The following is a 57,671-nucleotide window of genomic DNA, read 5'->3' as shown; positions in this document are numbered from 1 at the left end:
TACAATTACCTTCAAATATTACAGGAGCAATAAGATTACCATTACAAAGACCAGCTATCATACTTATTCTAAATTTATGTTGATACACCTTTTCTCCATAACACCTTTGTCCTATAATTGTCATTGCTAAAATAAAAGGGACCAGTAAATTGCACGAAAAAGGGACCAGAGAAGTTGGTGTGACCTAATAAGGTTAATGTGCAATATTCACTAGATAATTGTCATTGCTAAAATAAAAGGGACCAGTAAATTGCACGAAAAAGGGACCAGAGAAGTTGGTGTGACCTAATAAGGTTAATGTGCAATATTCACTAGATAATTAAGCAAGTAAATATCTAGTGATACAATGATAAGAATAAATATGTATACAACAATTATCACCCTTTATAAACAAGGCAATAGTCAAAGGAATATTGCCAAACTAACAAGAACAGACCGCAAAACAGTACGAAAAATAATAAACCGCTATGTAGAGGCTGGTACAGAATCCCCAGCAATCTATGAACGATCTTCAGTTTTGGATTTTTGGCACAAAAAAATAATTGAGTTATTAGAAAAAAATCTGAGTTACATAAGAATTTTTGAGGAGTTAAAAAATCAAGGTTATACAAGCAGTTATACTTCTTTGACCCGTTATATCAAAAAATATAAAATTAAGGATAACAGTTGCATTCGTTTTCATACTTTAGCAGGAGAGGAAGCACAAGTAGATTTTGGTGACATAGGCTTACAGTATAATTCTAAAGGGCGTAGAGTTAAAGCATATGTATTTAATATGCGTTTAAGCTATAGTCGCCTTGATTATTATGAAGTAGTGTTTGATCAAAGTTGTCAAACATGGATTCAATGTCATATCAATGCATTTAATTATTTTGCTGGTAGTCCAAAAGTAATAAAACTTGATAATCTTAAAGCTGGAGTAGTAGATGCCAATTTTTATGAGCCAGTATATCAGAAGGAATATAAGTGCTTAGCCGATCATTATGGAATTTTACTTTCTCCTTGTCGAGTGTATCAACCGCAAGAAAAAGGCAAAGTTGAGTCGGGAATAAAATACGTTAAAAATAATTTTTTTGCTGGTCGTAAATTTGATAGATATGAAGAATTAACAAATGGTCTTGCAAATTGGTTAAATAAGGCCAATAGCCGAATACATGGTACTACTAAGAGAATACCTAGAGAACTGTTTGAGCAAGAGGAAAGAAGTAGTTTGATTCCTTTACCATTAGAAACTTTTGATTTGTCATCTTGGCATAATCGAAAAGTAGCAAAAGATTGTCATATTACCATAGATAATAATTATTACTCTGTACCAGCAAAATATATATACAGTGAGGTAATGGTACAATTGTCCCCAAAACTTGTTCAAATATTTTCTATACAAAATGATTTAATAGCAAGACACGTTAGAACAGAGGGCAAGGGGATATTTACCACTAATCCGTCTCATTATGCTAAATACAAACGTCTATGCCCAGGTTTTATAGAATATAGTGAACATTATCAACAACAAATGCAGCAGATAGGGAATAATTGCAGTTTATTATTAGAATCATTACAACAAACAAGAGTGAATGATTGGCAACGTTGTGCACGAGGTATCATTTCTTTACGTAAGGTTTACAATGATGACTTAATAGATAAAGCCTGTCATAGAGCACTACATTATGGTATAAGTTCTTACTCTAAAATTAAGAATATTTTAAATAGTAATGCAGTAAACTTACCATTACCAGAGTTTGGAGGTAATAATGCAGAACTTATTTAATGACCTACGAAGCTTTAGATTATCAGGTATAGTCAATAGTTTAAATGAAAGGATTATTTATGCTCAAAATAATAAACTAGGATTTAAAGAATTTCTATCACTATTATGTGAAGATGAAAAATCTAACCGTAAGGATAATAATTACCGTCGCCGTAAAAGTGCTGCTAAATTGCCGGTAACTAAAAATTTAGAAGACTTTGATTTTAATTTCCAACCAAGTGTTGATGCCAAAGTAATAAGTGATTTATCAACTTGTGATTATATTAATACTAAGGGAAATGTAATATTCATAGGTGATTCAGGAACTGGGAAAACTCATCTTGCCATTGGGCTAGCATTAAAAGCTTTAACACGAGAATACTCTGTATATTTTACTACGGTATCGGATATGCTTTATAATTTACATATTGCAAGAGCAGATAATAGTTATCACAAAAAGGTTAAATTACTCCTATCGTTTGATTTATTAATTCTTGATGAGCTCGGGTTTAAGCAATTGCCAAAACATTCAGTAGAAGACTTTTTTAATATTATTGCTAAACGATATGAAAATAAATCTACCATTATTACCACAAACAAGGATTTTGAAAAATGGAATGAAATATTTGCTGATGAAGTATTAACTCATGCAATTATTGATCGAGTGGTACATCATGCTCATATACTAAACATAAAAGGTAAAAGTTATCGTATTAATAACTATAAATCTGGAGGTAATATGGCATAAAAATTTTTAAATATAGTGGTTCCTTTTTCGTGCAATTTACTGGTCCCTTTTTAATTGACAATGACAATAATTAAGCAAGTAAATATCTAGTGATACAATGATAAGAATAAATATGTATACAACAATTATCACCCTTTATAAACAAGGCAATAGTCAAAGGAATATTGCCAAACTAACAAGAACAGACCGCAAAACAGTACGAAAAATAATAAACCGCTATGTAGAGGCTGGTACAGAATCCCCAGCAATCTATGAGCGATCTTCAGTTTTGGATTTTTGGCACGAAAAAATAATTGAGTTATTAGAAAAAAATCTGAGTTACATAAGAATTTTTGAGGAGTTAAAAAATCAAGGTTATACAAGCAGTTATACTTCTTTGACCCGTTATATCAAAAAATATAAAATTAAGGATAACAGTTGCATTCGTTTTCATACTTTAGCAGGAGAGGAAGCACAAGTAGATTTTGGTGACATAGGCTTACAGTATAATTCTAAAGGGCGTAGAGTTAAAGCATATGTATTTAATATGCGTTTAAGCTATAGTCGCCTTGATTATTATGAAGTAGTGTTTGATCAAAGTTGTCAAACATGGATTCAATGTCATATCAATGCATTTAATTATTTTGCTGGTAGTCCAAAAGTAATAAAACTTGATAATCTTAAAGCTGGAGTAGTAGATGCCAATTTTTATGAGCCAGTATATCAGAAGGAATATAAGTGCTTAGCCGATCATTATGGAATTTTACTTTCTCCTTGTCGAGTGTATCAACCGCAAGAAAAAGGCAAAGTTGAGTCGGGAATAAAATACGTTAAAAATAATTTTTTTGCTGGTCGTAAATTTGATAGATATGAAGAATTAACAAATGGTCTTGCAAATTGGTTAAATAAGGCCAATAGCCGAATACATGGTACTACTAAGAGAATACCTAGAGAACTGTTTGAGCAAGAGGAAAGAAGTAGTTTGATTCCTTTACCATTAGAAACTTTTGATTTGTCATCTTGGCATAATCGAAAAGTAGCAAAAGATTGTCATATTACCATAGATAATAATTATTACTCTGTACCAGCAAAATATATATACAGTGAGGTAATGGTACAATTGTCCCCAAAACTTGTTCAAATATTTTCTATACAAAATGATTTAATAGCAAGACACGTTAGAACAGAGGGCAAGGGGATATTTACCACTAATCCGTCTCATTATGCTAAATACAAACGTCTATGCCCAGGTTTTATAGAATATAGTGAACATTATCAACAACAAATGCAGCAGATAGGGAATAATTGCAGTTTATTATTAGAATCATTACAACAAACAAGAGTGAATGATTGGCAACGTTGTGCACGAGGTATCATTTCTTTACGTAAGGTTTACAATGATGACTTAATAGATAAAGCCTGTCATAGAGCACTACATTATGGTATAAGTTCTTACTCTAAAATTAAGAATATTTTAAATAGTAATGCAGTAAACTTACCATTACCAGAGTTTGGAGGTAATAATGCAGAACTTATTTAATGACCTACGAAGCTTTAGATTATCAGGTATAGTCAATAGTTTAAATGAAAGGATTATTTATGCTCAAAATAATAAACTAGGATTTAAAGAATTTCTATCACTATTATGTGAAGATGAAAAATCTAACCGTAAGGATAATAATTACCGTCGCCGTAAAAGTGCTGCTAAATTGCCGGTAACTAAAAATTTAGAAGACTTTGATTTTAATTTCCAACCAAGTGTTGATGCCAAAGTAATAAGTGATTTATCAACTTGTGATTATATTAATACTAAGGGAAATGTAATATTCATAGGTGATTCAGGAACTGGGAAAACTCATCTTGCCATTGGGCTAGCATTAAAAGCTTTAACACGAGAATACTCTGTATATTTTACTACGGTATCGGATATGCTTTATAATTTACATATTGCAAGAGCAGATAATAGTTATCACAAAAAGGTTAAATTACTCCTATCGTTTGATTTATTAATTCTTGATGAGCTCGGGTTTAAGCAATTGCCAAAACATTCAGTAGAAGACTTTTTTAATATTATTGCTAAACGATATGAAAATAAATCTACCATTATTACCACAAACAAGGATTTTGAAAAATGGAATGAAATATTTGCTGATGAAGTATTAACTCATGCAATTATTGATCGAGTGGTACATCATGCTCATATACTAAACATAAAAGGTAAAAGTTATCGTATTAATAACTATAAATCTGGAGGTAATATGGCATAAAAATTTTTAAATATAGTGGTTCCTTTTTCGTGCAATTTACTGGTCCCTTTTTAATTGACAATGACACTATAATGCTCCATCCATACTCTTTGCAAGCATTATCCTCTATTCCAGATTCATCAAGATATACTAATTTGTCTTTTGTGATGGTTTGTATCTTTGCTATAAATTCATTTCTTAATTTAATATCTCTTTTCGGATGAAAATGAGTTTTTTTATAGCTATAGCCAAGTTTTCTGATTTGTCTTAAAATAGTTACAGATGCAATATTACCCCATTGCTTTGCTAACTCCTTTGATGTTTTATTCATATTAGCTTTAAAAAATTCTTTAAAAGATTCTGAATCTTTTATCTTATGACTATGTCCTTTCTGATAACCAGTTACTGCTTCTAAAGTACCTTGCTTATCTTTTAATTTTTTCCATTTATATATAGTATCACGACTTACATTAAATAATTTACTTACCTTACTTATTCGTATCCCTGCTTCTACAGCTTTTATAACTCTTAGTCTTAGTTCTATTGCATATGCTCGTGCCATATCTCTTTACATGCTTGTTAATATTTGCTTATTATAACATGATACTCTCGCTCTGTCAGTACCTTAATGACTTATGCTATATAATTGAAATTAGTATTTCTCAAAAAATAAACCAGCTAGAAGAAAATACAACTGACCTACCAACGATATATGCAAGTATACAAGATATTATAAATTGTAATAACAATACTAAAGCAAAATTAATCGATTTACAAAATCGTCTTAATGAAATAATTGATGCCCAGCAAGAAGTACATAATTCTGAAGTATTAGGCGGTGTACTGCCGGAGTACAGGGAATTTGGTGAGGTAATTTAATATTAAAATATATTTCTGTTTCCGTCATTGCGAAGAGGCATTGCCTGCGTGGATCAATTTTTCCTCTGTCATCCCGTGGCTTGGGAACTAGATCCAGTAGTTTTTTATTATAACCTTAATTTATTATCAATTTTTAATAAAGAGATAGTTATGGTTAAAGCACTTGTTCAAACAATGGTAGAATTATGGTATGGACCTATGAAAATTTTATAAACGCAATAAAAGAACGAAACGAAGAAAAAGCACTTAGATTTATTAATGAAATAAATTCAAAAGAACTCAATAAAGCTAGTGATAATGGCTACACAACTTTAATGTCGGTTGCTAATAAGGGGTTATATACAGTTTGTGAAAGGCTTGCTTCTAAAATGACATATGAAGTTATCAATCAAGTTAATAATAGTGGTAATACGGCATTAAGTTTAGCTAAGGATAAAAATATATGTAATTTGTTATGTGATATAAGTTTTCAAAAACTCAAAGATAAATTAACAAAACTTACGCTATGTTATAGCAAATATGCTAAAAACTCTTATTACACAGCAATGTTTTATAGTGAAGCACTTCATAATATCCCTTAATTCATGGGCATTATATCAAACATAGCGTAAGTTTTGTTAAATGATAAAATTAAGAAAATAACTATAGATCAGGATCAAATAAAAGAAGCTGCGGATAATATTTGGGACGCCGCTAATTCTATTATTTGTAGGGAATATATAAGAGAAATAGAAAATCTTGTAAAACCACTTTTGGATCATCCTACAAAAGTAGAATTTTTTAAGATAGAGGCACAAGCTAAAGAATTAATAAAACAACAAAATCAAGAGCATGCTAAATTAAAAGAGCAATTAAAAGCACAAGAGGATAAGTATTATAGCATAAGTCATTAAGGTACTGACAGAGCGAGAGTATCATGTTATAGTAAGCAAATATTAACAAGCATGTAAAGAGATATGGCACGAGCATATGCAATAGAACTAAGACTAAGAGTTATAAAAGCTGTAGAAGCAGGGATACGAATAAGTAAGGTAAGTAAATTATTTAGTAAGTCGTGATACTATATATAAATGGAAAAAATTAAAAGATAAGCAAGGTACTTTAGAAGCAGCAACTGGTTATCAGAAAGGACATAGTCATAAGATAAAAGATTCAGAATCTTTTAAAGAATTTTTTAAAGCTAATATGAATAAAACATGTATGAATATTGGTGCACTGGTGGATAATAAAGAGTCAAAAGATTATTTTAGTGCTGAATAACTCCAAGAGAGCTACAACAGTTACCAATGGTTTTTTAAGAAAGATAAAAACTCTTCCAAATAGTGTGAGAAAGACTATTACTATGGATAATGGCAAAGAGTTTGTGGGGCATGTTGCCTATAGACTATCTGGGTTTCAAACTTTCTTTTGTGATCCATACCGCCCTAGACAAAAAGCATTAGTGGAAAAAATGAATTCTATGATTCATAGAATTTTACCTAAAAATACAGATATTACTACCGTTACACAAAGAGGTCTTGACAATGTTGCTGAGATTTTAAATAACATGCCAAGAAAGATTTTTGGTTATAAAACCCCCAATGAAATTTGGGCAGAAAATGGCTCTGTCCAAATAAGTGTGGGAATTTCTCAAAGGTTATATAAAATATAATATAACAAAAGGAGAAATTATATGCACCAAAAACAAAATGAAGCAATGAATCAAGCGATAGATTTATTAATAAATAATGATACAGATATATTAACATTACTTAAAGAGGATGGTTTATTAAAGCAATTAACCAAACGGCTTGTAGAGAAGGCATTGCAGTCAGAGATGAATAATCACTTAGGATATGATAAATATTGTCATACTGATAGTGATAATGTTCGTAATGGTAAGAATGTAAAGAATCTAGTAACAAATAATGGAGTTATAGAGATTGAGGTTCCAAGGGATAGAAGTAGTACATTTGAACCTGCATTAATTCCAAAGCGTCAAAGACGTATTGAAGGATTTGATGATAAAATAATATCGTTATACGCTAAAGGAATGAGCTTATCTGATATTAAGATTCAAATGCAAGAATTGTATGGAGCTGACGTTAGCGAAAGTTTGATAAGTCAAATTACTGATGATGTAATTGAGGATGTCAAGATATGGCAAAGCCGACCATTGGATCGAGTATATGCTATAGTATTTTTTGACTGTTTAGTAGTAAAAGTACGTCAAGATAAACGAATTATCAATAAGTCTGTATATGTAGCATTAGGTATTGATTTATCTGGCAGGAAGGATATTTTAGGATTGTGGATCAGTGAAAATGAAGGAGCAAAATTTTGGCTTGGTAATTTTACTGAGATGAAGAACAGAGGTATGCAAGACATGCTTATTGCTTGCAGTGATAATTTAACCGGTATGTCTGAGGCGATAGAGGCAGTTTTTCCGAAAACCGAACATCAATTATGTATTGTACATCAGATTAGAAATAGTTTAAAATATGTATCATATAAAGACCGAAAAGAATTAGCGGCTGATTTAAAGCCTATTTATACTGCTAGCACAGAGGAAGAAGCACATCTTGCTTTAGAATCTTTTGAAGCTAAATGGAGTAAACAGTATCCACAAATTGCTAAATCTTGGTATGTTCATTGGGAAAATTTAATGGTTTTTCTAGGATACCCTGAGGCGATAAGGAAAGTAATATACACAACAAATAGTGTAGAATCTGTCAATAGCCAATTACGTAAGGTTACCAAGAATAAACGGGTTTTTCCAAATGATAATGCCGTTTTTAAGACCTTATATTTGGCAATTGATTATATGACCAAGAAATGGGCTATGCCGATTCCAAACTGGAACGCAGCTATGGCTCACTTTTTGATAAAATTTGAAGGTAGAATTTAAGCCCTATGAAAAATTTACACACTTAATTAGAAAGACTCCAGAAAATTTATAGGTTTTGTTCTACTTAGTCCTTGCATTTTCACTTTAATACTGTATCAATTTTTATCCGTTGCTCTGTATCATTTTACTTCCGTTGCTAACACAAGCTATTATCTTCTATCCCAGACTCATCGATAAATACTAAATCTTGTTTATCTATAGTTTTTAGTTTCAATATAAACTCATTCCTTAGACCAATATCCCTTTTGGGATGAAGAAAAGTTTTTTTTATAACTATAACCTAATTTATTAAGCAATCTTGATATCGTACTTGCAGATACTTTTTGACTCCAGTTATTAGCTAGCTCCATGGTGGTTTTATCAAAATTTAATTCTATAAATTTTTTAAATCCCTCTATGTCTCTTATTATTCTACGATGTCCTGTATGATAACCACTTTTTGCTTTGACATCCCCAGTTTGTTTCTTTAATTTTTTCCACTCTATTATAGTCTTCCTACTAATAGAGTATATCTCTGAAGTCTCTTTTATTGTTTTACCATCTGTTAAACTTTTTATTACTCGTATTCTTAAATCGTATGAATATGCCTTTGCCATAAGTTTTTCATTTAGTATAATCCAACTCATACTATAAGTCACTACCTTATCGCATTAAGCTATACCTGCATTGTTATAGTAGCGCCGCCTATCTTACGATCATTTTTTATATAAGTAGCATAAAAAGCTTTGACTAAAGAGCTGGGATTAATACTGAAATGTTTATAAAAATGCTTATCCTCATACAATAAAACTGCTTCTATAAAGCTTTGCGGTACTTCATCAAGCGGAGTAAATATCCGATATTTATCATCTTTAGAAAGGAAGATACGCATTAACTCACCATTTCTATCAAATACTCTTTGCGAGAAACTTACCTTTTCAAGCAGAGGAGTAGGAGGAATAGCAAAGTATAATATTATACCGCTAATTATTGTAATAAGGAATAGCTTAGTTTTAAAGGACAAAATAATAGCCTATATAAAAATACATCATTGTGTCATTGTCAATTAAAAAGGGACCAGTAAATTGCACGAAAAAGGAACCACTATATTTAAAAATTTTTATGCCATATTACCTCCAGATTTATAGTTATTAATACGATAACTTTTACCTTTTATGTTTAGTATATGAGCATGATGTACCACTCGATCAATAATTGCATGAGTTAATACTTCATCAGCAAATATTTCATTCCATTTTTCAAAATCCTTGTTTGTGGTAATAATGGTAGATTTATTTTCATATCGTTTAGCAATAATATTAAAAAAGTCTTCTACTGAATGTTTTGGCAATTGCTTAAACCCGAGCTCATCAAGAATTAATAAATCAAACGATAGGAGTAATTTAACCTTTTTGTGATAACTATTATCTGCTCTTGCAATATGTAAATTATAAAGCATATCCGATACCGTAGTAAAATATACAGAGTATTCTCGTGTTAAAGCTTTTAATGCTAGCCCAATGGCAAGATGAGTTTTCCCAGTTCCTGAATCACCTATGAATATTACATTTCCCTTAGTATTAATATAATCACAAGTTGATAAATCACTTATTACTTTGGCATCAACACTTGGTTGGAAATTAAAATCAAAGTCTTCTAAATTTTTAGTTACCGGCAATTTAGCAGCACTTTTACGGCGACGGTAATTATTATCCTTACGGTTAGATTTTTCATCTTCACATAATAGTGATAGAAATTCTTTAAATCCTAGTTTATTATTTTGAGCATAAATAATCCTTTCATTTAAACTATTGACTATACCTGATAATCTAAAGCTTCGTAGGTCATTAAATAAGTTCTGCATTATTACCTCCAAACTCTGGTAATGGTAAGTTTACTGCATTACTATTTAAAATATTCTTAATTTTAGAGTAAGAACTTATACCATAATGTAGTGCTCTATGACAGGCTTTATCTATTAAGTCATCATTGTAAACCTTACGTAAAGAAATGATACCTCGTGCACAACGTTGCCAATCATTCACTCTTGTTTGTTGTAATGATTCTAATAATAAACTGCAATTATTCCCTATCTGCTGCATTTGTTGTTGATAATGTTCACTATATTCTATAAAACCTGGGCATAGACGTTTGTATTTAGCATAATGAGACGGATTAGTGGTAAATATCCCCTTGCCCTCTGTTCTAACGTGTCTTGCTATTAAATCATTTTGTATAGAAAATATTTGAACAAGTTTTGGGGACAATTGTACCATTACCTCACTGTATATATATTTTGCTGGTACAGAGTAATAATTATTATCTATGGTAATATGACAATCTTTTGCTACTTTTCGATTATGCCAAGATGACAAATCAAAAGTTTCTAATGGTAAAGGAATCAAACTACTTCTTTCCTCTTGCTCAAACAGTTCTCTAGGTATTCTCTTAGTAGTACCATGTATTCGGCTATTGGCCTTATTTAACCAATTTGCAAGACCATTTGTTAATTCTTCATATCTATCAAATTTACGACCAGCAAAAAAATTATTTTTAACGTATTTTATTCCCGACTCAACTTTGCCTTTTTCTTGCGGTTGATACACTCGACAAGGAGAAAGTAAAATTCCATAATGATCGGCTAAGCACTTATATTCCTTCTGATATACTGGCTCATAAAAATTGGCATCTACTACTCCAGCTTTAAGATTATCAAGTTTTATTACTTTTGGACTACCAGCAAAATAATTAAATGCATTGATATGACATTGAATCCATGTTTGACAACTTTGATCAAACACTACTTCATAATAATCAAGGCGACTATAGCTTAAACGCATATTAAATCTCTTTTGGGTATATTCCCCGCCGCTTGCGGCGTAATATGGCGGAATGAGCAAATATATACATAAAAGTCATAATGTTACGGTACTGCTGTATCACATGGTATTTCCAGCAAAATATCGCCGAGCAGTGTTTGACGTATCAGTTGATCAAGTATTACGAGAAATATGTTTAGAGATAGAAAAGAGATATCAAATAAAATTTTTAGAAATAGGGGTTGATGAAGATCATGTCCATTTTTTGGTACAATCTGTACCAACCTATAGCGTAACAAAAATAGTAACAACAATTAAAAGTGTTACAGCTCGTCAAATATTTAGACAGTGTCCACAGGTAAAGAAACAATTATGGGGTGGAGAATTTTGGACTGATGGATATTTTACGAGTACGGTAGGTAAGCATGGAAATGAGAATATGATAGGAAAATACGTAAAAAACCAAGGCAAGGAATATCAGAAACTGCATGAGGATCATCAGCTAGCTTTCTTCTAAAATACCCCGCTGCTTGCGGCGGGGATTACTTTTATTACATATGCTTTAACTCTACGCCCTTTAGAATTATACTGTAAGCCTATGTCACCAAAATCTACTTGTGCTTCCTCTCCTGCTAAAGTATGAAAACGAATGCAACTGTTATCCTTAATTTTATATTTTTTGATATAACGGGTCAAAGAAGTATAACTGCTTGTATAACCTTGATTTTTTAACTCCTCAAAAATTCTTATGTAACTCAGATTTTTTTCTAATAACTCAATTATTTTTTCGTGCCAAAAATCCAAAACTGAAGATCGTTCATAGATTGCTGGGGATTCTGTACCAGCCTCTACATAGCGGTTTATTATTTTTCGTACTGTTTTGCGGTCTGTTCTTGTTAGTTTGGCAATATTCCTTTGACTATTGCCTTGTTTATAAAGGGTGATAATTGTTGTATACATATTTATTCTTATCATTGTATCACTAGATATTTACTTGCTTAATTATCTAGTGAATATTGCACATTAACCTTATTAGGTCACACCAACTTCTCTGGTCCCTTTTTCGTGCAATTTACTGGTCCCTTTTATTTTAGCAATGACAATTGTAAAGATTTGTAAGATTTATTGCGTGGTTCATTCTCCCCCGTCATTCCGTGATTTATTCAATAGTACCCGGCAGTTTAAAAAAATGTTATATTTTATTCAGGTATAGGTGACCTTATATGTCATTCCCGCGTAGGCGGAAATCCAGGGTAAAGCGAGATATATCAAGCTTTTAGTTTTAAAAACTTGTTTTATTTATGTTTTTTTATTATTGGATTACCGCCTCCGCGGGAATGACACCGAGGATGCTTTTCGAACTATCCAAACAAACCTTAAGCAAGGAAGATATAACAATAACTATACAACATTATAAAGCATTTTTTCAAGTTCCTCTAAACGTTGTTCTATTCTTTCAATATTTTCTTCTGTTGCGGGGTTTTCTAATAAATGTGCAAAACTTCGTCTTTGAGAATATTTATCTCTTTTTCAACGAGATCTAACGTAATATTGTTGATGGTTTTTTTATTTTGATTTGACATTTGATGACTCCCGAATAATTAAAACCACCAAATTATATAATTTTGGTGGTCGGGGCGTTCAAAAAACTGCCTAAGATCAGTCATAATAGCTTTTAGGTTTAAGGTTTACACCTTAAACCTTGAACATGACTATTATCACCCCAACCATAGCAGTCGAGGTTTGTATCATTTTATGGTTGATACTGCCCATCTTGGGTTTGGGTTTTTGAAGTCCCAGAATAACATTAACTATTCCGGTTACGATTCTATATATGACTACTAAAAAGTCAATAAATTTATAAGTTGAATGTAATTTCCGCTTTTGTCACACTAGGGCTTGGGAACTAGGTTGTTGCACCCTTTATGTCATTCCCGCGTGAGGCTTTGCCTGCGTGGATCATTTTCCCCCTGTGTCATCCCGTGGCTTGTCCAATAGTACCGGACAGTTATTATTCTATGTCATTCCCGCGTAGGCGGGAATCCAGCATAAAGCGAGATAAATCAAGCTTTTATATTCTAAAAAATTGCTGTATTTAGACTTTTTTTTTCCTGGATTCCCGCTTTCGCGGGAATGACATATAAAATCACCTACACCTGAATAAAATATAACATTTTTTTAATAACTGTCCGGTACTATTGGCTTGTCCACGGGATGACACCGAAAGCACTTTTTAACCTATACAAATAAACCTTAAACAAGGATGATATAGAAGACAAACCTATGATTATTAATTTTCTATATTTCATCAACTAGATATTTCCCTTCGGAGGTTAATCCTATAACTTTCATACCATCTATTTTTATAGCTGGATCTCCTTCAGGTGCTGCCGGATAAAATACTTTTACTCCTAAATTTTGCTCTATATATTTAATATGAGCTGAGTGTTCACTTGGAGCAATTCCGTCAAAATTAATCTCGTTTACATTCATATATCTAGTTGCTTCAACATGCTTAGTAGATTAGTATCAGCCTGTGTAATAATACCAGCAAGAGAATTGGTAGTTCCTAAATTTCCTGTTATAGTGCCACCACTCCAAGAATTTTTTAAAATTGGATTTACAAAATCAACATTACCGGAAATACTAACAGAAAAGCGACCTCTACTATTAACATTAATATTGTTAATTTTTAAATTTATATTATTATTGATAAATCCTTGTAGTTCACGAAGAGTAAGTTCAGGTATATTATCGTCGATAACTTGTGGCTCTTGTAAGACAAGCTCACCTATATTATTATTGATAACTCCTGGCGGTTTATAAATAATAAGTTTAGTTATGTTATCACTGATAACTTGTAATTTCTGCAAATTTTTATCAGGATTTTTATTACTAGGTAACATAATCTTTCTCCTTAAATTTTTAGTTGAAAAACTCTTATACTTTAAAATTAATAAGAAGTAAATATGTTAATGGTTGTTTTCCTCTTCCTGCTGTTTATACCATAGTTCTGCGTAATAGCCTTTTTGTTTCAGCAAGGTTTTATGGTTGCCACGCTCAACTATATAGCCATTATCTAAAACAATAATTTCATCAGCGTCGATTATTGTTGATAATCTGTGAGCAATAATTAAGGTAGTATAATGCTCTGATATTTCTTTAAGACTTGCTTGAATTAGCTTTTCAGTTTTAGTATCAAGCGAACTTGTTGCTTCATCAAACACATATATAGATGGATTTTTGAGTAACGTCCTTGCTATGGCAATGCGTTGCTTCTCACCGCCTGAAAGCTTTAAACCACGCTCACCTACTTGAGTTTCATACCCTTCCGGCAGGCTAGTAATAAACTCATGAATATGGGCGTTCTTTGAAGCAGCTATAACCTCATCATAGCTAGCCGAATTATCACCATAAGCAATATTGTAATATATTGTATCATTGAACAGGACAGTATCTTGCGGCACGATTCCAATAGCTTTGCGGAGCGAGTTTTGTGTAACTCTTCTTATATCCTGCCCATCTATCATAATGCTGCCGCTATTAATATCGTAAAACCTGAAAAGCAAACGTGAGATGGTTGACTTACCAGCCCCGCTACTCCCGACTATCGCAAGCGTCTTACCACTATCTATAGTAAAGCTGATATTATGCAAAATCGGGCGTTCTTGATTATAAGCGAAATTCACCTCTTTAAAAGCGACTTCGCCTTTTGATATAGTAAGCTCTTTAGCGTCTTTAGCATCCTCTACTTCTTCTGGTATGTCTAAAAGATTAAACATATCTTCCATACCCACTAGAACATTCTTAATTTCTCTATAAGCAAAACCAAGTATTGAAAGTGGGATTGATAGCTGGAAAAGATAAGTATTAACCATGATTAAATCGCCAACAGTCATTTTACCTTGATTTATTTTAGTCGCCGATAGTATCATAAGAGCAACAAGCCCAAGGGATATTATAACATCCTGCCCTATGTTTAAAATTGACAGACTATTGGTCGTTTTTGTAGCTGATTTTTCATAAATTTGTAGTGCCTCATTAAATTTAGAGGCTTCATATTCCTCATTACTAAAATATTTAACAGTCTCAAAATTCAGCAGGCTATCGATTGCCCTATTATTTGCGGTATTGTCGCTTTGATTCATCTCTCGTGCAAACGAAATCCGCCAAGTACTAATTAGGAAAGTGTAAAGAACGTAAATTGACATGGTTACTAAGATAGTGAAAGAAAACCAAATGCCATATACATACCATAATATCCCGCTTACAAGTACGATTTCTACACTTGTCGGAAGAATATTAAATAGTGAATAACGCAGCACCGCTTCTATGCCTTTAGTGCCACGCTCTATTGACCTACTTAAGCCGCCGGTTTTTCGGGTAATGTGAAACCGTAAGCTTAAATTATGCATATGCTTAAAGACATTTAGAGCAACCAAACGAGTAGCCTGATGCCCGACTTTTGAGAAAATAATATTGCGTAACTCGTTAAATATCTGAACAAATATTTTAGTTCCACCATATACCATAATCATTCCGATAATAACCGAAAGGGCTAAATTTTTATTTAAGCCATCTATTAAGTATTTATAAACTATAGGTACGAAAATATTTATTACTTTAGCAAGCAACAAACAAATAAGTGAAGTAACAATCCGCAAGCGTATGTTAAAATCTTTCGACCATAAATAAGGCAGAAGTGAATAAAATGAATTTCTATGTTGATTAGGCATTGTTTGATGTATTGTTACGTGGATCAGTTTTATTCTTGTCATCCTGCGAGCTTGTCCGACATTGTTTCATGACTTTTATGTCATTCCCGCGTAGGCGGGAATCCAGAAATACATTCGCCTAAATCGTTCCATTTAGGATTAATACTTTCTATCAATTTTATTTTCCAGCTACGATTCCATTTTTTTAAAGCTTTTTCTCTAGCAAGAGCTTCTTTGATGTCAGCAAATTCTTCTGTATAAACAAGTTTTATAATATTATATTTTGATGTAAATCCTTTAATCACTTTTTGCTTATGTTCATAAGCACGACGCAATATATTATTAGTAACGCAATATATTATTAGTAACGCCAATATATAAAGTACCATTGCGATCGGAACACAATATATATACCCAATACATTTTTATTACTTCAAAACTTACGCTATGTTTGATATAATGCCCATGAATTAAGGGATATTATGAAGTGCTTCACTATAAAACATTGCTGTGTAATAAGAGTTTTTAGCATATTTGCTATAACATAGCGTAAGTTTTGACTTTTAGTTTTATTTTGATCCCTGCCTACAGGCTTTGTTGCATGGCTTAAAAAACAAGTACAATTTTATCCCTGCAAAGGCGGGGATCCAGCATAAAGCAAGACAAAACGAGCTTTTAGCTTTAGAAACTTGCTGCTTTTATGTTTATTTTTCTGGATTCCGCCTACGCGGGAATGATATACAGGGCGTTTTTCGAGCCATGCAACAACGCTTTGCCTACGTGGGATGACAACGGGGTAATGCTGCGATCCAAGCCACGGGGTGACATATATTTAGTTCTTCTTCGGCTGTCCTTCTAGCAACTTATCTAATCTTCCCTCTTTGTCAAGATCGTATAAATCATCACAGCCACCTATATGCATATTATCTATAAATGTCTGCGGTACAGTTTTTTTACCACCTGCTTTTTGAATTAGTTTATTCTTTTCTGCATCAGTAAAGTTACTAACTTCAATTTCCTCATAAGCAACATTTTTCTCATTAAGTAACTCTTTAGCTTTTAGGCAGTAGGGACATTGAGCTAGGGTATAAATAATAATTGTGTGTAATATAGCTTTATTCATAATGTTATACTCTTTTATTGAATTTTAATATATTATGTAAGACTATAGGTTTTAAAGCAAGAAAAAAGAAATGACTAACTTTTCTATCATATCAGATTATAAACCAGCGGGTGATCAGCCAAAAGCAATTGATGAAATTATCAAGGGCTTGAACAACAAAAAGCGTTCGCAGATGTTGCTGGGTATTACAGGCTCAGGTAAAACTTTTACTATGGCAAATATCATAGAAAGAACCAACCGACCGACGCTTATTATGGCACATAATAAAACACTAGCTGCACAAATTTATTCTGAAATGAAATCAATTTTTCCCAAGAATGCGGTTGAATATTTTGTGTCATATTACGACTATTATCAGCCGGAAGCTTATATTCCGAAAACTGATGTTTTTATAGAAAAAGACTCCTCTATTAACGAGCAGATTGATTTGATGCGACACTCAGCTACAAGATCACTATTAGAACGACGTGATGTTATAGTTGTGTCCTCGGTTTCTTGCATTTATGGTCTTGGCTCGCCGGATTTATACTATCAAATGACAGTTAATTTAGAACCTGGTAAAAGTTACCCTCGTGATAAGCTACTTAATGATCTAGTGAATTTGCAATATGAGCGTAATGATATTGGTTTTGAACGTGGTTGCTTTCGGGTTAAGGGGGATAGTGTTGATGTTTTTCCATCACACTATAGTGATAAGGCTTGGCGTTTATCATTTTTCGGTAATGAACTTGAGTATATTCACGAATTCGATCCACTAACTGGTGAAAAACTTGCCAAGCTTGATAAGGCTATAATATATGGTAATTCTCACTTCGTAATGCCAAAAGAGACAGTAAATAAAGCAATATCGGAAATTGAAGAAGAGTTGCAAAAACGTATCGCATTCTTAAAATCGCAAGATAAATTACTAGAAACACAAAGGATCAATCAACGCACTCAGTACGATCTGGAAATGCTAACCGAAACAGGCAGCTGTAAAGGTGTGGAAAATTACTCCCGCTTTTTCACAGGTCGTAAAGCTGGAGAGCCACCTCCCACTTTGTTTGAATATCTCCCAAAAGATGCGTTATTATTTGTTGATGAAAGCCACGTATCCGTACCGCAAATTAGAGCTATGTATAATGGTGATAGAGCAAGGAAAGAAGTGCTAGTAGAGCATGGATTTCGTTTGCCGTCAGCTCTTGATAACAGACCACTAAAATTTGAAGAATGGGATAATTTTAGACCACAAACTGTTTTCGTATCAGCAACGCCATCACTTTTTGAACTAAATGAAACCGGCGGCGAAGTTGTAGAGTTAATAATTAGACCTACGGGGCTACTTGATCCTGAATGCATTATTAAGCCTGCTACTAATCAAGTTGAGGATTTAGTGGGCGAAATTCAAAGCACGATTGCCAAAGGCTTCCGCGTATTAGTTACAACTCTTACCAAAAAAATGGCAGAAGATTTAACCAATTATTTGCAGGAACTTAAATATAAAACCTCTTATTTGCATTCTAACGTTCATACATTAGAGCGTATAGAAATATTAAGGGATTTAAGACAAGGAACAATTGATATTCTAGTTGGAATTAACTTGTTGCGTGAGGGATTAGATATTCCTGAATGCGGCTTAGTTGCCATACTTGATGCTGATAAAGAAGGGTTTTTGCGTTCGGAAGTATCGCTAATACAAACGATCGGTAGAGCTGCAAGAAATAGTGAGGGAAGAGTTATTCTATATGCCGATAAAATGACTAAATCCATCGACAAAGCTATTAGCGAAACAATGCGTAGACGGACAATTCAGCAAGAACATAACGAAAAATACGGCATAATTCCAAAAACCATCAACCGCACTATACATGCTTTAGCAGAGCTTGAGAAAGTCGATAGTAAGCTTGATAAAAAACAAACCCATAATTTATTTGAAAATCCAGCTAAGCTTAAAGCTCATATCGATAAACTAAGAAAAGAAATGCTTAAAGCTGCAAGCAATCTTGAATTTGAACAAGCAGCAAAGCTTCGTGATCAATTAAAAACTTTAGAAGAGGCAGCATTAGAATTGAGCTAAATTTACGATAAGTAAACCTCTTTATCTAATGTCCCTTCGCTATTATCGACAAGCATAGTAATTGTTGCATCACCTGTTATATTAATGGTAGTACGAAGCATATCAAGTATACGGTCAATACCTGCAATAATTGCTACACCCTCAATCGGTAAATGTACAGATGAAAGCACCATAGGTAGCATTATTAATGAAGCTCCTGGAATACCAGCACCGCCAATTGAGCCAAGAGTTGAGGTTAGAATAATTACTAAATAATCATGCGGAGCAAGCGTTACTCCCATCATTTGAGCAAAAAAGATAGTAGTAAGCGATAAATTTATAGCAAAGCCATCCATATTAATTGAAGCACCTATCGGTAACACAAAAGAAGTGCTAGACTCCGAAATACCAAGTTTCTCACGACAAACTTGCATAGTAGTTGAAAGAGTTGCTTTGCTACTTGAAGTAGAAAAAGCAAGTATCTGATACTCAAAGCTTTTCTTGTAAAAAGGTATAGGGGATACACGACAAAATATATATATAAGTAAACCAAATACTAGATATTGGAATGTCATCGCCACAACAACCGCTATAACAAGCTTTGAAAGGCTTATCATTACTTCTATACCTTGCGTACCTATAATCCAAGCTGTTAGAGCAAAAGCACCATAAGGTGATAATTGAATAACAAATGATATCATTTTTAGTACTAATTTCGACATTAAATGTATTAAATCAGTAATAGGTTTCGCTGCTGCTTTCATTTTATTTAAGGTAATCCCAACAAAGACAGCAAAAAATACTACTTGCAAAACATCACCATTTGCAAAAGCACCGACAGCATTATCAGGTACTATATTTACAAAGAAATCTATTATATTAAACGATGTTCTCTCAACCTTGCTAGAGCCGGAAGGAGAAAAATCTATATGCATGCCTACGCCAGGTTTCAATATTGCCGCAACAGCAAGACCAAAAACTGTAGCAAAAAACGTAGTCCCTAAAAAAGCTGCTACCGCTTTCATGCCTACCCTGCCTAAGGCAGAAGTATCATTCATACTAGTAATACCTGAAACCAAGCTAAAGAAAATTAGTGGTGCAATGATCATTTTTATCAAACGTAAAAATATGTCACCGATTAGCTTAATATAATCAACATATTGCGGTAGGTAAATACCGAATATAATACCGAAGATTAGACCTAAGGTAACTTTTTGCCATAATTTCATTTTTTACTCCGAATATACTTACTTAATTTAATTTTAATTCAACCATAGGTTTACTTACTATTTTGATTAATCCATTCTAAGTATTTTTGAAGACCGCAGTCAATATTTATTTTTATTATTTGCGGTAATTCATAATTATGAACTTCAAGAATTTTATTTTCAATCTTTTTATAATTAGAAGATTTTGCTTTAATCACAATTCTATATTCTTTTTCTAAAGCTACTTTATTAGCCCATTTAAAGTAACTTTTCACATCATCAATTTGTATGCAAGCAATAAGATCTGACTCTAATAATAGAGAGGCTATTTTTTCAGCAATTTGTAAATCATTAGTCGTAGTTAAGACCAAGGCATAATCCTGCATGCTTAGACCTCAACAAAGCAATTAGGTGTCTCGAATAGTTTTATGCTAGTAACAAAGAATTTTTGACTTTCAAAAAGCTTAGGGAAAATCTCATTTTTTAAATGCAGAGCAATATTTTCTGCCGTCGGATTATTATTTAAATAATATACTTTTTGACCTGTATGACTTTCAATTTTCTGCCCGATTTCTTTATCATCTTGATGCAAAATTAGGCTATGGTCAAAATTTTCATCAACCCAGCCTTTAGCTAAATCTTTAATCAAGCCAAAATCCACTACCATACCAAGTTCATCAGTATTTTTTGCTGCTATAGTTATTTCGAGAACATAGCGATGACCGTGCAGATATTGACATTTATTTTTATGACCGATAATTCTATGCCCTGCATCGAACTCAATACGACGAGTACTTTTTATCATTATTATATACTTATTACAAATTTAATAATAGTTTCTCTGGATTTTCAATCAGCTCCTTAATTTTCACTAAGAATGAAACAGCTTCCTTTCCATCAATTATGCGGTGATCGTATGATAGAGCTATATACATCATCGGACGTATTTCAATTTTACCATCTATAGCCACTACTCTTTCCTCAGTTTTATGTAGTCCTAAAATACCAGATTGAGGCGGATTAATAATAGGAGTAGATAAAAGCGAACCATATACACCACCATTAGAAATCGAGAATGTACCACCTGATAAATCAGCCATAGAAAGCTTACCATCTCTTGCTTTTTTAGCAAGTCCCCCTATCGTCTTTTCAATATCGGCAAATCCCATCTTGTCAGCATCTCTAACCACTGGTACCACAAGACCTTGCTCAGTTCCAACAGCTACACCTATATCATAATAATTTTTATATACTAAATCATCACCATCTATCTCAGCATTTACTGATGGAATAAGCTTTAACGCTTCGATAGTTGCTCTAACAAAAAATGACATAAAACCAAGTTTCACGCCGTGTTTTTTTTCAAACTCATCTTTATACTTACCACGCAGAGCTATCACTTTTGACATATCTATTTCGTTAAAGGTAGTCAAAATAGCAGCTGTGTTTTGTGAATCTTTTAAACGCTGTGCTATGGTTTTACGCAAACGTGACATACGCACACGCTGCACTCTTTCTTCATTAGTTTTAGCTGAAGAAGTAGTAGTGGCAGGAGCAGGAGCGTTCATCGTTTCCAACACATCGCCTTTGGTAATTCTACCGTCTTTACCTGTTCCTTTTATATTATTTGGATCAAGCTTATTTTCAGTAACTAATTTTTGTACAGATGGAGCAAGAGTATTATTAGCTACTGCGGATTTTTCTGCTGGCTTTTCTGGAGCAGGCTGGGAAACTGCTTGAGGCTTTGCTGTTTCGTTATTATTTGTTGCTACAGCTTCCCCCTCATTTATATCGCCTATTTCTTCACCAACCGCAACATTTGCTCCATCAGCTTTTATTATTTTGCCTATAGTACCATTACATGGAGAATTAACTTCTAATGTTACTTTCTCGGTTTCAATTTCTAACAATAACTCATCGGTTTTAACAGCATCGCCTTCTTTCTTATACCACTTGGCAATAGTCGCTTCTGTTACCGATTCACCGAGAGACGGTACTATAATTTTAACACCCATATTTGTTTCCTTATTTTTTATCCTAAATTATTATATACTTTATGACTTAGTTGCGTGGCTTAACTCACACCTATCATCCCGTGGCTTGTCCGGCGTTATTGCCTAACTCGCATGTCATTCCTGCATAGGCGGGAATCCAGTAATAAAAAATTATAATACAGTAAGCCTTAAAAGCTAAAAAGCTCGATTACTCTCGCTTTATGCTGGCTCTAGTTCCCAAGCCATAGAATGACATCGAAAGCGTTTTTCGATACACGCTGGTAAAATCGCCACGGAATGAAACCAAATTTCAAAGCTATCTCTTAATTTAACGCTTTTTTTAATATTTCTTCTTGCTGCTTATTATGTGCTTGTAATGAGCCAACTGCTGGAGATGCTGATTCTTCTCTACCTATATATTTGAATTCGTTATTAATTCCCGCTTCTTTTAAAGCATTATTTAGGTGAGAGGTTATATATCTCCAAGCTCCCATATTCATTGGCTCTTCCTGACACCAAATAAATTCACTTGCTTTATTATATTTTTTTAACAGCTCTACTACAACCTTTTTTTCAAATGGGTATAATTGTTCAAGCCTGATAATTGCTATATTACTATTACTGCCACGCATTTCAAATAGATCATAATACACCTTACCACTACATAAAATTACTTTAGTAATATTGCTTGCTTCTAGTTTATTTACTTCATCTAAAACCGGCGAAAAAGTAGTATTATTACCTAATTCATCAAGTTTAGAAACCACATTCTTATGACGCAACAAGGATTTCGGTGACATCACGATTAATGGTTTTCTAACGTTATCAATTATTTGACGACGAAGCAGATGGAAAATTGAAGCAGGCGTAGTAGGATATGTAACATACATATTATCCTCAGCTGCTAACTGCAAGAATCTCTCAAGTCTTGCTGAGCTATGCTCTGGTCCTTGCCCCTCAAAACCATGTGGTAATAAAACTACCAGCCCGCTCATACGAAGCCATTTTGTTTCACTGCTTGAAATGAATTGATCAAAAATAATCTGAGCTCCGTTAGCAAAATCACCAAATTGAGCTTCCCATAAAACTAGATTTTTTGGGTTTGCTAGCGAATAACCATATTCAAAACCAAGCACAGCATATTCAGATAAATTACTATCTGCTACTTCATATGTTGCTTGCTCTTTGGACAAATTATTTAGAGGTATATAAGTAGTATCATCAACTTGGCTATGTAACACCGAATGACGATGCGAGAAAGTGCCACGTCCGCAGTCTTGCCCTGTTAATCTTATATTAGTACCGGATGTAAGCAGGCTTGCAAAAGCGAGCTGTTCAGCTGTTGCCCAGTCAATAGGCTGATCTGCTGTTAAAGCAGCTTTTCGAGCATCAAATAATTTAACCAATTTTGGATTAACGGCAAAATTTTTCGGCATTTCGCATAGCTTAGTCCCTAGATTTTGTAAGGTCTTTTTATCTATCCCTGTTACTGCTGCTTGCGTGCGAGTGCTGCTAATACCTTGCCATAAACCACCTAAAAAATGAGCTTCTTGTTTATAATTCTTAGCCTGCTCATATTCCTTATCAAGTTTTGCTTTAAACTGTTCTTTTAATTTAGCAAAATAATTATTATCGATTACGCCACCTTTCACTAGCTCATTTGCATAGATATTTCCAGGTGTTAGCTTACTCTTGATGATGTTATACATTTTGCCTTGTGTATACATCGGCTCATCACCCTCATTATGCCCATATTTTCGGTAGCAAATGATTTCCACAATAACATCTTTGCCAAATTTTTGCCTATATTCCACTGCAATATTTGTAGCTTTTAATACTGCTTCTATATCATCGCCATTAACATGTAAAATCGGGGCTGCTATTATTTTTGCAAATTCCGTAGAATATCTGCTGGCTCTGGTATCTGCAGCATTAGCTGTAAAACCTAGCTGGTTGTTAATTACGAAATGTAGAACTCCGCCAATATTATAAGCAGCTAGTGGTGACATAGATAAGCTTTCTGCCACAACCCCTTGACCACAAAAAGCAGCATCACCATGGACTAAAATAGCTTTAACTTTACTGCGTTTAGTGTCTTTAAGTATGTCCTGCTTTGCTCTTACTTTACCTGCAATTATTGGATTTACAGCTTCTAAATGTGACGGGTTATCAGCTAGCGACAAATGTATTTTCTTATCACCTATGACTCTGTCCGATGAATAGCCTAAATGGTATTTTACGTCACCTGAAACATTTAGCTCGTCAGGGAATACGCTTCCGCTTATAAAGCCTGCAATAACGGCTCTGTAAGGTTTACCGACTACTTTAGTTAGCGTGTTTAATCTACCACGATGAGCCATTCCTATAACGATCTCTTCCACACCTTGATGCAGAGATAAATCAATAGCCTTATTCATGGCAACTATGCAAGCATCACCGCCCTCTACCGAGAAACGCTTAGCCCCTGGGAATTTTGTATGTAGATATTGCTCAAATCCTTCTACTTCCACTAAGTCATTTAGGATATTTTTCTTTTCTTCCGAGGAAAATGAAATAACACCTGATTCTAATTTAGAATATAACCAATTTTTTTCCTCTTCGTTTTCTACCTGCTCAAATTCAGTTCCAATAGAACCTACATAAGTTTTATCAAGAAAATTAACCAACTCACCTAGACTATATGTTTTGTCTAAAAATTTATGTTCTATTACTTTATCAAGCTGATCAGCTGTAAAACCAAAATTCTCTATACCAAGCTTTAAATCTTCTTTAGTTTTAGTAACTTCAAGCCCTAGCGGGTCTAGTTTTGCAAGATAATGGGCATATTTACGATAATTTTTTATCATCGCACCGACATTAAAATTATTTGTGGTGGATGCAGGATTTTCTGAAGTTTGGGACTCTTCTGTAACTGCTGTTTTTATAATTACTTTAGCGGTACTTTTATTAAGAAGCTCGTTGCTATCCTTAACGCCCGCAAAAAACTCTTGCCAAGTTTGATCAACTGAAGCAGGATTTTCTAAATATTGTTTATATAGTTCTTCAATAAAAACAGCGTTCCCACCGAATAAAAAACCTGTTTTTTTTAAATTTTCTTCCATATTATTGTTTGGTTTGTTTTTTGATTAGATGTCATTCCCACGAAGGCGGGAATCCAGAAAAAAAGCATAAACCCAGCAAGTTTCTAAAGCTAAAAGCTCGGTCTGTCTCGCTTTATACTGGATCCCCGCCTTCGCGGGATTGACATTGTACTTATTTTGCGAGCCACGCAAAAACCTAGACACAAGTCACGGCATGACACCTCATTTATTACAAATACTTCCTTTCTAGGTACTTAATAAACACTTCAGGATTTATATTTTCCTCACCGCTAGCACTTTTTAGCAAATCAGGTGAATTTTTTAGTGAACCGAAATTTCTAAAATTTTTATTCAAATAATTATTTAAGTTACTAAAGTCACCTTTTAAAATATCATCTTTTACGTTTTTGTTTATCTCTTTTACTTTCTTCATCACCATTGAGGCAATAATTGCCCCGTTTGTGTAAGCTAGAAAGTAACCGAACCATCCGCTAGACCAATGAATATCTTGCAAACATCCTTCACTAAAGCTTCTAGGTTTTATTCCTAAATATTCCTGCATCTTACTATCCCAAAAATTTGGCAATTCATCAAGATTTAATTCACCGCTAATAAGTAATTCTTCTATTTCAAAACGCAATATTACATGCATTGGATAAGTTACCTCATCAGCGTTCACTCTAATAAAGTCAGGCTCAACTTTCGTAATTGCCATATATAAATTATCTGCCGAATATTCTTCCGACTTAAGGTTAAATTCATCACGAAGTAATTTTGCTAAAAACTCTGTAAATTCTCTTGATCTACCTACCTGCATTTCCATAAATAAAGACTGACTTTCGTGAAAAGCCATGCCTTTAGCACGTCCGACCGGCTGCCCTTTATATATTTCCGGTAAGTTCTGCTCGTATAAAGCATGTCCGGTTTCGTGAATAATACCCATTAAACCGCTTATGAAATTATCTTTATCATATCTAGTAGTTAAGCGTATATCATTCGGCGTTCCACCACAAAAAGGATGAGTAGACTCATCAAGCCGCCCTTTGCTCCCATCAAACTGCATAATTTCCATTATACGCTTGCCGATATTTTTTTGTATTTCATGACTTAATTCAGTACTTTTAACTAATGCTTTTTGACTTTTTTGCTTTTCTAAAACTTTACCGATAAGCTCAGAAAGATTTTCTTTAACATATGAAAAAACTTTTTTAATCTCACTGCTTGTTCTACTTGGATCATATATATCAATCAACGCATCGTACGGGCTACAATTAAATACACCTGCACGGACTTTAGCAACTTCTCTTGTATAATCTAAAACTTTCTGCAAATGAGGTTTAAATAAATTATAATCATTAGTCTCTCTTGCTTTTCGCCAAACAAGTTCAGCTTTGGTAGTTGCAGCTACTATTCTTTTTTGTAATTCCTCATCGATACAATTTGCATCTAATATCTTCCGCTCAATTTCTCTTATATTAGCATTTTGCCATTTATCAAGATCTTTTGCCTCTTCCTTTGCTCTGCTAACTAACTCTTTAAGCAACGGGGATTTAACCAAAGAATGAACTAGCGACGTTAAAGACAACATCTCGTTTGTCCTACTCTCACCCTGACCCTATAGGCATATTCACCGCTATATCCCAATATAATATGCTTAAGATATTCTCAAAATTTGAGATGGTTGAAAGTTCATTTTCTAGTTTTTTGTAATTGTTCATATGTTCTTATTGTTTGTCATTGCGAGGAGCAAAACTTTTTCGGTGTCACCCCCGTGACTCGTTTACGGGATCCAGCATAAAGCGAGAGAAATCGAGCTTTTTATATTTTTATTGTTTTTCTGGATCCCGTGGTCAAGCCACAGGATGACAAAGTAATTCTTTCGCCGCTTTTAAGCTTGCTTCAGTAATTGCTTTACCTGAAATCATACGGGCAAGTTCTTGCTGTCTTTCGCCTAAATTTAAAGTTTTTACTGTTACCTTTGTTTCTTTTTCTAACTGCGTTTTCTCAATTTTTATATGCAAATCTGCTTTTCCTGCCACTTGAGGCTGATGCGTTATAACTATCACTTGCGTAGCTGAGCTAAGCTTTTTAAGCCTTTCGCCGACTTTATCCGCAACCTCACCGCCAATCCCAACATCTATTTCATCGAATATAATAGCAGGTTTAACCATCTTGTTAAATAAAGAAGTTTTTAAAGCAAGCATAAATCTTGATAACTCACCACCCGAAGCGATTTTATTAATTGCCTCCAGAGCCATCCCTGGATTAGTAGAAGCTTTAAAAACTATATCATTTATGCCGTATGCTGCCGGTTCTTTTCTTTCTGCTATATTAACATGAAAGGTAGCTTTTTCCATTTTCAGCTGCTTTAATTCATGGTGCACCACTTCTTCTAAACGTTTTGCTGCGGCAAGACGTTTTGCTAATAAATTTTTGCCAAGTTTATAATATTCTGTACTTAATTTTGCTTCTTGCACTTGCAATTCTGCTTGATTTGCTATTTTACCTTTCAAGCTATTTAGCTGATTTAAAGATTCCTCTAAAAATGTCTTAAGTGCATCAGCAGAAACATTATATTTCCGACTAATCGCTTTTATTGCAAATAATCTTTCTTCTATTTCTTCAAGGTTATAATCTAACTTGTTAAAATTTTCTAGAAGATTCGATAAATTTTGTCTTACCTCTTCCAAATTATTATAAGCTTCTTCGAAATTTGTAGAAATATTTACGAATTCTTCATTTTGACTTTGCTTTGCTAATAGTTTTTCTGCTTTACTAATTGAGCTATTTATTTCAGGATTATTAACCTGCTCTAGAATATCTTTGATTAGCTGCAAATCTTTATCTTTATTTTGCAAATCTTTTCGTATATTTGCTAGCTGCTCTTCTTCGCCTGTTTGAACATTAAGCTTAGTCAGCTCTTCAGTTACAAAGCTTAAATAATCAATTTCTTGCTCTATAGAATTTTGTTTAAGTGCTATTTCAGTAATTTCATTGCGGATAATTTGCCAAGCTTGATAGCATTTAGCAAGCTGCATACGAAGTTCCAAAAGATCTCCGAAGCTATCTAAAATGTCACGCTGCGTATTGATTTCTAAAAGAGAGATATTATTGTTTTGCCCATGAAGTTCAAATAAATAAGCAGCTAATTGCTGCATAATAGCTTTATTAACTACTTGATTATTGATAAAGAAATTTTTACGTCCCTCTACTTTTTGGACGCATTTTATAAGCAGTGATTCTTCTAAATAAAAGTAATCCCCGCCGCAAGCAGCGGGGTATTTTAGAAGAAAGCTAGCTGATGATCCTCATGCAGTTTCTGATATTCCTTGCCTTGGTTTTTTACGTATTTTCCTATCATATTCTCATTTCCATGCTTACCTACCGTACTCGTAAAATATCCATCAGTCCAAAATTCTCCACCCCATAATTGTTTCTTTACCTGTGGACACTGTCTAAATATTTGACGAGCTGTAACACTTTTAATTGTTGTTACTATTTTTGTTACGCTATAGGTTGGTACAGATTGTACCAAAAAATGGACATGATCTTCATCAACCCCTATTTCTAAAAATTTTATTTGATATCTCTTTTCTATCTCTAAACATATTTCTCGTAATACTTGATCAACTGATACGTCAAACACTGCTCGGCGATATTTTGCTGGAAATACCATGTGATACAGCAGTACCATAACATTATGACTTTTATGTATATATTTGCTCATTCCGCCATATTACGCCGCAAGCGGCGGGGAATATACCCAAAAGAGATTCAATAAAATTTTGAGTTAGGAAGTTTTTTATTTCGTCATTTAATGAAAAGACTATATTAACAGCTGCATAATCTTTCCCATGCTTTATTATGCCGGCACTTGAAGTTTTATAGCCTAAACAAAATAAAATAGCATCAAGTAATATAGACTTACCGGCACCGGTCTCGCCGGTGATAACGCATAAACCATTAGTAAATTCGATTTCTAACTCGTCTATCAGGATAAAGTTTCTAACTGAAAGACTCTGGAACATTTATATACTCCTAATAAATAAAGAGCAATAGACGAAGATCAACTTTAAAAAGAGCGAGAAATTCACAAGGCAAGGAGCGGACACATATAATAATATGTGCACACCGCAGCTCTTATAGAATGACGACGCCAATTTTTAAAGTTCATCGAGTATAGCCTTTAATTAGTTTGTAAGCATAACTATACCATTTACTATCTGGATAGTTATGACCAAGAACCGAAGCATATTTCATTGCCTCATCCGGTAATCCAAGCATCATATAGCTTTCTGTCAAACGATATAAAGCTTCTACGCAATGAGAGGTAGTTTGATAATTTTCGACTACTTCTTCAAATCGATTAATTGCTGCCATTGGATTCTTTTTCTTTAAATAGAATCTACCAATCGTTAACTCTTTACCAGCCAAATGATCATTTACTAAATCAATTTTTAAAGATGAATCAATAGCATATTTAGTATTTGGGAATTTTGTAATTACATCTTCAAAACTATCCTTAGCTAAGAAAGTTCTGGATTGATCATGATTCACATCAGAAATTAGCATATAATATGAAAGAGCTTTAAGGTAATATGCATAAGCAATATCAACATTTGCAGGATGTAAATTAATGAAAATATCAAGTACATCAACTGCCTCTTCATATTGAGTAGCAAGGAATAATGAGTATGCTTGCATTAGCTCTGCTTGCGGCGTAAATTCATTACCCGGATGCTGATAAAATATTTTTCCAAATTCTTCAGCAGCATTTTTATACTTCTTTTTCTCAAGCAGAGTAACACCCTCATTATAAAGAGTAGAAATAGGAGTAACTAAATCATCGTTACTTTTTTTGCTTTTACATCCGTTTAGAATTAGCCCTAGGCATAAAAGGGCACTTAATAGTTTTGCTAATTTCATAAGAACTTAAATTCAGTTAATACCTAAATATACATATAGGTTTAAAGGATTTCAAGAATTCAATTTCTAAAATTTTGTAAACTTATATATTTTTGCTAGGTTTTGTGTGTTTTTGATAAGTGTTTTTATTATTTTAATAGAAACTAGAATTTATAATGTTTAAGCTTTTAAAGCTTAAAAAAAAGTACCCATAAGAGCAAATCTTATGAGTACTTTATCTTTAGAACTTAAATGTTAACAATTACGAACTAACGCTGGTAGTGCCACAAGTATCATTAATAGTACTACCTGATACCATAGATACTATGTCTGGAGCTTTAAATAATATTATAATTGCCGCAACTATAACTAAAGCTACTTCCCATTGTAGTTTTCCTCTAAGTGTTTGAATACCTAACACGATTATACCAACAACGGCAATACCTCTTGCTGTATTACCTCTAAATATTAAAATTACATTACATAATGCCGCACCTACTGGATCACCAACGCTACCTGTAGCTAAACTATCTATAGACATTGTTATAATAGCTAAACCAAGTACCATAAATAATAGACGTAGCGACATATTGTAATCAATTAATTCTTCATTTAATTTACGCAAATTCATATTTTTTACCTCAATTATAATTAGTTATTTAAAGATTAATATATTCTATTTACATATAAATCAACCTATAAATATATGTAATTTAGATTAATATACCAAAATATTGCAAAAATACTTGTTTTAAGTAACATTATAATCACATATTATGGTCTATAGTCTATGACTAACTACCAAATATATATACAAAAGTAAATAAAAATAACCATACTACATCAACAAAATGCCAGTACCATGCTGCAAATTCAAATCCTAAATGCCCTTTATTTTTAATAGCAAAGTCACCTCTTCTCGCCCTGAAATAGCATACTATTAAAAATATAGTACCTATAATTACATGTGCACCATGAAAGCCAGTTGCTAAATAAAAATTAGACGGATATATACCATCAGTAAATTTAAAAGCAGCATGGTAATATTCATATGCTTGCATACAAGTGAAGAATATTCCAAGAATTATAGTAAGACCAAGAGCCGTTACACAATCTTTTTGATTATCTTCTTCTAAAGCATAATGAGCCCAAGTAAAAGTAGTACCAGATAAAAGTAATATTAAAGTATTAATAAAAGGAATATCAAATGGATCAAAAACTTTAATGTTAGGTGGTGGCCATACGCCTTGTTTTATTACCCATACACCATCTAAAAGACCAACAGGCGATAAACTTGATTTAAAGAAAGATGCAAAAAATACTCCAAAAAACATTATTTCGGTTAAAATAAATAAAGCCATCCCAATTCTTAAACCATGCCTAACAGGCTGTGTATGACTATGATCTATCATCCCCTCTTTTATTACGTCTCTCCACCAAGAATATAAGCAATAAGCTACTGAAATAACTCCAAAAGCTAGTATGTAATGGTTAAATTTATAGCTATGCATAAATGAAACACCACCAACAACTAAAATAAGCAAAGCAAATGAAGTTAAAATAGGCCAAGGGCTTGGATCAACTATATGAAATAAATGAGATTTAGTATTAGGGTGAGAGTTATTCATATTTTATTTTTTTATTTCTGATTACATACGTAAATATAAATTATTATTTATTTAAAAGCAAATTTTACCACAAAATATCACCAAAAAATATAAAAAATAGTACTTATTAACTGAAAATTACATTTTTTATCAATATAACAACTAAAACCTCTTGACTATTTATATTATTCAACTAATATATGAAACGCTAATGATGTTTATGCTCCATTGTTGCAAGACCAATCTGTCAAAAACTTATAAGTCAAGTTTATGCCAGGGGTCTGTTATTATAAGTGAGTAAAATCATGAAGTATAATGGAGTTTGTTATATTGTAACAACGGAGCTTAACCCCTGCACCCTATTTTTTCTTAATTCCTAGAAGACTATAAACTTCAGAATCTAATCTAAACATAGAAAAGTTATATTCAGAACTTTTTGAATATGAAAGCAGTGAAGATTAAATCTTTTTACTTAATTTAATAGCAATTCTACAAATCGCTTTTACTACACTACTTGTTGCTTTCGCAAATATTGCTTGCTCGCTATCATTTATTATAGCCGTGTCTTTATGTTCAATCTCATCTAACCGAAATTTTACAATATTTTTTAATAATTCTGGTTCAATGCTTTTATTTTCCAAATAATTTATTTGCTGTGCATAATGCTTCTCTATTACTTCTTCTACACTCTCCGTAACTAACATTGCAGTTTTTGTACCAATTTTAGAAGATATAGCTCCAAGTAAAAATCCATAATGATGCCAAAAAGATAGTAAGGCAGTAGGTCTTACTTTTTTTTCTAGTAATTTTTTCTCAAAATAATCTAGATGTACTTCTTCCTGCTCTAGCATCTCTTTGATTAATACATAGTCATTTTGAGATTTAATATATTTTAACTGCCCTTGATAAATCCTTTTTGCCCCATACTCACCAGCATGGTTAACTCTAACTATCTCATGAATTTGTTTATCAGGATCAGAAAAATCAGGTCTTGGCATACTATACCTTTAATATTTAATTAAAAAAATCTTTACTTTCTTTTTCTAATAAAAAACCTTCTTTAGCTGCATTCTTTGCTTGTACTGCCCAATACTTATCTTTAAATTGATTAAATTTTTCATACTCTTTATGAGACATAGGCGTAGACTGACCATACTTATCTCTAATAATCAATTCTTTCATTACTTAACTCATTATTATTTAAAAGTTTTTGTAAAAGATCAAACCCGGCAGGATTTAATTTATAATCCACTTCCGCTTGTTGCAATATTTTTAAGGTCTTCAAGCACTCAGCTAGACTAAGATTATTTGCTATTTTGGTAAAATCATTAATATACTGATAAAAAATAGGCGGTGATAGCGATTTTATTGCAGAATCAACACGCTCCCCATTTTTTACTTTCGACAACACTATATATAAATTTAGATAATGCCTTATTAAAGCTCTAATCATCAATACTTCATTTATATTTTGCTTTTTTAATATATCTAGTTCTTTTAAAAAACTAACGTAATCTTTTTGCGAAAAGTACATTGCTAAATCGCTGCCATTTGCCGTAATCTCACTACTTAGCACTTCTCTAATGTCATTTAAGGTAACTTCTTGTTTATCATGAACAAAATATATCAACTTATTTACCTCATTGGAAACTAACTCATGATCCCCTTTTAAATGATTTTTTAAATAAATGAGTGCTTCCCTATCTATAATTTTATTACATTTAGTTAATTTTTCTAAAACTATCTTCTCAATCTTTGCATCATCATCATGATAACAAGCCAGAGAAGCTAGCAATTCTTCAGTTTCAAAAAATTTTCTAAAGCTGCTGCTTGAGCTAATATCTTCACCAATAAACACGGGGAAATTAATATAATTATCATTTAGAATTACTTTTAAATTCTTATCAATTGAATTTCCCACACCTCTAATTCTAATTAATTCTTTCTGATTGAAGAAGTTAGGCGAATTAAGTAATATCTCTAAAGAAGAAATATTAAGGTCACTATATTCTATAGAAGTTTGCAGCATGTTAAGCTTTTTCACTAAGTGACGACAAATTTTATCTATATAACCTTTATCAGGACCATATAATAATAGAGCCTTAACCTTGCCACTGGCTATTAATTCAAATAAACGATTAATTTGCGAAAAATAGAATTTCATAAATTATTATTTCGAGTAAAATATAAAATTATTCTTCGGCGAATTTCTTCAGCTGCCGCATAGGCAAGGTCTATTCCTGTTTCATCTCGCTCAACACTTGAAGCATAAGGGGTAAAAATAGAATTATATGACGTTGATTGATAAAATTTTTCTTTGATTAATACTTTTTGGCTTTCTATATCAACTAATTGGTATTTGACTGACTGATTAATATACTCCCTTAAAACATTCGAGTTTTTTTCTATAGTAGCAGGCGTAGTTGCCCCTGCTAGTTCTGCTTTAAGAATATATTTCGCTTTTGTTTTTTGTGGCAAGATACTTGTTAATCGGTGATAAAATTCAGCCCCTTCTATTGTTTTAATAGACTCTACCTCAATAGATTCTAAATTTTTAACTACCTCACTATTACTATATTCTGTATCATAAACAGGTTTTAAATTACAACCATTTACAAATAAGAGTAGTAAAACAATAAATAAATAACGCATAATTTTTTAGACTTTTTTTGATTAATAAGATGCTGAATGGGTTATGGTCGTCATTGCGAGCGAATGAAATGAGCGTGGCAATCTCATTAGGTAGTAATATTCCTGAGATTGCCTCTGCCCTCGGCTTTGCCTCTCCTCGCAATGACGACTCCCAATCCGCGGGCAACACTGCTCTAGAATAACAAATAACCCCCTAACATCTTTCTATATTAATATCAGTTTATTTTGATTTTGTGAAAGGAAATTATGATAATTACTTTTTATTTTTATTAATATTTAGTATTAGATTTATTAATTTATGTTGACACACTTAAACAAGCTTTGTATATTGCCGATTCGAAATAATTTTAGGACCATGTTATATGATAAATATTAATTCAGAAGAAGCAAAAATGGACAATGCTAGAAAGACAGCTATAAACAATATAACTAAGCAGGATTTAGAAAAATCTTTCAATTTATATGAGGAAAAGCTAATAGAGTTATCACAAAAATTTTCCTTACAAGCAGCAACCAATAATGATTATTACCATCCTCAAACCGAATGGCATAATATTAAGGTCATGGGTGCAGATGGGAACATGGTAACAAAAATTATACCGGTCACCGAATTATAAATCTATCAATATCATTCCTGTTCTCACAGGAATGATATACGAACAACGACGATCTACCTTAGCCAAACTTCAACATATCAGCTATCCGCTCCCATAGGCAGGACATAATAATTATTATCATCCATAAAACCTTTTTCATGCATATAATCTTCTAAATCAGGTACTAGTTTTATCATTTCATCAAGTAATTTATACTCTTCATTTTTAATTGCTAAATTTAATACCTTATCTAATATTAATTTCTCATTCTTATTTTTTTTGTGAATATATTACCATAGATGATATATAAGGCGTACAAATCTTTAAATTATTTTTAAACAAAACTTACGCTATGAGTAAAAAAGTGATAAATTATTGTAAAAATAAATAAAAGTAATCCCCGCCGCAAGCAGCGGGGTATTTTAGAAGAAAGCTAGCTGATGATCCTCATGCAGTTTCTGATATTCCTTGCCTTGGTTTTTTACGTATTTTCCTATCATATTCTCATTTCCATGCTTACCTACCGTACTCATAAAATATCCATCAGTCCAAAATTCTCCACCCCATAATTGTTTCTTTACCTGTGGACACTGTCTAAATATTTGACGAGCTGTAACACTTTTAATTGTTGTTACTATTTTTGTTACGCTATAGGTTGGTACAGATTGTACCAAAAAATGGACATGATCTTCATCAACCCCTATTTCTAAAAATTTTATTTGATATCTCTTTTCTATCTCTAAACATATTTCTCGTAATACTTGATCAACTGATACGTCAAACACTGCTCGGCGATATTTTGCTGGAAATACCATGTGATACAGCAGTACCGTAACATTATGACTTTTATGTATATATTTGCTCATTCCGCCATATTACGCCGCAAGCGGCGGGGAATATACCCAAAAGAGATTAAACATGTCAAAGAGGATAAAGTTGCAAGCAATACCAATTAATAGGACAGATTATTGTCAATTTTTAATAGTTAGCCAAAAGAATTATAGTTTAACCTACTACGCTGAACATGCAAAGAAATGTAGTCATGATGTTATTAATAGATTTTTAAGGAATGAAAAATATACACCTTCTTTGTTGGAACACATCAAGAATGATGTTATTTTTTCATCTAATGGATATACAATATTTGATGATACGGTTTTAAATAAAAGGAATACGAAGCAAATAGAAATTGCAAGATCGCAGTACAGTGGAGCTACAGGTAGAGTTACTAAAGGTATAGGAGTAGTGAGTCTGGTATATTATAACCCTGATATTACAAAACTTACGCTATGAGTAAAAAAGTGATAAATTATTGTAAAAATAATTAAACATGTCAAAGAGGATAAAGTTGCAAGCAATACCAATTAATAGGACAGATTATTGTCAATTTTTAATAGTTAGCCAAAAGAATTATAGTTTAACCTACTACGCTGAACATGCAAAGAAATGTAGTCATGATGTTATTAATAGATTTTTAAGGAATGAAAAATATACACCTTCTTTGTTATGGGAACACATCAAGAATGATGTTATTTTTTCATCTAATGGATATACAATATTTGATGATACGGTTTTAAATAAAAGGAATACGAAGCAAATAGAAATTGCAAGATCGCAGTACAGTGGAGCTACAGGTAGAGTTACTAAAGGTATAGGAGTAGTGAGTCTGGTATATTATAACCCTGATATTAATAAGTTTTGGGTAATAGATTATCGAATTTTTGCACCTGATCATGATGGAGCAACAAAACTAGAACACCTATTAAACATGTTAAATAATGCTGTTTATAGCAAGAAGATTCCTTTTCAAACAGTACTTTTTGACACATGGTATTCTACACACAAAATTATGCAACATGTTGACTCTCTGGGGAAATATTATTATGCCCCTATTAAAGCCAATAGAAACGTTAGTAAAACACACGATTCTAAACCTTATAAAGCTGTAAAAGAGTTGACATTTTCAGATGAAGAGATCAGGCATGGAGTAGAGATTCATATAAAAGGCTTTGCTAAAAATAAGCATGTTAATTTGTTTAAATTTACTGTTTCTACCAACAGAGTTGAGTATGTTGTTACCAATAACAAAACTCACAAATCTTCTAAAACTGCACAAGATGAGTGTGGCTTTCGATGGGTAATTGAGAGCATGCACAGAGAAATTAAGCAACTTACTGGGATAGAACGTTGTCAATGCAGGAAACAGCGTATTCAACGTAATCATATTAGTTGTGCATTTTTAGTTTGGGCATTTCTCAAAAGGACTGCAAATACAATCGATAAAACGGTTTACCAAATAAAGTTAGGGCTTTTAGATGACTATATGCAACAACAGCTGCGTTCTCCATCTTTACGATATTTAGAACCAAACATAGCGTAAGTTTTGTAAAAAATTGTAACGTATTTTCAGGTGTTACTTCTTTATCATTATTATGTGGTTGTCCCATTAATCCCTCCTAAATCATTTCCTAATAATTCTTCTTCCAAATCTACCATTTTTTCATTAGGAGAATCAGGCAAATACGAATTATAACTAATAGCATCTCTCTAATAATTGCAAATACTATAAGTAAGTAGAACAGAACCTATTTAAAATAATAAGATTTTAAATAGGTAATGATGAACAGAAAATATAGACACTTATCTCGAGAAGAGAGATATGAGATAAAAAGAATGTATGACCTAGGAGTCAGTATTAATAAGATAGCACAACATCTTACGAGGTCTAAAAGCACTATTAGTATGGAGCTAAAAAGAAATAAGGTAAAAGATAAGTATATGCCTTGTGTTGCTCAGGAAAAATATGAAAACAGGATGTATCAGCAAGAGTTATTAAAAATAGAAAAGAACCCTATGTTGTTAGATTATATTAAAAATGCTATGATTCGCAAGAAATGGTCGCCGGATGCTATAGCCGGAAAGTTAAAACTAGACAAAAATACAGCTTTGTGTATCAGTACAGAAAGTATATATAGATTTGTTTACACTTCTGCAGTAGCAGCTAAATTAAAGTTACAAAACTTACGCTATGTTTGATATAATGCCCATGAATTAAGGGATATTATGAAGTGCTTCACTATAAAACATTGCTGTGTAATAAGAGTTTTTAGCATATTTGCTATAACATAGCGTAAGTTTTGGTTATATAGCTATTTACCTTCTAAAAGATATAAAAGGCAAGAAAGAGGGAAGAGGCGTCAAAGGATCATTATACCACAAAGGATCTCAATACATCAGCGTGATGCAATAGCTACGAAAAAGGTAGAAGTAGGGAATTTTGAGGCAGATCTTACATTTCATAAAGGTAATCAAAGTATGAATATTGGTGCACTGGTGGATAAAAAGAGTCAAAAGATTATTTTAGTGCTGAATAACTCCAAGAGAGCTACAACAGTTACCAATGGTTTTTTAAGAAAGATAAAAACTCTTCCAAATAGTGTGAGAAAGACTATTACTATGGATAATGGCAAAGAGTTTGTGGGGCATGTTGCCTATAGACTATCTGGGTTTCAAACTTTCTTTTGTGATCCATACCGCCCTAGACAAAAAGCATTAGTAGAAAAAATGAATTCTATGATTCATAGAATTTTACCTAAAAATACAGATATTACTACCGTTACACAAAGAGGTCTTGACAATGTTGCTGAGATTTTAAACAACATGCCAAGAAAGATTTTTGGTTATAAAACCCCCAATGAAATTTGGGCAGAAAATTTATAGGTTTTGTTCTACTTAGTCCTTGAATTTTCACTCATAATCTTCTAAATCTAATTCTTTACAATCTGAGAGAATTGGTGCTAAAGTAGGTGCAGTTATTCTATCTTCTTCAGAATTAGGTAGAGGTGGTAAATCTTCTGATTTGCTTTTTTTTGTAGCACTTAAATCTAAACTAGGTACGGATAATTGTTGCTTCTTCATTTTTTTTCCTAATAAAATTTTTAATTTAGATCATGATTCTTTAATAATATTAGTTTAATTTATTATATATATTATCGTATATAAGATATTCTATTATTTCTTCTGAAGAAAAATCTTCAGCAGTAAATTCATAAGGCATAAACGTTTTTTCATAGTTTTCTAATACTTCGTTAACTTTCTTATCTATAAGTTCACATCCTTTTTCACATTCTTTTTTAAGCATAAACGGAGTAAATTCTTTCTTATCTTTTTCTGTTATTAGTGTTGGTTTATTTTGCAATAACATCTTTACCATTTCATCACTTGCAATTCCTAAAACAGCAATATGCAAAATATTATGGTTACTTGACTCAGTAATTATATTTATTAAATCAGGATTTATTTCTAATATATTCTGTACTAATTCTATTTCATTTTGTTCTACTGCTTGGCAAAAAATATTTTGATTATCTTCGTTGATAGAGCCAAAATATTTTTTTAATTCATTTTTATTTCTTAATTCTGGAATATCGTTCGAATGAACATTAAATAAAGATAATAAAACTTTTAATTCACTTTTTTTAACTAGTGAATTTACTAGTACTATTCTTCTAGACATTTTTTCTCCTAAAATTATAATAATTAGAGCTTAAACTAAAAAATTATAAGGGTTTAGGCTTTTTTAAACTTGATCTAGGGTGGGTTGGTCCTTTCCTAATACTGGCACAAAGTCTTTTAGCTTAGGTTCTATTTCCAACATATTTGCTACTAATTCCTTTTCGCCATTATTACGTGCCTGACAAAAAATATTTTCAATGAGTTTTTTATCATAACTAGTAACATAGTGTTTTAGCATATTAGAACTTTCAGAATTTTCTTTTTTAAGAAGACTTACTTTTTTAAGAAATTGTAAATCTAATGGCTGAAACTTTTCTTGTGATATTAAAGATTTCAAGATTATATCTACTTCCTCATCGGTGAGAAGATCATATTTTATTAGGTATGTTTAAGGTGAGTATTTGTTTAGTCATTATTTCTCCTAAATTGATAAAAATTAAATTCTTAGTAATTTAAAGTTTATAAACTTAGGAGAAACAACACAATAAACAGAGTTGAATTTGATATTATTTAATTGATTAAGAATTGTTAATTTATCACAGCTAAATTAGTTACTGAAGCTTTATATTTTCTGCATCCCATTCATGAGAAATATTATTATATTTAAGTATATAAGGCTTAGTATCAATGGAATCTAGAGTTATATCCGCACTCATTTCATCATGAGACGAAATAATTTCATTATAGCCGAAATGAGCATAATATGGTTGATAATTTTTAAACCTTATAGTTATAAATTTATCTTTAGTAATATTCGGCATAAGCTTTATTAAATCATCAAGATTATTTAGCTTCAAATCTTTCATCTCAAAAATTTGCAGTCTGTAAACATTTTTATAGTCTTTAGTAAAAAATGTTGGTATAGAGCTAAAACTACTACCGGACTGAACAGAAGCTATAGCTAGGGATTTAAGCGGAATGCCTGATTTATTACTAAAATAATCATCTACTTCAAAAAATATAGCACCGCCAAAATTTACCATTCTACTGATTTTATTATTATTGACGTTATATAGATTTACTCTTTGCTCAAGCTTTTTCCCATCACGGAATATAACAAGTTTTGTAACAGCGTTTTTAGAGTTGTCCATTTCTCTATCGAGCATTGCTAAATTACCACCTAGCTCTTTATCATTGATAGCCCAAATAATATCACCAGCTTTCAAAACTTTTTCCGCAGGTGAACCTGCTAAAACTGTCTTAACGCTTATAACTCTATTTCTGCTATCGGGAAATTTCTTTATATATTTATCCATTTCCTCTTTAGGGAAATTATTATGTCTAACAGCTTTATTTAAAGAATATAAATCACTTATTATTCCTATATGTTGCCTTATTGGCTCTTTATTATTTTTCAAGCTTTCTAAAGTGCGGATTACATAATCGCCGTGCAACGCTAAAGAGTGAGTCTTACCACCACCATATAATACGCCTATAGCCTCAATCTTATCATTAAGCACTGGTGAACCGCTAGCACCACCGGTAATATTTAAGTTAATTATATAAGTACCTTGCGGCATCATACCATCAATATTATATAGATCAGACAAATATCCAGTATGGAAAGAAAAGCCTTGTGCTTCTGTGTTACCGACTACAAAAACTTTCTGATTTAATTTCGGAGATTCGCTAGAAAATGGTATTTCCATTGCCGATTCAGGTATATCGTTACTAACTACTTTTAAAACGGCATAATCTTGCCAAATATCATAATATATTAATTTTGCTTCAGCTTGCTCACCATTATAAAAGGTAACAAAATAAGTACCGATTGAGCTAAGCCCAATAACGTGAGTGTTAGTAATTATATAACCATTTTTCTTATCATTAATAAATCCGGTTCCTGTCCAGCTATTTGTATCTTCATAAGCTGATACAGCAATTCTTGTATCAATCGTTACAATCGCTTTCTTAGCTTTTTCAAATATAATACTACTTATTTCCGGCGACGCTAAAACTATATTATTTAATAAAAATAGATTAACGATAAATAAAATTTTTGGTAAAATTAATAATTTTTTCATTCCTACCTCTTGTAAAATGATTAAACCAGCACTATATCAAATAAAAAGCAATAAACAAAATAAAAAATTAATAGAGGATTTATGGGAAAAGTAATAGGTATAGATCTTGGAACCACCAACTCTTGCGTTGCAGTGATTGAAGGTAAGGAGCCAAAAGTAATAGAAAACTCTGAAGGTGAGCGAACTACGCCGTCGATTATAGCTTTCGCAAATGGGGAAAAATTAGTTGGTCAATCTGCTAAAAGACAGGCTGTAACTAACCCACGTAATACTGTATATGCAGTAAAAAGATTAATCGGTAGAAATTTTACCGATCCAATGGTTAAAAAAGATCAAGAAATAGTGCCATATAATATAGTTAAAGCTGATAATGGTGATGCATGGGTTGAAGTTGAAGGGAAAAAACATTCACCTAGCCAAATTAGTGCTTTTATTTTACAAAAAATGAAAGAAACGGCTGAAAATTATTTAGGTGAAAAAGTAACACAAGCAGTTATTACTGTGCCTGCTTATTTTAATGATGCACAGCGTCAAGCAACAAAGGATGCTGGTAAAATCGCAGGGCTTGAAGTACTTCGAATAATCAACGAACCAACTGCTGCAGCTCTTGCTTATGGTTTTGATAAATCAGCAAGTAAAACTATTGCAGTTTATGACCTTGGCGGCGGAACATTTGACGTTTCAATTCTTGAGATTGGTGATGGTGTTTTTGAAGTGAAATCAACTAACGGCAATACATTCCTTGGTGGTGAAGATTTTGATACAAGAGTATTAGAGCATTTAATAAATACATTCAAAAAAGAAAGTGGGATTGATTTACGTAACGATCCACTTGCACTTCAGCGTTTAAAAGAAGCAGCTGAGAAAGCTAAAAAAGAGTTGTCATCTGCATTAACTACTGATATTAATTTGCCTTATATCACAGCTGATAGTAGCGGTCCAAAACATTTAAATATTAAATTTACTAGAGCAGAACTTGAAAAATTAGTCGATGATTTAATTGAGAAAACCATAGAACCTTGCCGCAAAGCTTTAAAGGATGCAGGTTTAAAAGCTTCTGATATTCAAGAAGTAGTGCTAGTTGGCGGTATGACCAGAATGCCGAAAGTACAAGAAGCGGTAGAAAAATTCTTCGGGCGTGCCCCGCATAAAGGTGTGAATCCTGATGAGGTCGTAGCTCTTGGGGCAGCGATCCAAGGTGGTGTATTAAACAAAGAAGTAACTGATATATTATTATTAGACGTTACACCTCTATCTCTTGGTATTGAAACTTTAGGCGGTGTATTTACAAGATTAATCGATCGTAATACCACAATCCCAAGTAAGAAAAGCCAAGTATTTTCTACTGCTGATGATAATCAGCACGCAGTAACTATTAGAGTATTCCAAGGTGAGCGTGAAATGGCAAAAGATAATAAAATGCTTGGTCAATTTAATTTAGAAGGGATCCCTCCTGCTCCACGTGGTGTACCGCAAATAGAAGTAACTTTTGACATTGATGCAAACGGCATAGTGCATGTTTCGGCTAAAGATAAGGCTAGTGGTAAAGAACAGAGGGTAACAATACAGGCTTCCGGCGGTCTTAGCGATGCTGAAATCGAGCAAATGGTTAAAGATGCTGAGAAAAATGCAGATGAGGATAAAAAGCGTAAAGAGCTTATTGAAGCAAAAAACGCTGCTGATAGCTTAATTTATTCTACTGAGAAAACTTTAACAGATTATAGCGATAAATTATCGTCTGAAGATAAAGGGCTCGTCGAAGAAGCTTTATCTGCTTTAAAAGCTATTTTAGATTCAGAAGATGCTGCATTAATTAAAGAAAAAACCGAAAGCTTAACCGCTGCTAGTATGAAAATCGGCGAAGCGATGTATAAAGCACAAAGCGATGCTGGTGCTGCAGGTAGTGCTTCTGAAGAAAATACAGCTAGCAACGGAAAAGTAGTAGACGCAGACTTTGAAGATGTAGAGAAGAAGTAAAGTAGAACGTCATTAAGTATTTTCGATATCATCTCGTGGCTGCACCTAGATTATTACATAATATCATTCCCGCGTAGGCGGGAATCCAGTATAAAGCGAGATAAGTCGAGCTTTCAATTTTAAAAGTTTAAGCTTATCATATTTATATTTTTTTCTGGATTCCCGCCTACGCGGGAATGACATAAATGATTTATGCAATAAGGTTCAAGCAACGGGATGACATAATTATATAAAACAACCATATAATATAATTTCATGTCACAAGATTATTATCAAATCCTTGGAGTTAGCAAAACAGCAAGCAGTGCTGATCTTAAAAAAGCCTATCATAAGTTAGCCAAACAATATCACCCTGATAATGCCGCAGCTGGGGATACAAACGCCGAGAAAAAATTTAAAGAAATCAATGCCGCTTATGAAGTTTTAAAAGATGAGCAGAAAAGAGCAGCTTATGACCGATTTGGACATGATGCTTTCCAAAATCAACAAGCAAGAGGCGGAGCTGGCAGTCAAGGTGGTCATCATTTCGGTGCTGATATCAACGATATATTTGGTGATTTCTTTAGCGACTTTATGGGCGGTGGTGGCAGAAGAAAGACATCTTCAAGCAAGGTTAGAGGCTCTGATTTAAAATATAATCTTACTATTAATTTAGAAGAAGCATTTCATGGCGTAGAGAAAAATATTAGTTTTTCTAGTGAAGTAAAATGCGATACTTGTCATGGTAGCGGCTCTGAAAAAGGTGAAACTGCAACTACTTGCGATGCTTGTGGCGGCGTAGGTGCAACTAGAGTTCAGCAAGGCTTTTTTATGATTGAACAAACTTGTCATAAATGCCAAGGTAATGGTCAAATCATCAAGAACCCTTGTAAAAAATGCCACGGCTTAGGGCGTTATCATAAGCAACGAAACTTATCGGTAAATATTCCCGCAGGTGTTGAAAATGGCACTCGAATAAGACATCCAGGCGAAGGCGAAGCAGGTATTAGAGGCAATAATGGCGATTTATATGTTGATATTGCTATAAAGCCTCATGATATTTATAAGGTAGATGGAGCAAATTTACATTGCAAATTACCTATTAGTTTTGTAAATGCTGCCCTTGGCGGAGAAGTAGCGGTGCCGGTAATTGAAGGCGGCAAAGTAAATCTAACCATTCCGGCAGGTACGCAAAATGGTGATCAGCTAAGATTACGAGGCAAAGGTATGTCTAAAATAAGATCAACTATTAGAGGTGATATGCTTGCACATGTGCATGTTGAAGTACCTAAAAATTTATCAAAAAGACAAAAAGAATTATTAGAAGAATTGAGAGGAGAATCCGTAAATGAAAAAGAAAATGACGGCAGCTTTTTTAACAAAATGAAAAGTTTATGGTTATAAAATTAAGTTTAACTTTTTTCTAGAAATAAAACCTTTGATGTTATAAGATATTTTATGTGTCATGCCCACGTAAGGCTTGCTTACATGGATCGATTTTTCCCCTGTCATCCCGTGGCGGCATTTTTGCGTAGATCGGAAAACGCTTTCGGTGTCATCTAGTTGCTTGTCCACGGCATCCAGAAAGATGTCTATCATCTAGATCACGTGTAGCGGGATCCAAAAATAAATAAAAATACTAATTTTATTAGTATTTTTAACTGGATCCCGTGATCAAGTCACGGGATGACAACTGGAAACTCGAGCCACGCAGGTAAACCTCACGCTAGAATGACACCAAACAATACTATAATCAGAGGTTTTTTATGCCTTACAAAAAAACAATACCGACCTACCCGATTCAGTCAAAAATCATCTTCCAAAGCATGCTCAAGATATTTATCGTGAAGCTTTTAACCATGCATTTGAACAATATAAATCTCCTAAAAAAGACGCAGTAATGATTCTAGAGAAACTGTTGCACATAAAGTAGCATGGTCAGCTGTGGAAAAGAAATATCATAAAAATGATAAGGGCGATTGGGTAAGTAATTAGTCAAAACTTACGCTATAGCATAAATCATTAAGATACTGACAATTTAATAGTATTAAAAACAGCATCATAAAATGTTTCAAAATCTCCTACAACTTTCCTAATTTCATTTTTTATCTTAAACCAGTAATGCTCTATAGGATTTAAATCAGGAGAGTAAGTTGGTAAATACAATATGGTACAACCAACGGATTCAATGAACTCTTTAACTTTAGAATTTTTATGAAAATTAATGTTATCCATAATAACTTGCCCAGGTTGTAATTCTGTAATTAATACATCCCTAATATAAGTTTTAAAGACCTCTGTATTACAATTACCTTCAAATATTACAGGAGCAATAAGATTACCATTACAAAGACCAGCTATCATACTTATTCTAAATTTATGTTGATACACCTTTTCTCCATAACACCTTTGTCCTATAATGCTCCATCCATACTCTTTGCAAGCATTATCCTCTATTCCAGATTCATCAAGATATACTAATTTGTCTTTTGTGATGGTTTATATCTTTGCTATAAATTCATTTCTTAATTTAATATCTCTTTTCGGATGAAAATGAGTTTTTTTATAGCTATAGCCAAGTTTTCTGATTTGTCTTAAAATAGTTACAGATGCAATATTACCCCATTGCTTTGCTAACTCCTTTGATGTTTTATTCATATTAGCTTTAAAAAATTCTTTAAAAGATTCTGAATCTTTTATCTTATGACTATGTCCTTTCTGATAACCAGTTGCTGCTTCTAAAGTACCTTGCTTATCTTTTAATTTTTTCCATTTATATATAGTATCACGACTTACATTAAATAATTTACTTACCTTACTTATTCGTATCCCTGCTTCTACAGCTTTTATAACTCTTAGTCTTAGTTCTATTGCATATGCTCGTGCCATATCTCTTTACATGCTTGTTAATATTTGCTTACTATAACATGATACTCTCGCTCTGTCAGTACCTTAATGACTTATGCTATACCCATCGAAAGCCACACTCATCTTGTGCAGCTTTAGAAGATTTGTGAGTATTTAATGTAAGTCGTGATACTATATATAAATGGAAAAAATTAAAAGATAAGCAAGGTACTTTAGAAGCAGCAACTGGTTATCAGAAAGGACATAGTCATAAGATAAAAGATTCAGAATCTTTTAAAGAATTTTTTAAAGCTAATATGAATAAAACATCAAAGGAGTTAGCAAAGCAATGGGGTAATATTGCATCTGTAACTATTTTAAGACAAATCAGAAAACTTGGCTATAGCTATAAACAAAACTCATTTTCATCCGAAAAGAGATATTAAATTAAGAAATGAATTTATAGCAAAGATACAAACCATCACAAAAGACAAATTAGTATATCTTGATGAATCTGGAATAGAGGATAATGCTTGCAAAGAGTATGGATGGAGCATTATAGGACAAAGGTGTTATGGAGAAAAGGTGTATCAACATAAATTTAGAATAAGTATGATAGCTGGTCTTTGTAATGGTAATCTTATTGCTCCTGTAATATTTGAAGGTAATTGTAATACAGAGGTCTTTAAAACTTATATTAGGGATGTATTAATTACAGAATTACAACCTGGGCAAACCGTTATTATGGATAACATTAATTTTCATAAAAATTCTAAAGTTAAAGAGTTCATTGAATCCGTTGGTTGTACCATATTGTATTTACCAACTTACTCTCCTGATTTAAATCCTATAGAGCATTACTGGTTTAAGATAAAAAATGAAATTAGGAAAGTTGTAGGAGATTTTGAAACATTTTATGATGCTGTTTTTAATACTATTAAATTGTCAGTATCTTAATGATTTATGCTATATAGAACTTATAGGGATTGTGAATGAAACATTCTAAGGTAAATCAAACTTATATTAATTGGACTATAACGGTGCCAATGTGGGGATTTGAACCCCAGACCTACGCATTACGAATGCGCCGCTCTACCAGCTGAGCTACATCGGCAATAAAAGTAATCCCCGCCGCAAGCAGCGGGGTATTTTAGAAGAAAGCTAGCTGATGATCCTCATGCAGTTTCTGATATTCCTTGCCTTGGTTTTTTACGTATTTTCCTATCATATTCTCATTTCCATGCTTACCTACCGTACTCGTAAAATATCCATCAGTCCAAAATTCTCCACCCCATAATTGTTTCTTTACCTGTGGACACTGTCTAAATATTTGACGAGCTGTAACACTTTTAATTGTTGTTACTATTTTTGTTACGCTATAGGTTGGTACAGATTGTACCAAAAAATGGACATGATCTTCATCAACCCCTATTTCTAAAAATTTTATTTGATATCTCTTTTCTATCTCTAAACATATTTCTCGTAATACTTGATCAACTGATACGTCAAACACTGCTCGGCGATATTTTGCTGGAAATACCATGTGATACAGCAGTACCGTAACATTATGACTTTTATGTATATATTTGCTCATTCCGCCATATTACGCCGCAAGCGGCGGGGAATATACCCAAAAGAGATTTAAAATAAGAAATTATTTTGAAAGTATTATTGTGGAAGTACTAGGCTCTGTAAAGGAAAATTAATTTAATTTTTTGGTATTACTAACCAAGTATAGATATCGTCATAAGCTATGCAACTACAAGGAGCGTGGCAATCCAGGAAAAATAATAAAAATGCTATGCATTTTACTAGATTGCTTTGTCAAGACTTATAGTTTTTCCTCGCAATGACGATATCTATACTTAGTTAGTAACACCAATTTTTCTTCACGAACCTAACAATGCGTCCTTAATATAATTTTCGCATGGCGTTGTTGTATGGTTCGGTTTCACATCTATGTTATGCCTGCATTGTTGTATGGCTTCGATTTCATTCCCTCGTGAGGTTTTGCTTGCATGGATCGAAAAACATGGTCGGTGTCATACCGTGGCTTGGGAACTAGATCCAGAAAAACAACTAAAAATATCAATATTGGATCCCGTGAATAAATCACGGGATGACAGGAGGAAATGATCCATGCGGGCAATGCCGCCACGGGATGACAAAGGAAAAACTGCTTCACGCAAGCACAACGACCACATTAGAATGCCATTATCACTTTTTTCAAGCTATACAATAAAGCCTAAAACAAACTAGATTACAATACTACTAAAGATGCGTAGAAAATCTTAAGTGGAAATGCTGCGTATCGTCGTATTTCTTCTTCTTAACAGCAAAGCCCCAGTCCATTCTAATTGGTGCAAAGCGTGTTACCCAAATAAATCCAAAACCAACTGATGCTCTAAGTGATTTATCATTATAGATACCATTTGGACTTTGATATTTTGCTTTATTTAAGCCTACTCCCCATAAGCTTCCTAAATCCATAAATACCGCACCAGTAAGGTTAAATTCTTCAGGTACTGGAGTTGGGAAGTTAAGTTCAGTAGAAAATGTATAATATCTTTTACCGCCTAAACCTTCATTAGTAACTTTTTCACGTGGTCCAACACCACCACTAGCAAAACCTCTTAAGCTATAATCACCTAAATTAAAGCGATCTGAAATTCTAATAACTCGTCCTCCAAGTGCTGCAATATCACCTCCAGAAGCAGATAGTTTTAAAGTAAGCTTATTTTGTATGAAAGATTTATAATATTTACCATCAACTTCATGTTTTAGATATTTATTATCACCTCCAATACCTGCATATTCCTGACTAATGCTTACTAAACAACCATTCTTTGCAATAATTTTACTATCTCTTTGATCATAAACAATAGTGTGACCAATAGCAGAAGTAATAAACTTACCCATTTGCTCCTGTAAAAATATCGAGCTTGATGGAGATTGAGCACTCAAGGTATCACGCTTAATTAAATAATCAATTTCGTGACTTAAATCTTCTTTAATTTCATAACCTAAGGAAGTTTTACCACCTACAGAATGCTGTCTATAATTTTGATCTGTGTTAGAAAGTACATTCTGACCACGACCACTTTTATTAATAAATCCGCTTACACCTAGAGATAAATCACGATCTAAGAAATGTGGATCAGTAATACCACCATAATAGCTAGTAGTATTTTTACTTACTTGTATACCAGCATTAAGTATTTTACCCGTACCTACTAAGTTACGCTCTAAGAAAGAGAAACGCCCAAATACCCCACCTGTGGTGTTATACCCTAAATCAAAACCAATAGAAGAAGTAGATTTTTCATCAACCTCAACATTTAAGTCATATTTATCCTTAGTTTTTGCTTGAGCAAAAGTAATTCCTATCTTCTCAAAATAATCTAAGTTTCTAAGATTACGTTCTCCTTTTTCAATATAAGAACGGTTAAGTATATCATCTTCTTCAGATTTAAACTCTCTTCTTATAACATGATCTTCAGTTTTAAGATTATTAATAATATTAATTTTATTGATATAAACCTTATCAGCTTTTTCTATAATAAATTTAATATTAATTGTATGATCAGGATTTTTTACAATATTAGGATAAACATTCACCGCTGGATAGCCTACTGCTGTAAAATATTCTCCAATTTTATCAGCAATATTTTCAACTGTTTTCATATTGAAAACACTACCTTGCTTAATATTGACAATTTTATTAACAGGAGTTATATCGATATTGGTTAATTTGTTTTCTATTGTAACATTACCGAAATTATATTTTTCACCCTCTTCAAGAGAATATGTAAGAACAAAATATTCTTTAGTATTATTTAATTCAGCTGATACTGAAATTACTCTAAAATCTGCAAAACCTACTGATTGATAGAATTCTTTTAATAATTCCTTATCATATTCAATACGATCAGGTTCATAAGTATCATTACTATCTAAGAAACGAAACCAACGAGATTCCTTAGTTATAAGAATCGATTTAAGCTCTGAATCGCTATAATTCTCATTGCCACTAAAATAAATATATTTAATACCGGTTTTTGGTCCTTCTGCGATATCAAAAATAACCTTAACTCTATTATTTTCTAAATCTTCAATTTTAGGCGTTACTATAGTAGCAAAACGCCCACTACGTTTATAAATTTCTGATATTTTTTTTACATCTAATTCAATTTTAGCCTGGCTTAAAGATTCACCTGTACTTGTATAAATTTCTTTAGATAGCATATTAGCTTTTATTTTAGAGTTACCTCTAAATACTACGCTACTTATAAATGGAGTTTCAGTAACGCTAACAATTAAATTACCATCGCTTGACATATCCATTTTGATGTTTCTAAAAAGTGAAGTAGCATATAAGCGTTTTATTGCTTCGTCTTCTTTTGAACTATTATAGCTTTCACCAGCTTTTAGTTTTAAATAGCTCTCAATAGTAGAGCGTTCAATTCTATGATTACCTTCTATAATTATTTTACGAATAACAGAGTCTGCTAGAGAAATGTTATAATAAAAAATTGTTACTGTTAAAATTGCTAATTTAATAATTGACCTGATTATCACCTAAAACCTTCTTATAAGATTTATTTAAAATTTTTGCGTTAAACGTACACTATAGTAAATAATATTAACTAGAGCAAGTAAATCTACCCACTTAAGAGAATAAATTTTTTATATCATTAGAAAAAGAAATTACAGTGAGGAAAATTATTATCATTATCCCTATTTGTAATAAAATATTTCTTGCTTTAATATTCGGTAATTTACCTGTAACTGCTTCATATAATATTGAATACTAAATGACCACCATCAAGTACCGGTATAGGTAACAGGTTAAGTAGTCCTAAATTTACCGAAAGCATTGCTATAAATAGTAAATACATCTCTATACTATGCTCTAAAGTTCTTCCTGATTCTTTTGCAATAGCTACTGGTCCTCCTATTTCACTTACTGATCGCTTTCCTACAATCATTTGTGATGCTGCTTTTAAAGTTACCGCCGATACATCTATAGTATCAAATATTGCTTCTGATAAACTTGATAATATCCCTATTTTTGTGTGAACAGGTTCATTTTTAGCCATAATACCAATACGCAGTATTTTTCTGGCTTTTTCTACAATTACTTCTTCAGGCATTATACTAACAGTAAATTCTTCACCTTTTCGCTCTATTAATAAAGTAGGAGAATTTAAACCATTAATTAGTATTTCTTTTTGTACATCAATAAAATCTTTAACTAATTTATTATTAACTTTAACAATTCTATCACCCTCTCGCAAATTAGCTTTTTCTGCTGTTGATTCAGCTATTACCTCCCCTATTACAGGCTGAATTTCTGGTTTACCAAAACAGAAATAAAATCCGGCAAATATTATTATGGCAAGTAAATAATTAATTAAAGGTCCTGCTGCAACTATTAAAAAACGCTCAAAACAGGATTTAGCATAAAACGCTACTTTTTCATTTATTTCTTGCGTTTTATCCATAATGTTTCGATCATAACCATAAATCTTAACATATCCTCCAAGTGGCAATAAACAAATTTTCCACCTAACACCTTTTGAGTCGGTAATACCGATTAATTCTTTGCCAAAACCTATCGAAAATTCTTCGATTTTTACATTAAAGAATCTTGCAACTGCATAATGCCCTAGTTCGTGGATAAACACTAAGATACTAATTGTTATAATAAATCCAACTATAGATAACATAATTTTTTTATTATTAATATGTAGGTAGACGAAGTTTAATTTGAAAAAGAGTAATCAGTCCATAAGTGCAAGACACGGAGCGTATACTTAAATACGTGAGTACCACAGTACTTATAGAACGATGTAGCCAATTTTTCAAATTAAACGAGTATACAAATAAGTAGTTTTAAAGTATAGTATACTAAATTTAAAACTTTATTTCTTTTTATGAGTTCAAATAAAATCAATAAGAAGTCAATTGCACGTATTGCAGCAATACAAGCTATATATCAACATATGTTACTGAACAATGACAATATAGATGATATAATAGAAAATGTACTTTCTTTTTATCGCAATGATACTTCTATGACTGATTCACCCATAAAAATATCACTAACTATAAGTCATTTTAAAATGTTGGTAAAGTTGGTATTTGAAAATATTGATAAAATAGATGAAATTATAAGTAATCATCTGGTAAATGATAAAAACCAAAATCACATACCTATTTTGCTACAAGCTTTATTACGCAGCGGTATATGTGAATTATTATTTTTTCCAGATATACCTACTAAAGTAATAATTAATGAATATACAGATATAGCAAATGATATGCTAAATGATTACGAAATAGGCTTTGTTAATTCTATATTAGATAAAATAGCACACGAAAATAAAAGATTTTATGACAAATAATTTAAGCGGTTATAGAAATAAGTTTGTTAGAGTTAAGACTTCTAAAAAACGCACTGTTTCTTCTAGTAACTGGCTAAGACGTCAGTTAAATGATCCTTATGTTGCAAAAGCACGTATTGAGGGCTTTAGATCAAGAGCTGCATATAAACTCCTTGAAATTCATGAAAAATTTAAAATTTTCACCCCAAATATGAAAGTAGTTGATTTAGGAGCAGCCCCAGGGGGATGGAGTCAAGTAGCTTCTAAACTTATTAAAGCTACGGATGGTAATTTAAAAAATAAAATAATTTCAGTCGATTTACTTGAAATCGAACCAATTCCTGGAGTTGAATCTTTTCAAAAAGATTTCTTTGAAAAAGATACTGAAGAATTAATCATTCAAGCTTTAAAAGGCAAGGCTGATATAGTATTGAGTGATATGGCATCAAATACTATAGGCCATAAAGCTACCGATCATATAAGAACCTTGTTTTTATGCGAACAAGCTTTTGAGTTTGCTTTAAAAGTTTTAAACCCTTCCGGTCATTTTATTGCCAAAATCTTTCGTGGCGGAGCTGAAAATGAGCTTTTAAATAAAGTTAAACGTGAATTCTCTACTGTCAAACATTTCAAACCCTCATCTAGCCGCAAAGAATCAACAGAAATTTACCTAGTTGCTCTAAATAAGAAATAAATTATTAACAATATTTAACTTAATGATTGACATTTATTTACTTATACTTTATGGTAGTTTTTACTTAAGCTCTAAAAACCATAAAATATGGTAATTTAACTTAATAAAGGAGGAAACTAATGTTTTCTAAAATGTTTGATTATTTTACTAGTAGTAAAACGCATTTTGATAATGCTCACGAATCAGCTTTAAATTGTGGTCAGCACTCTGCTAAAGCAGCTGGTTATGGTCTAAAGACTATACCTCAGATTTTGTTAGGTCTTATTACTTTTAAAGAAATATCTGGATCAGTAATGACAGGATATGCTTTTGGGTTTGCTTTACCAGAATTTGCAAAGGTAATAGTAAAAAGTCTTGCTAGTACAATATTTTTCCATCCTACAGCTAGTATGGTAGGTACTGTAGCAGTTACAGTAGCTGCTAATCCTGAAAATGTAGTAGAGTGCATAAAAAATACTGTTCATGCATTATATGACGCAGGATCTACAGTTTATGAAGGTACTTTATGTGCAGTAAATGGAGCAGCTGCAGCTGCAACTTTTGTTTATGATAATGTTTATAGCACTGACGTGCAATTATCAGGAAATGCTATAGAAGCTGTATTATAAGTTTTCTAGCAAATAAGTAAGGTAAAATTAAAGCTTCTTTACCTTACTTAATAATTCCTCTTGCCCTTTCTTCAAAAGCTGTAATCATTTTTTCGGTTACTTTAATAAAATAGCTACCAACTAATTTCTCAAGCATTCTAGACTTCATTTCGAAATCAATAAAAAATTTTAGCTCAGTCCCTATAGGATGAGAAGTAAATTGCCAAGTACTTTTTAAATACTTAAAAGGACCCGAAATAGCCAACGTATTAATCAAATATTCTTTATCATATATTATTTTATTAGTAACATGAGAACGATAACTTTCTGAAAAACCTTTCAGCTGAATCACAAGATCCGCAATGACTTCCTCGCTATTTTCTGAAATAACTCTGCTAGCTACACACCAAGGTAGAAATTTAGGATAAGATTTTATATCCCAAACTAAATTAAATAATTCTTGAGGTTTATAAGGTAAGATTTTTGTTTGTTCGAATGATGGCATTATATAGTTCTTTTCTTTTAAAATAACAATTTTATACCACTTTTAAAAGAAAAGAATAAAAGGAAATTGATAACATAAATTTTAGAAAAAAATATTAATTGACCAATATTTTTTTTCTTGGTGGGATATATACAGTTTCATCATCTTCTGCATGTGAAATTTTTTCCAAAAGACCAATAAAACGTCCCTTATTAGGCACTAGTTTTACTATTGCCCAACCTTCTTCTATTGCTTGTTTTATTCGCTCTATATCAGCTTTGTGTTCTGAAAAAGATATAAATTTTTGTGTCTGATTTTCCATCTTGATCAATTAATATGTTAATAAAAATTAATAGTATAATAAATTTTTCTTAATAAATCAAATTAATTTTATTGTTAGTTTGATTATAAATGAAATAAGAGCATGTTATTATGATTTAGTCAAGATAATCTAGTTGAAAATTAAAAGTTGCACTAATAATTTTATTACGTAATAAAATTTTATTGACTTTTGATCGAAAAAACTCTAAATTTTTACATCTAAGAATTTATAACTAGTGAAAAAACTATGAAAAAATATATATTACTGATTATTATACTCTTAATGAGTAAGAATATACTCGCAAGAGAACAAATATCTAATCTTGTTACACCTGTTAGCTATTTTATAAATCATACATCACAAATAAAAAAGATCAAAAGTAACTTAATCAAATATAAACAATCGGGCATATTAGGTGTAAGTGGTGGTATGGGTAAAACTCAGGTTGCTAGGATGTACGCTTATGATAATAAGGCTGATTATGATCTTATTTGGTTTATAGATTGTAATTTAGATATTGATGGACAGTTAATGAAGCTTGCTAAAGTTATTAACGCTCAAGCAAATTCTGCAGTCATTTCAGATAATATTAGTATGGTAAGAAAGGAATTAATGACTTATCTAACTAGTAGAGATAAATGGTTATTAGTGTTTGATAATTTAAAAGTAGGTGAGAATAAAAAAGTAGCAAATTTTATTAATTGGGAACATAATGGCAATATTATATTTTGTTCACAGGACAGTGAATTATTACCAAATATCGTAAAAATTACTGCTTTTGAGGAAAAAGAATCTAAAATGCTTATAGAAAATATTTTAGAAAGCCAAAACTTACGCTATGTTATAGCAAATATGCTAAAAACTCTTATTACACAGCAATGTTTTATAGTGAAGCACTTCATAATATCCCTTAATTCATGGGCATTATATCAAACATAGCGTAAGTTTTGAAGCAATAATCCTGAATCGATAGAATTTTTAGCCCAAGAATTTAAAGGATATCCGATTCTTATGGTTCAAGGATCACAAATATTAAATCAGGTACAGGGTTTAAGTTTAAATAAATATAAGAAGCAAATACAAGGAGCTAATGATAAAATTGAGCTAAATATTAGACTTGCTATTAAAGTGTTAAGCCCTTCTGCTCGAAAATTACTAAATGAAATCGCTTTAATTAACAACCAAAGTTTTTCAAAAGAATTTTTAAATTGTATCACCTCGAATAAGGATCATTTAGATGATGATATTTATCAACTTTCTAAATTTGCTTTAATCACTAATATTGAGCCAAATGAAGATAATCCAACATTTGAAATGCATGATGTTATAGCTGAGTAAATATTAAAAATTAATGGATATACTAATAATAAAGAATCTATTGACCAAGTTGCTAATAACTATATAAGTTCTGTACCTTCAAGCGTGGTAAAGTCACGCATTTTTAGGAATGCTAAAACAGTATAGCATAAGTCATTAAGGTACTGACAGAGTGAGAGTATCATGTTATAGTAAGCAAATATTAACAAGCATGTAAAGAGATATGGCACGAGCATATGCAATAGAACTAAGACTAAGAGTTATAAAAGCTGTAGAAGCAGGGATACGAATAAGTAAGGTAAGTAAATTATTTAATGTAAGTCGTGATACTATATATAAATGGAAAAAATTAAAAGATAAGCAAGGTACTTTAGAAGCAGCAACTGGTTATCAGAAAGGACATAGTCATAAGATAAAAGATTCAGAATCTTTTAAAGAATTTTTTAAAGCTAATATGAATAAAACATCAAAGGAGTTAGCAAAGCAATGGGGTAATATTGCATCTGTAACTATTTTAAGACAAATCAGAAAACTTGGCTATAGCTATAAACAAAACTCATTTTCATCCGAAAAGAGATATTAAATTAAGAAATGAATTTATAGCAAAGATACAAACCATCACAAAAGACAAATTAGTATATCTTGATGAATCTGGAATAGAGGATAATGCTTGCAAAGAGTGAGTCTTTCTAATTAAGTGTGTAAATTTTTCATAGGGCTTAAATTCTACCTTCAAATTTTATCAAAAAGTGAGCCATAGCTGCGTTCCAGTTTGGAATCGGCATAGCCCATTTCTTGGTCATATAATCAATTGCCAAATATAAGGTCTTAAAAACGGCATTATCATTTGGAAAAACCCGTTTATTCTTGGTAACCTTACGTAATTGGCTATTGACAGATTCTACACTATTTGTTGTGTATATTACTTTCCTTATCGCCTCAGGGTATCCTAGAAAAACCATTAAATTTTCCCAATGAACATACCAAGATTTAGCAATTTGTGGATACTGTTTACTCCATTTAGCTTCAAAAGATTCTAAAGCAAGATGTGCTTCTTCCTCTGTGCTAGCAGTATAAATAGGCTTTAAATCAGCCGCTAATTCTTTTCGGTCTTTATATGATACATATTTTAAACTATTTCTAATCTGATGTACAATACATAATTGATGTTCGGTTTTCGGAAAAACTGCCTCTATCGCCTCAGACATACCGGTTAAATTATCACTGCAAGCAATAAGCATGTCTTGCATACCTCTGTTCTTCATCTCAGTAAAATTACCAAGCCAAAATTTTGCTCCTTCATTTTCACTGATCCACAATCCTAAAATATCCTTCCTGCC

58 protein-coding genes, 1 tRNA gene and 11 pseudogenes (2 of these 70 cut by a window edge) are annotated in these 57,671 nt (G+C 32.3%); 29 read left to right on the top strand and 41 right to left on the bottom strand.

The window, feature by feature from the left end:
- Nucleotides 1-121, bottom strand: a pseudogene (locus AAGD55_RS09210) (IS630 family transposase); its annotated part reaches 284 nt to the left of the window's first position; the annotation flags it as partial.
- Nucleotides 122-361: 240 nt separating this feature from the next.
- Here AAGD55_RS09210 and istA (AAGD55_RS09205) point away from each other — a divergent pair.
- From istA (AAGD55_RS09205) to istB (AAGD55_RS09190), 4 genes are all read left to right on the top strand, one after another.
- Complete coding sequence (istA, locus tag AAGD55_RS09205; RefSeq protein ID WP_341791247.1) at nt 362-1,768, top strand: IS21 family transposase; 1,407 nt, start codon at nt 362-364, stop codon at nt 1,766-1,768.
- Nucleotides 1,752-2,495, top strand: coding sequence for an IS21-like element helper ATPase IstB (gene istB / locus AAGD55_RS09200; protein WP_341790851.1), 744 nt, complete (start codon nt 1,752-1,754; stop codon nt 2,493-2,495). The genes istA (AAGD55_RS09205) and istB (AAGD55_RS09200) overlap by 17 nt, the downstream gene beginning before the upstream one ends.
- 112 nt (nt 2,496-2,607) lie before the next feature.
- A complete protein-coding gene (gene istA / locus AAGD55_RS09195; protein WP_341790850.1) occupies nt 2,608-4,014 on the top strand; it encodes an IS21 family transposase in 1,407 nt (468 codons plus the stop codon).
- On the top strand, nt 3,998-4,741 hold the full coding sequence (gene istB, locus AAGD55_RS09190) for an IS21-like element helper ATPase IstB (RefSeq protein WP_341790851.1): 744 nt from the start codon (nt 3,998-4,000) through the stop codon (nt 4,739-4,741). Before istA (AAGD55_RS09195) ends, istB (AAGD55_RS09190) begins: the two co-directional genes overlap by 17 nt.
- On the opposite strand, the gene AAGD55_RS09185 is transcribed toward istB (AAGD55_RS09190), so the two are convergent.
- Nucleotides 4,707-5,282: an IS630 transposase-related protein gene (locus tag AAGD55_RS09185; protein ID WP_341791246.1), complete on the bottom strand. Its 576-nt coding sequence runs from the start codon at nt 5,280-5,282 to the stop codon at nt 4,707-4,709. The two genes, istB (AAGD55_RS09190) and AAGD55_RS09185, sit on opposite strands and share 35 nt — an antisense overlap.
- Nucleotides 5,283-5,320: 38 nt before the next feature.
- Here AAGD55_RS09185 and AAGD55_RS09180 point away from each other — a divergent pair, with 38 nt between their 5' ends.
- From AAGD55_RS09180 to AAGD55_RS09155, 6 genes are all read left to right on the top strand, one after another.
- Complete coding sequence (locus tag AAGD55_RS09180; RefSeq protein WP_341791245.1) at nt 5,321-5,599, top strand: hypothetical protein; 279 nt, start codon at nt 5,321-5,323, stop codon at nt 5,597-5,599.
- A gap of 185 nt (nt 5,600-5,784) precedes the next feature.
- Complete coding sequence (locus tag AAGD55_RS09175) at nt 5,785-6,180, top strand: hypothetical protein (RefSeq protein ID WP_341791244.1); 396 nt, start codon at nt 5,785-5,787, stop codon at nt 6,178-6,180.
- 33 nt (nt 6,181-6,213) lie between these two features.
- Nucleotides 6,214-6,492 carry a hypothetical protein gene (locus AAGD55_RS09170; protein WP_341791243.1) on the top strand — a complete coding sequence of 93 codons (279 nt, stop codon included), beginning with the start codon at nt 6,214-6,216 and terminating at the stop codon, nt 6,490-6,492.
- 63 nt (nt 6,493-6,555) lie between these two features.
- Nucleotides 6,556-6,657, top strand: a complete 102-nt coding sequence (locus AAGD55_RS09165) for an IS630 transposase-related protein (RefSeq protein WP_341791242.1) — start codon at nt 6,556-6,558, stop codon at nt 6,655-6,657.
- Between the two features lie 152 nt (nt 6,658-6,809).
- Nucleotides 6,810-7,250, top strand: coding sequence for an IS30 family transposase (locus tag AAGD55_RS09160; protein ID WP_341791241.1), 441 nt, complete (start codon nt 6,810-6,812; stop codon nt 7,248-7,250).
- A gap of 21 nt (nt 7,251-7,271) precedes the next feature.
- Nucleotides 7,272-8,486, top strand: a complete 1,215-nt coding sequence (locus AAGD55_RS09155; RefSeq protein ID WP_341791240.1) for an IS256 family transposase — start codon at nt 7,272-7,274, stop codon at nt 8,484-8,486.
- A 221-nt stretch (nt 8,487-8,707) separates the two neighbouring features.
- Here the strand turns inward: AAGD55_RS09155 and AAGD55_RS09150 are convergent, their stop codons facing one another.
- The 4 genes and pseudogenes from AAGD55_RS09150 to istA (AAGD55_RS09135) form a co-directional block, all read right to left on the bottom strand.
- On the bottom strand, nt 8,708-9,112 hold the full coding sequence (locus AAGD55_RS09150; RefSeq protein ID WP_341791052.1) for a helix-turn-helix domain-containing protein: 405 nt from the start codon (nt 9,110-9,112) through the stop codon (nt 8,708-8,710).
- A gap of 32 nt (nt 9,113-9,144) precedes the next feature.
- Nucleotides 9,145-9,489: pseudogene (locus AAGD55_RS09145) on the bottom strand (transglycosylase domain-containing protein); the annotation flags it as partial.
- Between the two features lie 96 nt (nt 9,490-9,585).
- Complete coding sequence (istB, locus tag AAGD55_RS09140) at nt 9,586-10,329, bottom strand: IS21-like element helper ATPase IstB (RefSeq protein WP_341790851.1); 744 nt, start codon at nt 10,327-10,329, stop codon at nt 9,586-9,588.
- Nucleotides 10,313-11,365, bottom strand: coding sequence for an IS21 family transposase (gene istA, locus AAGD55_RS09135; RefSeq protein WP_341791239.1), 1,053 nt, complete (start codon nt 11,363-11,365; stop codon nt 10,313-10,315). Before istA (AAGD55_RS09135) ends, istB (AAGD55_RS09140) begins: the two co-directional genes overlap by 17 nt.
- On the opposite strand from istA (AAGD55_RS09135), the gene tnpA (AAGD55_RS09130) reads away from it, so the two are divergent.
- Complete coding sequence (gene tnpA, locus AAGD55_RS09130) at nt 11,358-11,801, top strand: IS200/IS605 family transposase (protein WP_341790826.1); 444 nt, start codon at nt 11,358-11,360, stop codon at nt 11,799-11,801. The genes istA (AAGD55_RS09135) and tnpA (AAGD55_RS09130) overlap by 8 nt on opposite strands.
- Here tnpA (AAGD55_RS09130) and AAGD55_RS09125 read toward each other — a convergent pair.
- From AAGD55_RS09125 to grxC, 6 genes and pseudogenes are all read right to left on the bottom strand, one after another.
- The gene (locus AAGD55_RS09125; protein ID WP_341791238.1) at nt 11,798-12,244 is read right to left on the bottom strand and encodes a helix-turn-helix domain-containing protein; all 447 of its coding nucleotides are present in this window, start codon (nt 12,242-12,244) and stop codon (nt 11,798-11,800) included. The genes tnpA (AAGD55_RS09130) and AAGD55_RS09125 overlap by 4 nt on opposite strands.
- Nucleotides 12,245-13,582: 1,338 nt before the next feature.
- Complete coding sequence (locus tag AAGD55_RS09120) at nt 13,583-13,777, bottom strand: hypothetical protein (RefSeq protein ID WP_341791237.1); 195 nt, start codon at nt 13,775-13,777, stop codon at nt 13,583-13,585.
- Nucleotides 13,774-14,190 (bottom strand): hypothetical protein, encoded by a 417-nt coding sequence (locus AAGD55_RS09115; RefSeq protein WP_341791236.1) that lies wholly within the window; start codon nt 14,188-14,190, stop codon nt 13,774-13,776. The genes AAGD55_RS09120 and AAGD55_RS09115 overlap by 4 nt, the downstream gene beginning before the upstream one ends.
- 66 nt (nt 14,191-14,256) lie before the next feature.
- A complete protein-coding gene (locus AAGD55_RS09110; RefSeq protein WP_410526102.1) occupies nt 14,257-16,062 on the bottom strand; it encodes an ABCB family ABC transporter ATP-binding protein/permease in 1,806 nt (601 codons plus the stop codon).
- Nucleotides 16,063-16,100: 38 nt separating this feature from the next.
- A pseudogene (locus AAGD55_RS09105) lies at nt 16,101-16,422 on the bottom strand (GIY-YIG nuclease family protein).
- A 409-nt stretch (nt 16,423-16,831) separates the two neighbouring features.
- Nucleotides 16,832-17,122 carry a glutaredoxin 3 gene (gene grxC, locus AAGD55_RS09100; RefSeq protein WP_341791235.1) on the bottom strand — a complete coding sequence of 97 codons (291 nt, stop codon included), beginning with the start codon at nt 17,120-17,122 and terminating at the stop codon, nt 16,832-16,834.
- A 70-nt stretch (nt 17,123-17,192) separates the two neighbouring features.
- Between grxC and uvrB the strand changes: the two genes are divergently transcribed.
- A complete protein-coding gene (uvrB, locus tag AAGD55_RS09095) occupies nt 17,193-19,178 on the top strand; it encodes an excinuclease ABC subunit UvrB (protein ID WP_341791234.1) in 1,986 nt (661 codons plus the stop codon).
- 2 nt (nt 19,179-19,180) lie between these two features.
- Here uvrB and AAGD55_RS09090 read toward each other — a convergent pair whose 3' ends face one another.
- From AAGD55_RS09090 to AAGD55_RS09015, 16 genes and pseudogenes are all read right to left on the bottom strand, one after another.
- Entirely contained in the window at nt 19,181-20,386 is a 1,206-nt protein-coding gene (locus AAGD55_RS09090) for a dicarboxylate/amino acid:cation symporter (RefSeq protein ID WP_341791233.1), read from the bottom strand.
- A gap of 50 nt (nt 20,387-20,436) precedes the next feature.
- Nucleotides 20,437-20,751: a divalent-cation tolerance protein CutA gene (gene cutA / locus AAGD55_RS09085; protein ID WP_341791232.1), complete on the bottom strand. Its 315-nt coding sequence runs from the start codon at nt 20,749-20,751 to the stop codon at nt 20,437-20,439.
- 2 nt (nt 20,752-20,753) lie between these two features.
- Complete coding sequence (locus tag AAGD55_RS09080; RefSeq protein WP_341791231.1) at nt 20,754-21,170, bottom strand: 6-carboxytetrahydropterin synthase; 417 nt, start codon at nt 21,168-21,170, stop codon at nt 20,754-20,756.
- Between the two features lie 13 nt (nt 21,171-21,183).
- Nucleotides 21,184-22,380, bottom strand: coding sequence for a 2-oxoglutarate dehydrogenase complex dihydrolipoyllysine-residue succinyltransferase (odhB, locus tag AAGD55_RS09075; protein WP_341791230.1), 1,197 nt, complete (start codon nt 22,378-22,380; stop codon nt 21,184-21,186).
- A 302-nt stretch (nt 22,381-22,682) separates the two neighbouring features.
- Nucleotides 22,683-25,460, bottom strand: coding sequence for a 2-oxoglutarate dehydrogenase E1 component (locus AAGD55_RS09070; RefSeq protein WP_341791229.1), 2,778 nt, complete (start codon nt 25,458-25,460; stop codon nt 22,683-22,685).
- 208 nt (nt 25,461-25,668) lie between these two features.
- A pseudogene (locus AAGD55_RS09065) lies at nt 25,669-27,157 on the bottom strand (carboxypeptidase M32).
- A 132-nt stretch (nt 27,158-27,289) separates the two neighbouring features.
- Nucleotides 27,290-28,684: pseudogene (locus tag AAGD55_RS09060) on the bottom strand (DNA repair protein RecN); the annotation flags it as partial.
- Nucleotides 28,685-28,722: 38 nt separating this feature from the next.
- Nucleotides 28,723-29,166, bottom strand: a complete 444-nt coding sequence (tnpA, locus tag AAGD55_RS09055) for an IS200/IS605 family transposase (protein ID WP_341791228.1) — start codon at nt 29,164-29,166, stop codon at nt 28,723-28,725.
- A gap of 46 nt (nt 29,167-29,212) precedes the next feature.
- Nucleotides 29,213-29,467 (bottom strand): annotated as a pseudogene (locus tag AAGD55_RS09050) (AAA family ATPase); the annotation flags it as partial.
- A gap of 142 nt (nt 29,468-29,609) precedes the next feature.
- Nucleotides 29,610-30,365 carry an outer membrane protein assembly factor BamD gene (locus AAGD55_RS09045; protein ID WP_341791227.1) on the bottom strand — a complete coding sequence of 252 codons (756 nt, stop codon included), beginning with the start codon at nt 30,363-30,365 and terminating at the stop codon, nt 29,610-29,612.
- Between the two features lie 241 nt (nt 30,366-30,606).
- Nucleotides 30,607-30,975 (bottom strand): TrbC/VirB2 family protein, encoded by a 369-nt coding sequence (locus tag AAGD55_RS09040; RefSeq protein WP_341791226.1) that lies wholly within the window; start codon nt 30,973-30,975, stop codon nt 30,607-30,609.
- Nucleotides 30,976-31,138: 163 nt separating this feature from the next.
- Entirely contained in the window at nt 31,139-31,972 is an 834-nt protein-coding gene (locus AAGD55_RS09035) for a cytochrome c oxidase subunit 3 (RefSeq protein ID WP_341791225.1), read from the bottom strand.
- A 437-nt stretch (nt 31,973-32,409) separates the two neighbouring features.
- Nucleotides 32,410-32,949 (bottom strand): demethoxyubiquinone hydroxylase family protein, encoded by a 540-nt coding sequence (locus AAGD55_RS09030; protein ID WP_341791224.1) that lies wholly within the window; start codon nt 32,947-32,949, stop codon nt 32,410-32,412.
- 16 nt (nt 32,950-32,965) lie between these two features.
- The gene (locus AAGD55_RS09025) at nt 32,966-33,133 is read right to left on the bottom strand and encodes a toxin-antitoxin system subunit antitoxin (RefSeq protein ID WP_341792612.1); all 168 of its coding nucleotides are present in this window, start codon (nt 33,131-33,133) and stop codon (nt 32,966-32,968) included.
- Complete coding sequence (gene holA / locus AAGD55_RS09020; RefSeq protein ID WP_341791223.1) at nt 33,114-34,115, bottom strand: DNA polymerase III subunit delta; 1,002 nt, start codon at nt 34,113-34,115, stop codon at nt 33,114-33,116. Before holA ends, AAGD55_RS09025 begins: the two co-directional genes overlap by 20 nt.
- Nucleotides 34,112-34,603 carry a hypothetical protein gene (locus AAGD55_RS09015; protein WP_341791222.1) on the bottom strand — a complete coding sequence of 164 codons (492 nt, stop codon included), beginning with the start codon at nt 34,601-34,603 and terminating at the stop codon, nt 34,112-34,114. The genes holA and AAGD55_RS09015 overlap by 4 nt, the downstream gene beginning before the upstream one ends.
- A 362-nt stretch (nt 34,604-34,965) precedes the next feature.
- On the opposite strand from AAGD55_RS09015, the gene AAGD55_RS09010 reads away from it, so the two are divergent.
- The gene (locus tag AAGD55_RS09010; protein ID WP_341791221.1) at nt 34,966-35,220 is read left to right on the top strand and encodes a hypothetical protein; all 255 of its coding nucleotides are present in this window, start codon (nt 34,966-34,968) and stop codon (nt 35,218-35,220) included.
- Between the two features lie 401 nt (nt 35,221-35,621).
- On the opposite strand, the gene tnpA (AAGD55_RS09005) is transcribed toward AAGD55_RS09010, so the two are convergent.
- Nucleotides 35,622-36,065: an IS200/IS605 family transposase gene (gene tnpA / locus AAGD55_RS09005; protein ID WP_341791220.1), complete on the bottom strand. Its 444-nt coding sequence runs from the start codon at nt 36,063-36,065 to the stop codon at nt 35,622-35,624.
- Here tnpA (AAGD55_RS09005) and AAGD55_RS09000 point away from each other — a divergent pair.
- The 4 genes and pseudogenes from AAGD55_RS09000 to AAGD55_RS08985 form a co-directional block, all read left to right on the top strand.
- Entirely contained in the window at nt 36,058-36,492 is a 435-nt protein-coding gene (locus AAGD55_RS09000; RefSeq protein ID WP_341791219.1) for a hypothetical protein, read from the top strand. The two genes, tnpA (AAGD55_RS09005) and AAGD55_RS09000, sit on opposite strands and share 8 nt — an antisense overlap.
- Nucleotides 36,493-36,529: 37 nt before the next feature.
- Complete coding sequence (locus AAGD55_RS08995; protein WP_341791218.1) at nt 36,530-37,579, top strand: transposase; 1,050 nt, start codon at nt 36,530-36,532, stop codon at nt 37,577-37,579.
- 236 nt (nt 37,580-37,815) lie between these two features.
- Nucleotides 37,816-38,235, top strand: a complete 420-nt coding sequence (locus AAGD55_RS08990; protein WP_341791217.1) for a helix-turn-helix domain-containing protein — start codon at nt 37,816-37,818, stop codon at nt 38,233-38,235.
- Between the two features lie 165 nt (nt 38,236-38,400).
- Nucleotides 38,401-38,919: pseudogene (locus AAGD55_RS08985) on the top strand (IS30 family transposase); the annotation flags it as partial.
- Nucleotides 38,920-38,946: 27 nt separating this feature from the next.
- Here the strand turns inward: AAGD55_RS08985 and AAGD55_RS08980 are convergent.
- The 4 genes from AAGD55_RS08980 to AAGD55_RS08965 all read right to left on the bottom strand — a co-directional run bounded on the left by AAGD55_RS08980 (nt 38,947) and on the right by AAGD55_RS08965 (nt 41,759).
- Nucleotides 38,947-39,117, bottom strand: a complete 171-nt coding sequence (locus AAGD55_RS08980; protein WP_341791216.1) for a hypothetical protein — start codon at nt 39,115-39,117, stop codon at nt 38,947-38,949.
- A gap of 49 nt (nt 39,118-39,166) precedes the next feature.
- Nucleotides 39,167-39,715, bottom strand: a complete 549-nt coding sequence (locus AAGD55_RS08975) for a hypothetical protein (RefSeq protein ID WP_341791215.1) — start codon at nt 39,713-39,715, stop codon at nt 39,167-39,169.
- Nucleotides 39,716-39,778: 63 nt separating this feature from the next.
- A complete protein-coding gene (locus AAGD55_RS08970; RefSeq protein WP_341791214.1) occupies nt 39,779-40,051 on the bottom strand; it encodes a hypothetical protein in 273 nt (90 codons plus the stop codon).
- A 214-nt stretch (nt 40,052-40,265) separates the two neighbouring features.
- A complete protein-coding gene (locus AAGD55_RS08965) occupies nt 40,266-41,759 on the bottom strand; it encodes a S1C family serine protease (protein ID WP_341792574.1) in 1,494 nt (497 codons plus the stop codon).
- 60 nt (nt 41,760-41,819) lie between these two features.
- On the opposite strand from AAGD55_RS08965, the gene dnaK reads away from it, so the two are divergent.
- The 4 genes and pseudogenes from dnaK to AAGD55_RS12445 all read left to right on the top strand — a co-directional run bounded on the left by dnaK (nt 41,820) and on the right by AAGD55_RS12445 (nt 45,689).
- Nucleotides 41,820-43,715 (top strand): molecular chaperone DnaK, encoded by a 1,896-nt coding sequence (gene dnaK, locus AAGD55_RS08960; RefSeq protein WP_341791213.1) that lies wholly within the window; start codon nt 41,820-41,822, stop codon nt 43,713-43,715.
- Nucleotides 43,716-43,970: 255 nt separating this feature from the next.
- Nucleotides 43,971-45,098 (top strand): molecular chaperone DnaJ, encoded by a 1,128-nt coding sequence (dnaJ, locus tag AAGD55_RS08955; protein WP_341791212.1) that lies wholly within the window; start codon nt 43,971-43,973, stop codon nt 45,096-45,098.
- A 430-nt stretch (nt 45,099-45,528) separates the two neighbouring features.
- Nucleotides 45,529-45,627, top strand: a pseudogene (locus AAGD55_RS08950) (hypothetical protein); the annotation flags it as partial.
- A gap of 11 nt (nt 45,628-45,638) precedes the next feature.
- Nucleotides 45,639-45,689: a hypothetical protein gene (locus AAGD55_RS12445; RefSeq protein ID WP_410526131.1), complete on the top strand. Its 51-nt coding sequence runs from the start codon at nt 45,639-45,641 to the stop codon at nt 45,687-45,689.
- A 27-nt stretch (nt 45,690-45,716) separates the two neighbouring features.
- On the opposite strand, the pseudogene AAGD55_RS08945 reads toward AAGD55_RS12445, so the two are convergent.
- Nucleotides 45,717-46,583: pseudogene (locus tag AAGD55_RS08945) on the bottom strand (IS630 family transposase).
- 128 nt (nt 46,584-46,711) lie between these two features.
- Here AAGD55_RS08945 and AAGD55_RS08940 point away from each other — a divergent pair.
- Nucleotides 46,712-47,498 (top strand): annotated as a pseudogene (locus tag AAGD55_RS08940) (IS630 family transposase); the annotation flags it as partial.
- A gap of 84 nt (nt 47,499-47,582) precedes the next feature.
- On the opposite strand, the gene AAGD55_RS08935 reads toward AAGD55_RS08940, so the two are convergent.
- From AAGD55_RS08935 to rseP, 4 genes and pseudogenes are all read right to left on the bottom strand, one after another.
- A tRNA-Thr gene (locus AAGD55_RS08935) sits at nt 47,583-47,655 on the bottom strand.
- Between the two features lie 36 nt (nt 47,656-47,691).
- Nucleotides 47,692-48,135, bottom strand: coding sequence for an IS200/IS605 family transposase (tnpA, locus tag AAGD55_RS08930; protein ID WP_341790826.1), 444 nt, complete (start codon nt 48,133-48,135; stop codon nt 47,692-47,694).
- 677 nt (nt 48,136-48,812) lie between these two features.
- The gene (gene bamA, locus AAGD55_RS08925) at nt 48,813-51,119 is read right to left on the bottom strand and encodes an outer membrane protein assembly factor BamA (RefSeq protein ID WP_341791211.1); all 2,307 of its coding nucleotides are present in this window, start codon (nt 51,117-51,119) and stop codon (nt 48,813-48,815) included.
- A 91-nt stretch (nt 51,120-51,210) separates the two neighbouring features.
- Nucleotides 51,211-52,270, bottom strand: a pseudogene (gene rseP / locus AAGD55_RS08920) (RIP metalloprotease RseP).
- Between the two features lie 207 nt (nt 52,271-52,477).
- Between rseP and nusB the strand changes: the two are divergent.
- From nusB to AAGD55_RS08905, 3 genes are all read left to right on the top strand, one after another.
- Entirely contained in the window at nt 52,478-52,948 is a 471-nt protein-coding gene (nusB, locus tag AAGD55_RS08915) for a transcription antitermination factor NusB (protein ID WP_341791210.1), read from the top strand.
- On the top strand, nt 52,938-53,621 hold the full coding sequence (locus AAGD55_RS08910; RefSeq protein ID WP_341791209.1) for an RlmE family RNA methyltransferase: 684 nt from the start codon (nt 52,938-52,940) through the stop codon (nt 53,619-53,621). Before nusB ends, AAGD55_RS08910 begins: the two co-directional genes overlap by 11 nt.
- A gap of 119 nt (nt 53,622-53,740) precedes the next feature.
- Nucleotides 53,741-54,229 (top strand): hypothetical protein, encoded by a 489-nt coding sequence (locus tag AAGD55_RS08905; RefSeq protein ID WP_341791208.1) that lies wholly within the window; start codon nt 53,741-53,743, stop codon nt 54,227-54,229.
- A gap of 43 nt (nt 54,230-54,272) precedes the next feature.
- On the opposite strand, the gene AAGD55_RS08900 is transcribed toward AAGD55_RS08905, so the two are convergent.
- Together AAGD55_RS08900 and AAGD55_RS08895 are read right to left on the bottom strand one after the other, a co-directional pair.
- Entirely contained in the window at nt 54,273-54,713 is a 441-nt protein-coding gene (locus AAGD55_RS08900; protein WP_341791207.1) for a type II toxin-antitoxin system RatA family toxin, read from the bottom strand.
- 94 nt (nt 54,714-54,807) lie between these two features.
- Complete coding sequence (locus tag AAGD55_RS08895; RefSeq protein WP_341792573.1) at nt 54,808-55,014, bottom strand: DUF2674 domain-containing protein; 207 nt, start codon at nt 55,012-55,014, stop codon at nt 54,808-54,810.
- Between the two features lie 282 nt (nt 55,015-55,296).
- On the opposite strand from AAGD55_RS08895, the gene AAGD55_RS08890 reads away from it, so the two are divergent.
- From AAGD55_RS08890 to AAGD55_RS08875, 4 genes are all read left to right on the top strand, one after another.
- On the top strand, nt 55,297-55,953 hold the full coding sequence (locus AAGD55_RS08890) for a hypothetical protein (protein ID WP_341791206.1): 657 nt from the start codon (nt 55,297-55,299) through the stop codon (nt 55,951-55,953).
- Nucleotides 55,954-56,025: 72 nt separating this feature from the next.
- On the top strand, nt 56,026-56,352 hold the full coding sequence (locus AAGD55_RS08885; RefSeq protein WP_341791205.1) for a hypothetical protein: 327 nt from the start codon (nt 56,026-56,028) through the stop codon (nt 56,350-56,352).
- A 202-nt stretch (nt 56,353-56,554) separates the two neighbouring features.
- The gene (locus AAGD55_RS08880) at nt 56,555-56,914 is read left to right on the top strand and encodes an IS630 transposase-related protein (protein ID WP_341790906.1); all 360 of its coding nucleotides are present in this window, start codon (nt 56,555-56,557) and stop codon (nt 56,912-56,914) included.
- Nucleotides 56,865-57,014, top strand: coding sequence for a hypothetical protein (locus AAGD55_RS08875; protein ID WP_341791204.1), 150 nt, complete (start codon nt 56,865-56,867; stop codon nt 57,012-57,014). Before AAGD55_RS08880 ends, AAGD55_RS08875 begins: the two co-directional genes overlap by 50 nt.
- Nucleotides 57,015-57,050: 36 nt before the next feature.
- Here the strand turns inward: AAGD55_RS08875 and AAGD55_RS08870 are convergent, their stop codons facing one another.
- On the bottom strand, nt 57,051-57,671 hold the 3' portion of the coding sequence (locus tag AAGD55_RS08870) for an IS256 family transposase (protein WP_341790919.1). Its footprint extends 594 nt past the window's final position; the window shows 621 of its 1,215 coding nt (coding positions 595-1,215); its start codon lies beyond the right edge, outside the window — the gene reads right to left on this strand; the stop codon is at nt 57,051-57,053.

The organism is Rickettsia endosymbiont of Gonocerus acuteangulatus, from assembly GCF_964026435.1.
Taxonomy (GTDB): Bacteria; Pseudomonadota; Alphaproteobacteria; order Rickettsiales; family Rickettsiaceae; genus Rickettsia.
Note: the sequence above shows the minus strand (reverse complement) of the source record. Positions and strands in the feature narration are given on the sequence as shown.

Bases quoted from the DNA above. Each gene is read 5' to 3' on its own strand.
- istA (WP_341791247.1), top strand. From the start codon at position 362: ATGTATACAACAATTATCACCCTTTATAAACAAGGCAATAGTCAAAGG.
- istB (WP_341790851.1), top strand. From the start codon at position 1,752: ATGCAGAACTTATTTAATGACCTACGAAGCTTTAGATTATCAGGTATA.
- istA (WP_341790850.1), top strand. From the start codon at position 2,608: ATGTATACAACAATTATCACCCTTTATAAACAAGGCAATAGTCAAAGG.
- istB (WP_341790851.1), top strand. From the start codon at position 3,998: ATGCAGAACTTATTTAATGACCTACGAAGCTTTAGATTATCAGGTATA.
- AAGD55_RS09185 (WP_341791246.1), bottom strand. From the start codon at position 5,282: ATGGCACGAGCATATGCAATAGAACTAAGACTAAGAGTTATAAAAGCT.
- AAGD55_RS09180 (WP_341791245.1), top strand. From the start codon at position 5,321: ATGATACTCTCGCTCTGTCAGTACCTTAATGACTTATGCTATATAATT.
- AAGD55_RS09175 (WP_341791244.1), top strand. From the start codon at position 5,785: ATGGTATGGACCTATGAAAATTTTATAAACGCAATAAAAGAACGAAAC.
- AAGD55_RS09165 (WP_341791242.1), top strand. From the start codon at position 6,556: ATGGCACGAGCATATGCAATAGAACTAAGACTAAGAGTTATAAAAGCT.
- AAGD55_RS09155 (WP_341791240.1), top strand. From the start codon at position 7,272: ATGCACCAAAAACAAAATGAAGCAATGAATCAAGCGATAGATTTATTA.
- AAGD55_RS09150 (WP_341791052.1), bottom strand. From the start codon at position 9,112: ATGAGTTGGATTATACTAAATGAAAAACTTATGGCAAAGGCATATTCA.
- istB (WP_341790851.1), bottom strand. From the start codon at position 10,329: ATGCAGAACTTATTTAATGACCTACGAAGCTTTAGATTATCAGGTATA.
- tnpA (WP_341790826.1), top strand. From the start codon at position 11,358: ATGAGCAAATATATACATAAAAGTCATAATGTTACGGTACTGCTGTAT.
- AAGD55_RS09125 (WP_341791238.1), bottom strand. From the start codon at position 12,244: ATGTATACAACAATTATCACCCTTTATAAACAAGGCAATAGTCAAAGG.
- AAGD55_RS09120 (WP_341791237.1), bottom strand. From the start codon at position 13,777: ATGAATGTAAACGAGATTAATTTTGACGGAATTGCTCCAAGTGAACAC.
- AAGD55_RS09115 (WP_341791236.1), bottom strand. From the start codon at position 14,190: ATGTTACCTAGTAATAAAAATCCTGATAAAAATTTGCAGAAATTACAA.
- AAGD55_RS09110 (WP_410526102.1), bottom strand. From the start codon at position 16,062: ATGACAAGAATAAAACTGATCCACGTAACAATACATCAAACAATGCCT.
- grxC (WP_341791235.1), bottom strand. From the start codon at position 17,122: ATGAATAAAGCTATATTACACACAATTATTATTTATACCCTAGCTCAA.
- uvrB (WP_341791234.1), top strand. From the start codon at position 17,193: ATGACTAACTTTTCTATCATATCAGATTATAAACCAGCGGGTGATCAG.
- AAGD55_RS09090 (WP_341791233.1), bottom strand. From the start codon at position 20,386: ATGAAATTATGGCAAAAAGTTACCTTAGGTCTAATCTTCGGTATTATA.
- cutA (WP_341791232.1), bottom strand. From the start codon at position 20,751: ATGCAGGATTATGCCTTGGTCTTAACTACGACTAATGATTTACAAATT.
- AAGD55_RS09080 (WP_341791231.1), bottom strand. From the start codon at position 21,170: ATGATAAAAAGTACTCGTCGTATTGAGTTCGATGCAGGGCATAGAATT.
- odhB (WP_341791230.1), bottom strand. From the start codon at position 22,380: ATGGGTGTTAAAATTATAGTACCGTCTCTCGGTGAATCGGTAACAGAA.
- AAGD55_RS09070 (WP_341791229.1), bottom strand. From the start codon at position 25,460: ATGGAAGAAAATTTAAAAAAAACAGGTTTTTTATTCGGTGGGAACGCT.
- tnpA (WP_341791228.1), bottom strand. From the start codon at position 29,166: ATGAGCAAATATATACATAAAAGTCATAATGTTATGGTACTGCTGTAT.
- AAGD55_RS09045 (WP_341791227.1), bottom strand. From the start codon at position 30,365: ATGAAATTAGCAAAACTATTAAGTGCCCTTTTATGCCTAGGGCTAATT.
- AAGD55_RS09040 (WP_341791226.1), bottom strand. From the start codon at position 30,975: ATGAATTTGCGTAAATTAAATGAAGAATTAATTGATTACAATATGTCG.
- AAGD55_RS09035 (WP_341791225.1), bottom strand. From the start codon at position 31,972: ATGAATAACTCTCACCCTAATACTAAATCTCATTTATTTCATATAGTT.
- AAGD55_RS09030 (WP_341791224.1), bottom strand. From the start codon at position 32,949: ATGCCAAGACCTGATTTTTCTGATCCTGATAAACAAATTCATGAGATA.
- AAGD55_RS09025 (WP_341792612.1), bottom strand. From the start codon at position 33,133: ATGAAAGAATTGATTATTAGAGATAAGTATGGTCAGTCTACGCCTATG.
- holA (WP_341791223.1), bottom strand. From the start codon at position 34,115: ATGAAATTCTATTTTTCGCAAATTAATCGTTTATTTGAATTAATAGCC.
- AAGD55_RS09015 (WP_341791222.1), bottom strand. From the start codon at position 34,603: ATGCGTTATTTATTTATTGTTTTACTACTCTTATTTGTAAATGGTTGT.
- AAGD55_RS09010 (WP_341791221.1), top strand. From the start codon at position 34,966: ATGATAAATATTAATTCAGAAGAAGCAAAAATGGACAATGCTAGAAAG.
- tnpA (WP_341791220.1), bottom strand. From the start codon at position 36,065: ATGAGCAAATATATACATAAAAGTCATAATGTTACGGTACTGCTGTAT.
- AAGD55_RS08995 (WP_341791218.1), top strand. From the start codon at position 36,530: ATGTCAAAGAGGATAAAGTTGCAAGCAATACCAATTAATAGGACAGAT.
- AAGD55_RS08990 (WP_341791217.1), top strand. From the start codon at position 37,816: ATGATGAACAGAAAATATAGACACTTATCTCGAGAAGAGAGATATGAG.
- AAGD55_RS08980 (WP_341791216.1), bottom strand. From the start codon at position 39,117: ATGAAGAAGCAACAATTATCCGTACCTAGTTTAGATTTAAGTGCTACA.
- AAGD55_RS08975 (WP_341791215.1), bottom strand. From the start codon at position 39,715: ATGTCTAGAAGAATAGTACTAGTAAATTCACTAGTTAAAAAAAGTGAA.
- dnaK (WP_341791213.1), top strand. From the start codon at position 41,820: ATGGGAAAAGTAATAGGTATAGATCTTGGAACCACCAACTCTTGCGTT.
- dnaJ (WP_341791212.1), top strand. From the start codon at position 43,971: ATGTCACAAGATTATTATCAAATCCTTGGAGTTAGCAAAACAGCAAGC.
- tnpA (WP_341790826.1), bottom strand. From the start codon at position 48,135: ATGAGCAAATATATACATAAAAGTCATAATGTTACGGTACTGCTGTAT.
- nusB (WP_341791210.1), top strand. From the start codon at position 52,478: ATGAGTTCAAATAAAATCAATAAGAAGTCAATTGCACGTATTGCAGCA.
- AAGD55_RS08910 (WP_341791209.1), top strand. From the start codon at position 52,938: ATGACAAATAATTTAAGCGGTTATAGAAATAAGTTTGTTAGAGTTAAG.
- AAGD55_RS08905 (WP_341791208.1), top strand. From the start codon at position 53,741: ATGTTTTCTAAAATGTTTGATTATTTTACTAGTAGTAAAACGCATTTT.
- AAGD55_RS08900 (WP_341791207.1), bottom strand. From the start codon at position 54,713: ATGCCATCATTCGAACAAACAAAAATCTTACCTTATAAACCTCAAGAA.
- AAGD55_RS08895 (WP_341792573.1), bottom strand. From the start codon at position 55,014: ATGGAAAATCAGACACAAAAATTTATATCTTTTTCAGAACACAAAGCT.
- AAGD55_RS08890 (WP_341791206.1), top strand. From the start codon at position 55,297: ATGAGTAAGAATATACTCGCAAGAGAACAAATATCTAATCTTGTTACA.
- AAGD55_RS08885 (WP_341791205.1), top strand. From the start codon at position 56,026: ATGGTTCAAGGATCACAAATATTAAATCAGGTACAGGGTTTAAGTTTA.
- AAGD55_RS08880 (WP_341790906.1), top strand. From the start codon at position 56,555: ATGGCACGAGCATATGCAATAGAACTAAGACTAAGAGTTATAAAAGCT.